A 47,527-nucleotide genomic window follows, 5' to 3' on the forward strand; every position below is an offset into this window, starting at 1 on the left:
GTCTAAAACACTCTTCTGAACTTTTTGCTTATCATCTGGATCCGTACCATAAAAATGCAGCTCAACTCTGCGGTTTTTTTCTCTGCCGCTCTCGGTTACATTTGTAGCTTTTGGAGAAAATTCTGAAAATCCTGCTGCGTTTATGCGTTTTGGATCAACTCCGTTTAAAAGCAGTTCTTGCAAAACAGATATAGCTCTAGCGGAGGAGAGCTCCCAGTTGTCTTTAAAGGGAGCTCCCGAGCCGGGTGCTTGATTGTCTGTGTGTCCTTGTACGCTTACTTTTGTCTGATTTGGAAGTTCCCCTACTATAAGTGCTATTCTTTTTAAAAAAAGCAACGCATCATCATTTTGAATAGTAGCGCTTCCTGATTTAAAAAGCAAAGCAGCAGGGAGTTCAATAACAAAGCCGTCTTGCGCTTCTTCAAGAGAGACTGCGGGACCATCCCCCTCTTTAGTCATCTCATTTATCTCTGTTAGAGCAGCCATCACTCTATTGACCTGCTCATCTGTCTCATCTGCAGACTCGATAGGAGTTGATTCTTGGATACGTCTTTTAGAAACTTCTGTTTTGATGCCGCCCTCTAAAACACTCATAGCACCAGAGAGAGAGCCGATTGCTTCAGATATTTTTTTTGCATCCATGCTCGACATGGAGAGAAGCAAAACGAAAAAACATAGAAGCAAAGACATTAAATCCCCAAAGGCTGCCAGCCACATTGGAAGACACTTCTCACACTCGGGACATTTGTTTTTCTTAGCCATTAGTTATATTGACTCACACGTTCTTTTGGAGGCAGGTAGCTTAAGAGCTTTGCTTCCAATGCTCTTGGAGCATCTCCTGATTGAATGGACATAATCCCGGTTAAAATCATCTCTTTAACGAGTGTCTCTTCATCGTTTCTTATGCCTAAAATATTTGCGATAGGAGTACCAACAACATTACCAATAATAGCACCGTACATGGTAGTTAGTAAGGCAACCGCCATAGAGGGACCAATTGCAGATGGGTCAGCCATATTTAAAAGCATGGCAACAAGACCTATGAGCGTTCCGACCATACCCATAGCCCCTGCAAGCCCAGCCCATTGACTAAAAATGGAACCGTTTACCTTATGACGCGTACTTGTTTGCTCCATCTCAATCTCTAAAAGTTCCCTGATATTATCCGGCTCATTGCCATCAATTGCCATTGAGAGACCCTTTTTTAAAAATTGATTAGACTCATCATTTACCTCGCCCTCTAGTGCCAAAATACCATCTTTTCTGGCTTTTGTAGCAAACTGTACAAGTTTTTTTATAAGCTCTGTTTTGTCTTCTTCAGGCGGTCTAACAGCTACCATAAAAATTTTGACAAAAGATTTCATCTGCGACGGCTTAAATGAAATCATCAAAGAGCCAATACTGCCGCCTACAACTATAAGAACAGAAGGGACATCCATGTAAGCGCCAACGCCTACTCCCATAGCCATAGCACCCATCAAAAGTGCAAAGACTAAAACAATACCAATGACCGTACCTAAATCCATTCAAATACCTTATGACAAAATATTGAGCTTATAATACCACAAAAAATATTAGGCTCCACAATAAAAGGGGAATTTTACTGATTTAATTTCAAACACAAGAGCCAATCGGTATAATTTTGACACCTAGAAAAAAGAGTTAAAAAATGAACAAAAACAAAATAAGCATCGTTATTTTAGCTGCCGGGAAAGGTAGTCGAATGAAGTCCGCTAAGGCGAAAGTTTTACACTCTATTTGCGGCAAAGAGATGCTATATTTTATAGTAAAAGCATCCCGTGAAATCAGTGATGACATAACCGTTGTAATAGCGCATCAAAAAGAGTCTGTTATGGCATCTATGAACTCATATTTTAATGATATAAATTTTGTTGTTCAAAATGATATAAACTTCCCGGGAACGGGTGGTGCTATGAAAAATATATCTGTAAAAAATGAAAGAGTTTTAGTTCTAAACGGAGATATGCCGCTTATAACCCCAAATGCTCTTAATGGATTTTTAAATACTAACTCTGATATCCTCATGTCTATATTTAATCTGCAAAACCCTGATGGATACGGCCGCGTAATTATTGAAGAGGAGCAAGTTAAAAAGATAGTCGAACAAAAAGATGCCTCAGGCATAGAGTTACAAATAACTACGGTAAATGCTGGTATATACCTATTTTCTAAAGATATTTTAAACAAATATATTCCACAACTCACTAACAATAACGCCCAAAAAGAGTACTACCTAACAGATGTTATCTCTATGGCAAAAGCAGATGGCTTAAGCATCTCTGCTCTTTTGGTTGAGGAAGAGCATTTTAAAGGTGTAAACTCCAAAAAAGACTTGGCAGATGCAGAGGAGATTATGCAGCAGAGAATCAATACCAAATGGATGGAAGCAGGTGTGAGCATGCAGCTTCCCTCAACCATCTATATTGAAGAGGGCGTAACTTTTGAGGGTGAGTGTATTGTTGAGAACGGCTGCCGCATAACAGGCTCATCTAAAATAATCAACTCCCACATAAAAGCGCACAGCATCGTAGAAGAGAGCATAGTTAAAAACTCTGACGTAGGTCCTTTAGCTCACCTTCGCCCTGCTTCAAGCTTAGAAGACACGCATGTCGGAAACTTTGTAGAGATAAAAAAATCCACTCTCAAAGGCGTAAAAGCCGGGCACTTAAGCTATATAGGCGATGCAACTGTTGATGAGGGAACAAATATCGGAGCTGGAGTTATCACTTGCAACTATGACGGCATAAACAAATATAAAACCACTATCGGTAAAAATGTTTTTGTAGGAAGCGACTCTCAACTTATCGCTCCTATAACACTTGAAGACAATGTGATGGTCGCTGCCGGAACAACAGTGAGAAGCGGAACTATAAAGAGCGGAGAACTAGCCGTCAGTAGCGCAAAACAAAGGATTATAAAAGATTTTTACTATAAATTTTTTAGCAAAAAGTAAAAACTTTAAACGTCTGTTGTTTAATATAATTTTGAGGAAAAGCAGTTGAAAATCATCCATTTTAGCGATACTCACTTGGGATTTAACGATTTAGACATTTTAAACGATGAAAATATCAACCAAAGAGAAGCGGATTTTTATGATGCTTTTTCTCAAGTTATAGAGCAGATTAAAGAGATAAAACCAGACTTCATCATCCACACGGGAGATCTTTTTCACCGCTCAAGTCCCTCAAACCGTGCCATAACTTTTGCGCTTGAGCAGTTTAAGAGAATAGATGAGTTAAATATCCCTTTTATACTTATAGCCGGAAATCACTCAACGCCTAAAACAAACCTCTCTTCGCCGATTTTAAAGATATTTGAGAGTTTTAAAAACATACATGTATCTTACACTCAAGAGTACAAAAAGGTGGAGTTTGAGAGTGTGATATTTCATACCCTACCCCACATGAACGATGAGACAAAAGCACTCTCTCAGATAGAACTCTGCGAAGAAAGTATCCACAAAAACAAAAAAAATATCATGATGATGCACTGCTCCGTTGGTGCAACTTATCTCATGTCGGAGTTTGGCGAGTGGGTTTACCCAGCCAACAAAGAGTATATTTTTAAGATGATGGACTATGTAGCACTCGGGCACTGGCACGGTTTTTCTCAAGTGAGCAAACATGAAAATGTCTTTTACAGTGGCTCAACAGAGAGAACAAACCTGAACGATAAAAGAAACTCAAAAGGATTTGTGCTTGTCTCACTCAACGAAGCCCTACATATAGAGTATAAAGAGATAAAAATCCGCCCTATTCTTCTTAGAGAGATTGATTGTGAAGATTATCAAAACTCCGCTTCACAACTTGACACAAACGATATAAAAGATGCTCTTATAGAGGTAAGACTTACAAATCTAACTGCTCTTCAATCCATAGATATCCAAAATGCAGAGATAAAAAAACTCTTCGCCGAAGCCCTACATGTAAGTGTAAAAAGAGAGTTTAAAAAAGGCATAAATGAAGCAAATATAGAAGGTATTGAAGCTCTCTCTTTGGAAGAGTATTTTATAGAACATATAAAAGAAGATAGCAACGAAAAAGAGTTTGAGCGCTTAAAACCAAAGATTCAAGAGCTCTTTGCACAATACGAGGAGACTCATGATGATCCTCTCTAGACTCCACTTAGAAAATTTCAAAAAATACACCTCTAAGACAATAGAGTTTGGCGAGGGGCTTATCGGCATCATCGGTAAAAACGGGAGCGGAAAATCCACCATCTTTGAAGCTATACTTTTTGCACTCTACGGAGAAGCAAAGACAAGAGGAAACAAGGAGCTTCTGCGAAATGCAAACGCAAATGAAAAAGAGACAGTTTCAGTAGAACTTGAGTTTGAGTTTGAAGCTATTTTATACAGAGTCGTTAGAGAGTTTCGCGGAAAAACCATGAGTGCTAATGCAAAGTTTTATAAAAATGGTGAGTTGACTACAAGCGGAGCAAAAGAGGTTACCGCCGCCATAGTAAAACTTACAAAGATGAGTAAAGATGCCTTTATGCACACGCTTTTTGCCTCTCAAAAAGAGCTAACAAGTCTTAGTGCGCTAAAAAATGAAGATAGAAAAAAGATGATAAGAAAGCTTTTAGGACTTGAAAAGATAGACTTTGTGGAAAAAGAGCTTATTGAGAAAAGTAGAGAGCTAAAGAGGGAGATAGAAGCCTTTAGGAAGGTGCTTTTAGGTGAAGATGAGATAAAGCTAAAACAGGAGCAGATAAAAGAGAGCGCTGCAGCAAATGAGGCTCTTTCTAAAGATGTTCTTAGTAAAAACCAAGAACTTGAACACATAAAAACTAGAGAGCAGAGCATAAAAAAAGAGCTTGAAATTTTCGCTAAAACTAAGGAGCAAAAACAGAAACTCTTCTCAGAACTCGAACTTCTCAAAAACACCAAAAGCTCAGAGATTCTAAACCAAGTAAAGCTAACAGCCGAGCTTCATCAGCTAGAGGACAAAGAGGAGAAACTTAAAAAGCTCCAACCCTTAAAAACAGAGTATACAGCGCTTCAAGAGAAGCTAAAAGAGCAAGACAGACTAAGAGAGTTGCACATAAAAAAAGAGGGGATTTTAAAAGAGCAAGCTCAGTTAAAACAGCAGTGGAAAAAGTCTAAGGCGGACATTGAGACACTTGAGAAAGCGTGTGATGGGTATGAGGAGTTTTTACTTAGTGCAAAAAACTTAGAGACAGATATCGCCCTACTTCAAGAGAGTATAAACGCCAAACAAGCCTTAGAGAGTGAACTAAAAGCCGAGATAGTGAGTGAGCAAAAGCAGATAGACCTCACAAACCAAAAGATTAACAAACTTCGTGAACTTGGAAGTGAGTCGTCATGTCCAACTTGCACAAGACCGCTGCTAGAAGAGTATGACAATGTCATCAACTCACTTGTAGATGCGGTAAATGAGACGCATCAAAAAAAGATAGCCGAGTATAAAGCGCAACTGCAAAATGTAGTGACTCAAAAAGCTGCATTTGAAGCAGAAAAAAAACCAAAAGATAAAGAGTTTTCAGAACTTACAAGCAACATAAAAATCATACAGAGCAAACTTCAAGACCTCAAAATTGTCAAAGAGCATTTTGTACAGATAGAACAAAAAGGGATAAAAAACAAAGAGGAGCTAAAGGAGCTTGAGGCGTACAGTTACGATGAAAAGGCGCATGAAAAAATTAAAGCTTCACTTAACGCAATAGAACCACATTACAAACAGGCACTTAGCCTTGAGACAGAGCTAAAGAGAGTTGTTCTTGTGAAGTCAGACTTGTTACTTGTAAATAAAAAAATAGCGGAGCTAAAAGCCCTAGTTTTAAGCAAAGAAGCAGAGTTTAAACTCGTGATTTATGACGATGTAAAGCACAAGCATCAGCTTGAAGAGCATGAGAGCATACTTAAAACAATAGAGTCAAAAACAGCATCTCTACATGAGATAAAAGTTCAAATTGCAAAGATTGAGGGCGAGATAAAAACTGTACAAAACTCCCTACAAAACAACGAAATACAGCTAAAAAAAGTACAAACCAAAAAAGATGACTTAATCGACTATGAGAAAATCAAAACAAGTCTAGCAGAGTTCAAAACCCGCCTAAACTCAAAAGTAGCCCCAAGGATATCAAGCATAGCATCAGAGATGTACGCTCAAATAACCAAAGGCAAATACCAGCACATAGAAGTAAGCAACGACTTTGACTTTTTCATCTACGACGAAGGCAAAAAGTACCCCATAGAGCGATTTTCAGGCGGAGAAATAGACCTAGCAAACCTAGTTCTACGAATAGCCATCTCAAAAACGCTCACAGAACTAAGCGGTGCAAGTAGCATAGGTTTCTTGGCATTTGATGAAGTCTTCGGAAGTCAAGACGAAAGCCGCCGCATTGAGATTCTAGAAGCCTTCCACACCATCAAAGAGCAATACCGACAAATATTTCTAATAAGCCACGAGATGGAGATAAAAGAGATGTTTGAACGGGTTGTGGAGTTGTGAAAACTGTCTCTTAACAATATTTTGATAAAATTTCATATTATTTTGCTCTGGAGAAACTAGTGACAATAAAAGCAATCGACCTATTTTGTGGTGCAGGGGGAGGTACAAGAGGACTACTTGATGCAGGAATAGACGTAATTGCCGGATTTGATATTGACAAATCCCTTAACTGAAAGTTACTAAAATCTTAATTCTATTTATTAGTATTTATATTTCAGTATTCATCGCTAAATATGTCATAATATGAAATCAAAATTCGTCTTGATTTTTAGGATATTTATGTTTAAAGCACTTCTTTTTATCTCTTTAACATTTGTCATAAGCGCAAATGCCAATTTACTACAAGAGGCTATTGACTCGGCATCAGATGCTTCGGTGCTAAAATTATCTGCGGGCATCTATAAAGGCAATATTGTCATAGACAAGCCTCTTACTATAGTGGCTAAAGAGGACGGCGTTATTATAGAGGGAGTAGGTAGGGGAAATGTTATAACCGTAAAAAGTTCACATGTAAAGCTAGTAAATTTAACCATAATTAAAAGTGGCACAAGAGTAGATTTGATGGATTCTGCTATTTTTATAAATAACGCGCAACATGTAAGCGTAGAAAACTGCACAATCGAGGATTCTCTTTTTGGAATTTTTATGGACAATGTAAGTAATTCTATGATTTTAAACAATGAAATATCTTCAAACGGTGAAAGTATAGGTCTTAGAGGCGATGGTCTTAGACTCTGGTTTAGCCATAATAACAAGATACAAAACAATAGATTTATAAAATCACGTGACATAGTTTTCATGCATTCAAACAACAATACTATTGCAAACAACTTCATACAAGAGTGCAGATATGCCATATATACGCAACATGCAAATAAGAATCTGATACAGAGCAATATAATCAAAAAAAATGCTGTAGGCGTGATGCTTGAAGGAAGCTTTGACACAAACGTAACCGACAACATAATAGCAGGACGTCACGGTGCACAGACAAGTTTGGGCATACTTTTAAAAGGCGCATCAAATATACATGTAGAACAAAACAGTATAGGAGCGTGCAATCAAGCACTCTACATAGACAACTCTCCAAAAATGCATGATACAAAAAACTGGATTTTGGATAATAAAATCGTCTACAGCACAAAAGGTTTAAATTTTAAAAACTACAGCATAAAAAATGTCATAAAAAGAAATGAACTATTTGGCAACATGGACAACATCATGACAGATAGCCGTAACGGCAGAACAAATGAAAACGAGGTAGAGGGAAACTACTGGGATGATTATGAGGGATTTGACATAAACAAAGACAATATAGGCGACAACTCTTACATAAAGTATCTCTATCTTGACCAACTTTGGATTGAGTATCCAAAATTACAATTTTTCTACGGCTCTCCCGTCTTATCTTTGTTAAATTTTTTACTAAAAGTAGCCCCTTTTATGGAGCCTATTTTTTTAATAGAAGATAAGCAACCTATATTTAAAATTTCTAAACACTCTTGCATAATGTAAATTTACACTCCTGCATAAGAGTAGAGTTGCCAAGTTTAAATAAAGTTTAGCATGGTTAATATATGTAAAACATATTGAGAGTTTTACTTTCTTATTGTTGCTAAAAATCATCTAAGGAAATCATATGAAAATCTCGAAACTTATTTTATCGTTTGTGCTCAGTGTAACTCTGTTTACTCAAGTTTTATCGGCACAGATTGTTTCTACTGGGGCTGTTCTTGGACAATCTAGCGTAATATCATCTAAAGAAAAACTCTCTCAGATTATATCTCGTGAGGATGTAGCAAAGAAATTTGAAGAGTTAGGTGTAGATTCAAAAGCTATTGAAGCGAGAATCGCTTCTATGACGGATGAAGAAGCATCAAGAGTTGCATATCAGATTGACACATTGCCAGCTGGTGCAGATGCAGGCATGTCAATAATTGGTGCTATTGTTTTTATTTTTATAGTTTTACTCATTACAGATATTCTTGGAGTAACAAAAGTTTTTAACTTTACAAAACCTATAATCAACTAGTAAATTGAAAGCGACCAAGCTTTTCTCTCTATTTTTTACAGTGGTCATTTTGATTATATCAAGTGGCTGTGTACCTAAAAATCCTCTGCCTTTAAACAATAACTACTCTTCATCTAAGATAGATGTTCCTTTTGTGGCTCCTCGTTCAAAGCTTTGCGGCTCCTCGTCGGTTGAGATGGTTTCTTCCTACTGGCAAGCAACAACATCTTATGTTCCACGTCTTACGTTAAATGAATTAGATGAAAGAACCTTAATTCCTTCAAAAGGCGGTACGTTGCAGATAGAACTTATTGCAGCAGCTAGAGCTAATGGTTTGCTTGTTTATCCGCTTGAGCCAACATTTGATGCACTATTTTCTGAACTCTCTAGTCATCATCCGGTTATTGTCTTAGTAAATAGAAGTTATTCTTGGTACCCACTTTGGCATTATGCTCCTGTTACGGGATATGATGCCAAAGCTCAAACAATTTTAATGCATTTCGGCGACACACCAAATGAAACACTTCCAATTGGAACATTTGCCTCGTTGTGGGAAAGAAGTGGCAATTGGGGAGTTGTACTTTTACCGCCTACAGAGTTACCTGCATCTGCAACTGCCCAAAAGTTTTTGCAAGCAGCATATGATCTTGAAAAAATTGGGATGACAAAGGAAGCAACTATAGCCTATAAAACTGCAATTAGGCGGTGGCCAGATTATATTCCTACACTTTTTGCATTGGCGAATGCTTATTACAACTCGCATCAAATAAATAAAGCTGAAGAGATTTATAGATATATATTATCAATTGACCCTGCGTATCCGTTTGCTATAAATAATCTTGCTAATCTTTTATGCCACACAGGCAGGTCAGATGAGGCATTAAAATTACTTAATCAAGTTATTACGAATGACGTTGAGATAAAAGCTCTAATAAACAGCACGCGCGAAGAAATAAATAGCAGTTGTACTCCTTTAATAAAAAAATAATCCCCATGTCAAAAAATAATTTAAACTTCAAAGCAGAGAAGCTTTTACTTACTTTATAATATTAAAAAACTCGATTTACCTATCTTGAAAAGAAATATTGTTGTATAATAATATTATCTGCAATGCTAAAACATTTCAGCTCTTTTGAATAAAGGAGTTTGGTATGGAAAAAGGAGTTGCAATGAAAGTTATTGGTCTTATCCTAGCGGTCGTAGGGGTTGGTTTTGCAGTATGGGGATATCAGCTATCCGGTTCTGTCGGTTCACAAATTACACAAGCCGTTACGGGTGCAGATACAAATAGAGTAATGGTTTATTATATTTTTGGTGCTGTTAGTTTTGTTGTTGGCATCTATCTTTTGCGTAAAAACTAAAAATAAAAAGTTAGTTTAAAAATATATTAAAGCTTTACAAAATTAGGTTTTGAGGGGCTATGCTCCAAGAAAAATCTAACTAACAAGAGGGAGAAAAAAATATGCTTGAAACTATTGCAATAATCCTAATTATACTTTGGCTTTTAGGATTTGTCAGCTCATATACGTTGGGAGGATTTATTCATATTCTCTTAGTTATTGCGCTTGTAGTTATTCTACTTCGTGTTATCCAAGGCAGGCGGCTATAAAGAGTCTAAACGGGTTCTTTAAAAAAGCTAAAACGATTAAACTATTAAAATAAAAGGAAAGTAATATGAGCACAAAAGATGCATACAAACAAAAAATAGAGGCTGAGTTGGAATTAGTAAAGGCTCATCTAGATGTGTTAAAAGCTAAAGCCAAAAGTGCTACTGCCGATATGCGAATCAGCTACTCTAAAGAGATCGAAACCATCGAGAACAACTACGCCATCGTGCAATTAAAACTGAGTGAACTCGGTAAGGCTGGTGAAGGTGCATGGGAGCATCTCAAAAAAGATATTGAAAATAGTTGGAATTCACTTCGCGCATATGCAAAAAAAATTCCTGATAACATCAACGAAATCAAAAAGGATCTCAAATGAAAAAAAGTTTAACACTTATAACAGTTCTGTTCGTAGTGCTTATGACTAGTGGTTGTAGTGAGACTTGGCAAGGTGCAAAAAAAGACACAAAAGACAATGCTGAGTGGAGCAAAGACAAAGTCAATGAAGGGGCTAAATATATAGAGAAAAAAACCGATTGATTTTAGGTTGTGTCGGTTTTAAACATATAGATTGAGTGTTACATGATATAAAGCATTTTATTTTAAACGCGATTAAAAAATCCAAAGACATAATAATGTTTTACTATCATAGCTCAATAGAACAGTATGAAACAGACACTTTAATAGATTTGTGACTACCTAACTTAAGTAAAGTAAAGTAGTAAAGCGCATGAAGTTCACTGAGTGCAACTATTTAGAGTGCATTTAGCAAGACAAAAGTGCAACTTTTGAAAAGAAACAGCCTCAGCTATATACTTTTACTTTTTATTCAGTTATACTTCTGTCAATAAAAGATGATTCGAGTTACATCTTTAGTCTGCTTTACATTGATGACCTAGTTAACAGTATAATCCGCCTACTAAAAGAAAAGCTTCATATTAGATTTTAGACCACCACAGCAATGCGGTGTATTCAAACACAAAGGTATTACAATGGCAGCATTAGTAAACGGAACTGTTAAATGGTTCAACGGCGAAAAAGGTTTCGGATTTATCGAACAAGAAAATGGCGGTAAAGATGTATTCGTACACTTTCGTCAAATCAACAGCACAGGCTACGGTCGTGTTTCATTAGACGAAGGTCAAAAGGTAACTTTTGAAATCGGTCAGGGCGAAAAAGGTCCTCAAGCAGAAAACGTTACAGGTCTGTAATCTTTCTATGAGCGGAATTATCCGCTCATAATTTATAATCCACTCTTACAACAACTTCATTTATCCAACTTTTATAAAATAACAAAACGGCAACATAGCTATTTAATTTTCCTGCCGCAAAATCAAAAAAAAACAATACAATTCTACATCAACATTATCACTTAAAATAAGAGGTCAACCTTGTATAAAATACTTAAAGCACACCCAACAAAAGAGCAGATATCCAGTTTCAAAATGAAAATCGCAGAGGAAGATGACTACGTCGATTATGTCGTTGATTTAAAAATTCTTGGCGAAGATGCAAAAAAAGAGTTATGCTCTTTATGCAATATAGATATTAACGAACTAAACCAAAAAGAAAAACTACAGCTTAGCGTATCCTCTTCAGTATAATTTTTTAAGTTAATACTAGATGATTTATACCAATTATGCTATATTTGCGTATATAAATTAAGGTGTTTAAAAAATGAATGGATATATTTTACTCTCACATGGGAGCAAGGTTCAAGCTTCAAATGATGCAAGTATAGATATTTTAAAAAAGTTAAGAGAAAATATTTTAAACATAGAACTAGCTTTTTTAGAACTTTGTGAACCTAATTTTGAGGAGGCTGTAAAAAAGTTAAAAGCAGCAGGTGTCAGTGCCATTACTGTTTTGCCTCTTTTTTTAGCACCGGGCAAACATGTAAGAGAAGATGTTCCCAAACTTGCATCTGCTTGTTCAAAAAAGCTTAACATAAAAATAGATGTTTTAGAGCATATAGGCGCAAATAGTGCCTATGTTAAGATGATAGAAAGTATCTTACTAAAAGATTAACTCTGCTACTTTATTATCCAAAGATGGCTATACCAGTACCATCTACCCTCTTTTGCCTGAGCGGTGCATGTATATTTTTCTCGCGGAGGCTCCAACCTCTTTTTTGCTCTTATGAGCACTTTTGTTTCAGATGCCCACTCAAGACTTAATGGTTCTCCACTTGAGAGATAACAGTTTAAATTTTTTAGTGGATATTTAAGCTCCAAAGTAAGCGTAGGCGGATTTTCAGATGAAATAAGCGGCTCTTCTTTGGGCGTAATCTCTTTTATAGGAAGCGGTAGAGCTTTAAGCTTTAAAACAAAACCATTCATATCTGCATAAGCTTCTGCCATAGGAAATCTAGGCAGAAACTTAGTATCGCCGCCAATATCAATTACCCCCGAAGTCTGGGTAACTCCTACATAACCTAAGTCTTTTATGAAACTAGCAGTCTCTTTTGTATATTCTCCAAATGGGTAGGAGAAGAGTTTTGGATTTTCATTTGTCTCCTCTCCAAGCTCCTCATGGAGTCTTTGTTGCGTACTCTCTAACTCATATTTTATCCGTTTTTTCCAACTCAACTCCCCCTCTTTTGGCAGCATATAATCATGTGTTTTTGAGTGATTTGCAAACTCTGCTCCAAAAAGCTTCATCTCCCTCATCTCATCCCAACTCATGTAGTTTTTAGAGTCATTATCTATAGGCGAGCTGTTTACAAAAACGGTAAAAGGGAAGTTATACTCCTTAAACTTCGCAAATGCGTGCGTATATATGCTTTTGTAAGCATCATCTATTGTCAACGAAACAACTTTTTTTGGAATCTCCCTGCCCTCTACAATATAGCGGACAATCTTTGAGAGAGCCCAGACGCTATAGCCGTTTTGTGAGAGATACTCTAGATGTTTTTCAAACTGCTCCATTCTTATATTTGTAGATGGATATTTTGGCTCTTCAAAACGGTGGTACATAAAGACAACCACCCCCTCACTTTGTGAATCGCCTTGATTTTGAGCGCTTAAAAAACCCGCGCAAAATAGTAAAAACAAAAAACCAGATAGCATTTTTTTCATAACAATTCACCTTTTTTCTTTACTATAGCAAAATTATTCCGTCTAAAGCGTAAAATAACTATTTTGGATACGTTATCTTCTCATTAAGCAAAACTTTTTGTCTCTCTATGATAATATCTTCATCCTGCAAAATATTTTTGAATTTCTTATAAAGCCTATATTCAACAATAATCGCCAACACCCCAAGCAGTGAGAGAAAAATTAGCATGCTACTTAACTTAACATTAAAATAGTCGAGTATCATAGCAGTAACCGCGCCGCCTACAATCGCTGATGAAACAAAAAATGACCGAAGAATAAGATAATCTTTAATCTCAATTTCATCCTTCATAAAATGGATAGTATGAATCCTTGAGATTTCAAATGTAATAGCCTGAATGGTAAATATACTCAAAATAGCATACGTAAAAAGAACGATATTTACCATAAGAAGTGCATAACTAAATATCTGTATAATATCTAAAATAATTACAAAAAAATAGATATTATAGATTTTTACTCTTTTAAAAAGCGGCTGAATCAGCCCGTCCGTAGCTCCGATGAGCATATAAAAACTAATCATATAAACAGGCAGATACATCCCCTCAAGCTTTGCAATATAAGGCATAATCGTCCAGTCTATATAAGTCGTTACAAAAAGAACAATAACTTGAAGCTTAAGTAGTTTGCTACTGCTTAAATCCTTGTAAATCTGCTTATAATATACCTTTGGCATATCTTAACTCCATCAGACAGGCATCACACCCGTCTCCATAAAAGGCTTTAAGTTTTTTAAGTTCACTAAAGCCCATTTTTTTATACAAAGCTATCGCCGCTTCATTATCCGTGCGCACTTCAAGAAGTAGGGTTTTAAAACCTAAGGAGAGTAGCTCTTTGAGTATAAACTCAAGCAGTTCTTGCGAAATTTTTCTATTACGGTAAGCTTTGGCGACTCCTATTGAGTATAGTTTGGCATTTTTACGCTTAATTAATACCAAGATATAGCCTACTATTTTTTCCTCAACCTCGGCTACATAAAGCAGATTATTGTTTACATGATAAGCAAATGAACCTCTTGAGAGAGGATAGTTCTCTTTACAAAACAGCTCCCCCTCCAGCGCATAAAGCGAAGATACGTCAGATTTTTGTGCTTTTTTTATTTTCATTTTTGATAAATTGTATACTTTGGCACAAGCTTAAATGGACGGTAAGACATCTTAACCTTGCGAAGATTCTCAAATCCCATATCATCGCCTACATTTATATACTCGATGTTATAGTGCTCTTTTAACATTTTAGAGAACTCTCTAAATATAAACTGCGCACATCCTAAAATCTCAAAATCAGTTTTTTCTATAATTACAGTTGCCGTATCTTTGTTAATTCTCTCTCCAACGGTAAAGCCTTTTAACTCCCCGTTTATATATATAACAAGACCTATTAAAGAGAGCTCTTCATAATGTTTAAGCATCTGCTTTATAGCATGTCTTTCTTGATGAATACCCTCTAAAAAAACTTCCGCTTCCTCTTTTGGCATATATTTTACTCTATCAGAAACCCACTTGTTAAAAAGGTGTATTAGTTCGTCTTTGTGGTTTATGCTGTCTAGTTTTTCAACAACAAAATCCGGATAAGATTTCATAAACTTGTTTATCTCAGTTCTTTTGGTGTGGTAGCTGTTTCCGCGTAAATCTATCAGCGCATCTACCTCATAAACGTAATCAACAAGTTTTCTCTCAACCAAATAAGACTCTAGAATCTCAAACATGCTCTGTGCCTCATCAATGTTTTGTATAAACTCTTCAAGCACAGCAGCCTGAACATAATCTATACGGGAATAAAACGGCGAAGAGTTGTTGGCATTCATGACTTCAAAACATTTTGTAATTGCAGTGTTTACATGTTTTTTCTTTCCAATCGGAGGAAGAAGCATTGTAAGCTCGCCGCCGGTCATAACAAACAGACAAAAACATTTATTTATAATTGCATAAAATCCGCTGCTGTTAGCTAACCATATAAAATTTGCGGCAAAAGTGTAATCACTTAAATCTACATCTACCTTTGCTAAATACTCTTCCATGATTGGCTTTGAAGCTATTGTGAATCTTTTTAATTTCTGCTTATTGACCGTTAAACTTCCCATATAATTCATCCTTTTAAAGTATAGTATTAATGAAATAATACATTTTTTTTACATATTTGCAACAACTATTTTATAACCTCTACAAAAGAGTATATTATAGTGTTTTTTCTATAATAATTAAGGGCATTATAAGGCGAGTATATTTATAATTCGACCCGTTTTACAAAACTACTGTTTAACTATTGGGGTATCGCCAAGCGGTAAGGCCGCGGCTTTTGGTGCCGCTATTCGGGGGTTCGAATCCCTCTACCCCATCCACGTAAAAAATTCCTACTTTTTATTTTATATACTTTGGAATTAAAAGCTTAATCTTTTTATATATTTTCTCAAAATCAGTAGAATAGACTCTATTGTGTCCAATAGAAGTTATAAAGTTTGTATCTCTATCCCATCGTGGCACTAAATGCATGTGGATATGCTCGGCTATTCCAGCTCCAGCAACCTCTCCTAGATTCATCCCGATATTTATTCCTTTAGCACCAAATCCCTCTTTTAAAAGCCTGACGCTCTTTTGCGCTAAATCGCTTATGTGCAGCCATGTTTGACTTGGAAGCTCCTCTAACTTGTCGGTATGAAGATGAGGGATTATCATAAAATGTCCGGGAGTGTACGGGTAACGATTCATCACTATAAAACAGTGCTCATCTCTATAGAGTACATGCAACTCTTCATCATCTTTCTCATGTGAGCTTATATGACAAAAAACGCAACCCTCAACCTCTTTTCCTGCCACATACTCATCCCGCCACGGTGCGTATAGAATATCTTTCATAATTAAATCCTCTGTTTAAATGTTAACTATCATCTGCTTGTGTTACAAATCTATAAAAATGCAAAAACTAAATCCGGAAATAGCATAACCAGCCCAAGCGCTAAAATTTGCAGCAGTATAAAGGGGATTATCCCTCTATAAATCTCTGCTGTTTTTATGCTATCCCCGGCAACTCCTTTTAGAAAAAAAAGCGAAAGTCCAAAAGGTGGAGTTAAAAAAGAGGCTTGCAGATTTAGAGCGATTAATATCGCGAACCAAACAGGATCTATCCCAAATGCGTGCATAACCGGAACTAAAATCGGAACAATAATAAAACTTATTTCTATAAAATCTATAAAAAAACCAAGTATAAATATACTAAGCATAGCAACTGCTATAAAAACCCAAACATCTCCAATATCGTTAGAGAAAAACTCAAGTATCAAATCGCTCCCGCCGAGTTCATTAAAAACAAGAGAAAAAGCGGTTGCCGCAATAAGAATCATAAAAATCATACCACTTAGTTTCACACTGCCTAGCGTAGCATACTTTAGCATCTCAAAATTTAAAGAGCCGTTAAAAGCTGAGAGCAAAAGGGCGCCAACCACTCCAAATGCTGCTGATTCTGTAGGAGATGCTATGCCCGCAAAGATGCTTCCCAAAATAGAGACCATCAAAAGCAAAGGAGGAACCATGGCTATGATTATCTCTTTGATACTTACCTCTTTTACATTTTTTGCAACAGGAGCCGCATCGGGCTTTAAATAGGAAAAAATCAAGATGTAAATAATGTAAAGTACCACCAAAACAAGCCCCGGCAAAACCGCTCCCATAAACAACTCGCCGACACTAACACTCATAACATCGCCTAAAATAATCAAGATAATAGAGGGCGGAATAATCTGCCCAAGTGTCCCGCTTGATGCTATTGTTGCTGAAGCCAAACCTTTGTCATACCCGGCACGCAGCATAAGTGGAAGCGCAATAACACTCATCATAACAACACTTGCGGATACGACTCCAGTTGAAGCCGCCAGCATTGCACCAACAAGCACGACACTTACCGCCAAACCACCGCGAACAGTTCGAAATGCGGAGCTCATAGCAAACAAAAGTTTCTCAGCCATAAGCGACTTTTCAAGCACTAAACCCATAGATATAAATAACGGAACTGCCATAAGTGTACTATTACTCATAATCCCATATATTCGAAAAGGTAAAACAGAAAAAACATCAAAACCCACGTGGGGAGTCAAAAATGCAAAAGCAATAGCCACGCTAGAAAAAACAAAAGCAACAGGAATGCCTACCATTAAAAGCGCTAAAACAACTACAAACATAAACATGGATATCATAATGACCTCCACATATCAAAGTTGGTTTTTGCATCTTTAATGGCTTGAAGAGATAAAAAAACAAACGAAAGAGGCATAAGAGATTTTACTAAAAATCTATACTCCAATCCTCCCGGATTTGATGATGCCTCATTTTGAAGATAGCTCATCTGCGTAAAATCTATCCCTATGTAGATAATAAGAAATGAAAACGGAAGCACAAAAAAGAGAGAGGATATTATATTGATAAACACTTTTGTTTTTTGTGAAAAGGAGGCATAAAATATATCTACCCTCACATGCGCACCTTCTCTTAATGTATAAGCTATACCAAAGAGGATAATAATATCAAAGAGATGCCACTCCAGTTCCTGAAGTGCGACAGAACCAGTTGAGAAAAGGTACCTCGCTGTTGCATCATAAACAACCAACAAAACCAGTAAAGCAACAACAAAAGCCGTAAAGTAGCCGAGATATTTTATAATTTTATCTATCATATTTTTAAATTCTCTTTATATTTTGTTGTATAAACCATGCTATAAACGGTGCACTTAAAGTAAAGGTTGAAGCTATGAAAAAGACTATTGCAAACTCGAACAAGTATTTTTCTGATGCAAAAGGCAAAGAAAAAATGATTATTAATTCTGTTTATACTTCTGCTAAAGTTGAAGGTTCTAAAACTACAAAAAAAGAGCTCAAAGAACATTATAGACTTATTCACTCTTAATCTCTTCTAATATTTTCATTTTCAACAACTCTTTCATAGGCTCATAATCACACTCATATCCATCATGAACTCTTTGTATATAGTTGTCCTCTTTTTTTAGTTTCAATCCTATCAAAAGCTCTAGTAGTTTTAAGTCTTCTTGTTTTTGTATAAAATCATTATTTGTAGATTTTAAGTAATTTATACAAACGCCGTTATCCGCAATAATTTTTTGAATATTATTTGAGTCCCACTCATTCCATGGATTTAAAATAATATCTTCATCATTCACACTACTTAATTCATTTTGATTTCTCTTTAAAATAGTTACAGGTGGCTTTTTTTGTTTAAAATATTTTTTATCGGTTTCATACCAATAACTATATTTTTGATTCTCTTTGCATTTAAAAGCATATAAGAGATATTTAGTTTTTGTCATTATTAAATTTTATCAATCTTTTTCATAATAAAATCTGTTTGAACAAGTACATATATGATTTTGTTATAGTGTTTGAAATCAATTTTAGGTTCATTTTCGTTAATAGATTCAAACAGCTCTTTTAAATGACCTCCATAGCTATGTTCATTTACAGAGCCTGTATTGTATTCATTTGTTATTTGAGCTATATATTTATTTATCATGATTTATATAAAATTCGGTGCATCGTTTGCAAAGAGTATGATGTCTCCTGCTCTTGTCTGATGCGCCAACAACTCCTCTATCTTAGACTTGTCATGTAAAATGATTTTATTTTTAACATTTAGATTTTTATCAAAAAGCTCCGCATTTAAAGAGCCTGTGACGATAGCTATCTCAAAGACAGCGTTGATTGCTTTTATTAGCTCTAGGTTTAGCTCCTCGCTACTCTCAACTAGCCCCGGTGTTACTATAACCTTTCTGCCCTCATATAGCGAGCAGAGTCTAATGGCCTCTAGCATCCCCTCTATATTTCCGTTATATCCGTCATCTAAGATAAGTTTTCCGCCAGCTTTTATCATTTGCAACCTATGCTCAACAGGAGATAAACGTTTTACTGCTTCTATAATCTCCTCATAGCTCATGTCAAATGTTTTTGCAATGTGAACCGCTGCTGCAATATTAATTGTCTGAAATGAACCCAGCACTTTTGTTTGAAAGTGGAGTGTTTCGTTATTGAAAATCATATCAAAATCTGTTCCCTCTAAGGTTGCGTTAATATTTTGAATCTCATCCCCAAAAAACACAACTTTCTCATGAGGCTCATCGGTAACAGAGTTGTGTATAAACGCACACTCCAGCCTTGGAGATTTCATTATTTCAAGCTTTGCGGCAATAATATTTTGCAAACTCTTAAAATACTCTATATGAGCCAAACCGACCTTGCCTACAACTACAACCTGAGGCTCTAAAAAGGTTGTAATATCATGTATGTCTCCACTCTCTCTCGCACCCGCTTCACAAATATAGATCTCCGCATCACTCGGCAGGGATTCGTTTATATCTTTGATGATTCCTCCGAGTGTATTAACGCTTCTTGGAGTTGCATAAACTCTGTACTTTTTGCTAAGTATTTCACGAACAAAATTTTTCGTGCTTGTTTTGCCGTAGCTTCCCGTTATGCAAACTATCTGAAGCTTTTGCATACTTTGGAGTTTTTTTTGTGCCTCTTTTTTATAAGCCTCAAAGAGAAATTTCTCTATTGCAAAACTTCCAACATAAGTAAAAAATAGCGGCATAAATACACCATAAATCTCACATGTTGATTTTATAACGCAGAGAAAATCTTGAAAAGTAACTAAAAAAACAAGAATAATCAAAAATCTCTTTACTCTCCATGTAAAGACAAGTTTCTTATCTAAGCTTTTATGCCAGATAAAGATTGCCGGTAAAACTGCAAAAAGAAAGAAAATGGTAAAAAATTTGCCTGTCGTATAGTAGGCAATAAATGGGATGATAAAGTAGATAACATGCCAGTGAGGTTTATGGTGTTTTAAAATTACACGTGATAGCTTATAGTCATACCATTGAAGATTTGTTATAAGATACCATCCTAAAACCGTTACAAAAAGAACGTTTGTTATAAAAGCTATTAATATTTCATAATCTTGCATTAATTATGCTCCAATGTTTTTAAAAAAGTTTTTTCTATATTTTGCGCTACATCTTTAGCATGGTTTAAAAAAAAGTAGTGATCACCCTCGTAGGTTACAAGCAGAGAGTCTTTTATGAGCTTCTCTATCTTTTTCGCGCTGCTAATAGGAGTTGCTGTGTCGCTTGTTCCCCAGCAAAGAAGAGCTTTTCCTTTATAAGCAGCAAACTCCTTAGAAAAATCCTCATCTACGACATTTTTAAAGGTTTGATACATCGGCTCACTCAATTTCTTAGCATCATCTGCTACAAAAAACTCTCTAAACTTACTAAATCCAAATAGTTTTAAAAGTTTAAAGAGTGCGATTTTTGTTCTAACTTTAAGAGATTTTGATCTATAGATGCCAGCGCTTGCTACAAGTACCAAAACCTGTGGCTCAAGAAGAAGCGCAACCTTGCCACCAAAAGAGTGCCCTAAAATAATATCCTTTGACGCATTTAGATGAATCATAAGAAGCTCGACTACTCTTGCATAATCTTTTGTCTCAAGAGCTATGTTGCATGTGGAGTTTCCAAATCCCGGTAAATCTATATAGATATGACGAAATGCATCCATATAGGGCGAAAATGCTTTTTTCATAAGCTCTTTGTTGCTTCCCCAGCCATGTAAGACAATCAAATCTACTTTTGCCTGCGGATTTATAATCTCATAACTAATATCCAAAGTGTGCTGCAAAAACTGTATTGACTTTATAGCCATTACTTTCCTTTGGCTCTGGTAATTGAGTGAATATACTCGTAGTTTGTTTTTGCTCTTTTTGCATGTGGGAGCGAATTTGAGAGCATCTCTAGACAATGTTCAAAATCTTCAAAAAGATAGTTTGCCATTGAGCCTGGTATTGGATTAATCTCATTTAGATAAACCTCTCCCTCAACAACAAAAAAGTCGCATCTAATAAGTGCCCCCTCAAATATATTTTTATATATTTTTTCAAAATTTGCTTTTAGTTTTGACTCTAACTCTTTTGAAATATCTGCTTTTAAAACCTGTTGGTTTCGTGAAAAATCCATATACTTTTTCTCAAAATCCAAAAAGTCATTTTTTTGAGGCTCCTCCACTATAGAGAAATGCATTTTTCCATTTACCGCAAAACCTGCAAGGTTATACTCTTTTACTCCTTGCAAAAATGGCTCTATTATGACACTGCTATCAAACTCAAAAGCGCTGTCAAGCGCATAATCTAGCTCACTCTCCTCTTTTACAATACTCACTCCGATAGAGCTTCCAAGACGTGAAGGTTTTACAATAATCGGGTATGGAATTTTTATGTTGTTATGCTCTTTTAAGCTAAGTTCTTCATGTTTTAGGCTTTTGACTCCCCTTGTACTACAGAGCCATTTCGTGTAGCGTTTATCATACGAAAAAACGCTTGCATCAATGCGAGGTCCTATATATTTTATGGAGAAAAAGTCCAAAAGTGCGGCTATACTCCCATCTTCTCCGTCTGCTCCGTGAATAAGGTTTAAAACCGTAGAGTTATGCTCTGTTGAACCAAGTAGTCCTTTTTGAACAAATACCCCACTTGCAATAGAGAGTTTAGGCATCTTTTTGTACTCGCCCCTTGAAAAGGTCGTAGCCTTCATTTTTGATGCTTCAATCATATAAAATGTGTGGTCTTGATCACAAAAAATAAACGTTAAGTTAAAACTAGAGAGTTTCTGTTTTAAAGTTATAGCACTTACTATACTAATTTCATGCTCGAAACTAGCACCTCCAAATAAAATAGTTAATTTCAATCCATATTTCCTTAATTAAAATGTTTTTAGAAGTCTCAGAGCCTCTTTTACTAATGAAGCGGTATCATCTGTAGTGCACTGGCTAAGTGCTTTTGAAATTTTATCTTTTTTAAATCCTAAAGACTCCAAAGCTTCACTAGCTTGTGTAAATGAGCTGTTTATCGCCTCATTTTGCGATAAAATAAGTTGGGCATCAAAACCGCTTAGTTCAACTAAAATCCGCCCTGCACTCTTAGGACCAATTCCCGGAACTTTCTTTACACCGCTCATATCTTTGTTGTTTATTACGACTCCAAACTGAGCAGGCGTATAAGTTGAACATATTGCCATAGCGACTTTTGGACCTACTCCATTTATCTTAAGCAGTCTCTCAAAGAGTTTCTTTTCTCCTAGCTCCAAGAAACCATAAAGCAGCTGCGCATCTTCTCTTATTACTTGTGAGGTAAAGAGTTTTACATTATCACTTCCTATGGCTGAAAAACTTTGAAGCGATATAAACACTTCATAAACTACTCCTTGAACCTCTATATGTACAAATGACGGCTCTTTATATACTATATCTCCTCTTAAGCCTACTATCACTCTCTTACCGCCTGTATCTCATATATTCCCTCATCAGTCTCCACTACCGCAAATATCTTATCAGGCGAACCCTCTTGCGGTTTGTAGCTTAGTTCAATAGGCGGTTCAACAAGTCTAAAAATTAACTCATTATGTCCCACCCATCTATCTCTGTTTATAATTCTTGCATCTGAAATATTGTCTTGAAAAGATGCTGTTTTATTAGTTAAGAGATTTAGTTTATCATTTTTGACATTGTACTCTTTTATTATTCCCTCTAGATGCTCTTGAGCTTTATGAAACTGTTTATATTTACCCAAAAAGGCAGAGGGTGCTTTTATGCCGTTTTTCTTATAGTGCATCAATCTTGTTTTAACCTCATTAAAAGAGGCTGTGTTGTCTCTGACTAGTTTTTGATACTTCTCTATCTCTTTTTTTATCTCTTGAGTGCTTGTGCGAAGCTGATTTATCTCATCTTTATTTTCACTAAATCTCTCTCTTCTATCACTTTGCATCAGAGGATCTATCGTGAAAATATTTTCACTCCCCTGAAGCTTTTTAATCTCAATAAATTTTGATGCAGTCGCCTTAACATGAGATGTACATATTCCAATATCAATAGTTTTAGCTCTTATATTGCCGCCGACTGCTTGGACTATCTCTACTTTTTTTCCCTCAACCGTTCCATGTTCAAGCCGTGTAATTTTAATAGTTTCCCCAATCGCAACGCCTCTGTGTACATTTATAGTCAAGTCATCCGCTTTTATATAGGATGATTGATGAGTTTGCCCCTCTATAGTAGCTCTTCTTGCAATTACCTTAGCATTAGGTCCGACATTGCCTTTTATATCAATCTCACTAACTTCAACCTCCATACCGCTTCCGATAGCATCTTTTTGCGAGTCATTCTCTTTTACGCTGATTGAAACATCCGAATCCAGACCTGTTGAGATAGATCCCGTTGTTTTAAAGCTAATCTCTCCTACATCCATCTCAGATTTTATCTGATAAGTGTTTGCTTCTAAGCTAATATAACCGCTAGTTTTTGCTCGGTATATAATATTTTCGTTATTGTCTATTACCTCTATGGTATCGTCAACACCAAAATCAGGTGCGTGATTTACTTCAGGTTCCGCCGGTTCTAAAAATTCGCCGCGGCAGTTTCTTCCTGCCTTACCTTTTTTTGGTTTTATATACTCCATCAAAACTTCACCGTCTAAAACACTATGTATAAATCCTCTTTTTGAGTAATCTACACGATCGTCGTTGTTACTTTCAACCTCTTTGTCATAGTGTGAAATAAGCTGATCGTTTAGAGTAGGAGTAGGCTCGTAAGCCTCCGCTATAAGTATTGTCTGATTTTTATCATATTTTATGATGCCATCAACTTTGGCAAGCGCTGAAGTACGTGCCACAAGCTCTTTTACCATCTCATCAAAAATATTTACCAAGATACCAGCTCTAATCTTGCTTTTATTTATATAGTTTAAAAACTCATCTTCAAATTTTGGACTAGTTAAGACTTCTGAACCTGCCTTGATGCTTAAGTATATTTTACATTTTGTAGCATTTGCGCCAACTGCTGTATGAAAATTTTTAAAAATATTGTTATCTTCTTTGGAGTATATTTCAACTTCATAGACCTGTTTTATCTCAAAATTGGGATTTAGTATTGCAGTTGCATCATCGAGTTTGCGTAGCTCCTCTGTGCTTGTCTCTTCCCAGTCTGTCTCACTCTTATCTTTGTTTACTCTTGTATATGTCTGTATTTCTAAAATATCAAAATCTAAACTACTTGCACTAATACCGTTTCTTTTTGCCAAATCTATCAACTCTTTAGCGACATTTTGCGTTTTTATGACGGTGGGACGAATAGTTTTTGGCAACTGTTGAGTTTTATTGCTTGAACCGAATATTGCCATACTTTTATTCTCCCAAAATTATTTTTTTAAAATTAAACTCTCAATTTTAATCAAATATTTGTTAAACTATTGTAAAAGCAATATGATATCTCCAAAAGAAGCCAATGTTTAAAGCAATATTTACCAATAGTTTTGGAATTTTATTCTCAAGAATTCTGGGATTTTTCAGAGACCTTATGACAGCTTCGGCTCTTGGCGCAAATATTTACAGCGACATTTTCTTTGTAGCTTTCAAACTCCCAAATCTTTTTCGCCGCATCTTTGCAGAGGGCGCTTTTACACAAGCGTTTATTCCTGCTTACGCTCACTCAAACAACAAATCTCTTTTTTCAGCACATATTTTTTTAATTTTTCTCTCTGTTATTCTTGTTATAACTCTGCTTGTAAATATTTTGCCCTCCCTTGCAACGCAGGCAATCGCAGTAGGTTTTGATGCAAAAACAGTTGCGATTGCTTCGCCGCTTGTTGCTATAAACTTCTGGTACTTGCCTCTTATCTTTGGAGTTACTTTCCTTAGCGCGATGCTTCAATACAAGCGCCATTTTGCTACTACGGCATTCTCAACCGCTCTACTAAATATTTCTCTTATTTTAGCACTCTACCTCTCAGCAGAAAAAAGCCATGCAGAGATAGTTTACTATTTAAGTTTCGGTGTCGTTATAGGCGGTATTTTACAGCTACTCTCACATGTTATCGCCATCCATCAGCTCGGACTTTTAAAGCCTTTGTGCAGCGGATTTAAACACCTTGGAGCAAAAGCAGCTAAAATAAAAGAGGAGAGTAAAAAGTTTAAAAAGCAGTTTTTTCCTGCTATCTGGGGAAATTCCACCCCTCAAGTCAGCGCTTTTTTAGACACATTTTTAGCATCTTTTTTAGCATCAGGCTCTATCAGCTACCTCTACTATGCAAACCGCATATTTCAGCTTCCTCTTGCACTTTTTGCCATAGCAACCTCTATCGCACTTTTTCCAAGCATAGCAAGGTATATAAAAAACCATGACGAGAGAAAAGCAAGACTCTATATGGAGAAAGCTTTTTGGTTTTTGGCATATCTTCTTACAGCTAGCACTATCGGCGGCTATATACTAGCGCATGAGATTATCTGGCTTCTTTTTGAGAGAGGCTCCTTTAATGCCGCAGATACGGCTAACAGCGCATTTGTTCTTCAGATGTACATGATAGGACTTCTTCCTCTAGGGCTTCAAAAACTCTTTTTACTCTGGCTTTATGCAAGCGAGCAGCAGATGCGCGCCGCGAAGATAGCGACATTCTCTCTTGCTTTTTATATCATCTCTGCAATCACCCTAATCTCCTATATGGGAGCTGCTGGGTTGGCACTAGCAGGTACTATCGGGGGGTTTGCAGGATTTATCCTTACCGTTAAAGCTTTTGGCGTGAAAAACTTCTTTAGCATACTTGCACCAAAAAAAGTGCTCTACTTAATAGTCGGTTCTGTTTTATTTACGATTTTTATTGTTGTTTTGAAGGGTTTTATAGATAAATAAACAGAGTAGCTTTTGGCTACTCTACTGTAAAGTGTTGTTGTTTTAAAATTGTAAACTTCTTAGCATCCTCATTTTCTTCTAAATTAAGCTTTTTAAGAGCCTTTGGATTTACGACAAAGTATCCAAGCTGAACCTCGATTTTATCTCCACTTTTAAGAGCAGTCTCATAACTTATGCTTCTTTTTTCTTTACTCTTTAGCATTGAATCAACAAGAACTCTATTTGCAAGCCATGGCATTGAAGGTCCCTCTTCATTGCCTATTACCTTAACAAAAGAGTGCCTCTTTAATTGAGTAATATTGTTATTTTGTAAAAGATTTACTCTAAGTTCTACAACTCTAAGAGGATGAAGCATAAGGTCATGCGGGGCTTTGTTATCAATGGTTATCTCGAAGCCATTTGAGCTCTTTTTAAAATCCAAACCAACATACTCTGAGAGTAATTGAGGATTTTTTCTAGCTCCTGCAAACCCATGAAAAGAGTGTTTTTGAGTCTTTTTAATAGTTGTTGTCGTTCCCTCAACCTTTGGCATGTGACACGTTATGCAGTTCTCTTCTTTGTTTTTAGCGCCCTCTTTTGATGTTTCGCAAATCATAAACTCATTTGAATTTTGTCTATGTGAGTGACAGCCTAAGCACATTTTAGCATTTTGAAACTTCTCGTTAGTGTAGTCTATGTCATGATAAGGCGAACCTACACTGCTTTTGTTCATACCAAACAAAGAACTCTCTTTTTTATAAACTACCTTCTCGCCTTCTCTGCCGGCTTCTGTTGAGTAGAATGTTTTTTTGTCTTTGGAGTAAACATTTTTATTTACGCTTGCATGCTCTTCTACGTTCTTTATCGTGTGACAACTCACACATGTAATGCCCTCTTTAGCTTCCTCCTCATTTTTAGCATTTGGAATATGGCACTGAGCACACACATAATTATCTTTTGCTTTTAAAGGATGTATATCCCAGACTGCTTTATGGATTGCATCATCATATATGGAGGAGTTTTTATGCATTGAACCCTCAAACTCTTCAACTATAATCGGATGACACTTCTTGCATATTTGCGTTGCAGATTTTGCAAAAAGCAATGATGTTAAAACCAATGCCAGTAAAACTATCTTTTCCATATAAAATTTCCTTTTAATTATTATAAGTTGCAATCTTAACACTCATTAAAATTTAATGCTTGATTTGTATCAACAACTAAAGCCGCTTAAGTCTTTTCGTGTTAAAATACATCAAAAACAAAAATAATGAGGTAAATTATGCTTGTATCGCCGGATTTGCTAAAAAATAAGAAAATTCTCTTAGGAGTCACAGGCTCAATCGCTGCTTATAAAGCACTTGAACTTGTCAGATTGCTAAGTAAAGCAGGTGCGCAAGTTAAGGTCATAATGAGCGAAGCTGCCAAAAAGTTTGTAACTCCACTCTCCTTTGAAGCCCTTACTTCAAACAGAGTGCTCGATGACATAAACGAATCATGGGTTACCTCGCATAACCACATAAAAGCGGGCGAATGGGCAGATCTTCTAGTTATTGCTCCCGCAACCGCAAACACTGTAGCAAAACTCGCAAATGCTATAGCTGACAATATGCTCCTGCAGACTGCTTTAGCCTACCCACATCTAAAGATAATCGCTCCCTCTGCAAACACAAACATGATAAACAATCCTATAACAAAGGGCAATCTCAAAATGCTCTCTATTGCAAACTATGAGATAGTTGATACGCAGACAAAAGAGCTTGCATGTAAAACAGTTGGCGATGGCGCAATGGCTGAACCGCAGGAGATTTTTTGGCACTGCGCAAAGGCTCTGCTTAAAGAGGAGTTTTGGACGGACAGAAGAGTTATTGTAACTGGCGGAGGAACTGTTGAGAAGATAGATGAGGTTCGTTATATTTCAAATTTTTCAAGCGGAAAAATGGCTTCAGCTCTGGCAACTGCACTATACTGCAAGGGTGCAGATGTCAACCTTATATCTTCAAAGTTTGATAAAGATCTCCCGCTTGAGCTTTACACCATAGATACCCAAAGCTCTGCAGAGATGCTAGAGTATCTCAAAGACTCCGTTCGCATAGCAAAAAAGGCAAAGCTCTCAAAAGCAACACTTATGAAAGAGGAGCAGATTCATCTCATTCAAAAAAAACCCTATCTCTTTATGGTAGCAGCAGTAAGTGACTATGTTGCAGCATATCCGCAGGATGCTAAACTTAAAAAAGAGCATCTAGGAGATACGTGGGATCTGAAGCTTAAGCAAAATATTGACATCTTAAGCGAAATTGATAAAACCGATATTGTGACAATTGGCTTTAAAGCTGAAATGGATGAAGAAAATGCCGCAGCAAATGCTCTGAAAATGATAGAGGACAAAGGTGTTGATGCAGTTTGTTTGAATGTTTTAAAAAATTCATCAAGCTTTGGAACTGACACCAACGAGATAGAGTTTATACTTCCAAACAAGAGAGAGTTTATCGCCAAATCTGACAAACTCAGCGTATCCTTTGAAATCCTAGAACATGCAAAAAATATATGAATAGGGCAAGACATATAGCCATTATTATGGATGGTAACGGCAGATGGGCAAAGCTAAGAGAGCAAAAAAGAGCAAAAGGGCATGAAGCTGGTGCTAAAACAGTCAGAGCCATTACTGAATTTTGCTCACGAAATGAGGACATACAGAGATTGACTCTCTATGCTTTTTCAACAGAAAACTGGAAAAGACCTACTCTTGAAGTAGAATTTTTAATGAAACTTTTGCAAAAATATTTAGAAAACGAGCTTGAGAGTTACCTTCAAAACAACATAAGATTTGAGCCTATCGGCGATTTAAGAGCATTCTCAAAATCACTTCAACATACAATTCAAAACGTAAAAGAAAAAACTGCTCACTGTGACGGTTTGGTTCAATCTTTAGCACTCAATTACGGGGCTCATGATGAGATATTAAGAGCCATAAACAAGATTAAAAATTCTCAAGAGAGCATCACTAAAGAGATGCTTACAAATGCGCTTGATTGCAAGGATGACGTTGATTTGATTATTCGAACGGGCGGAGACAAAAGGCTCTCTAATTTTTTGCTTTGGCAAGCCGCTTATGCCGAGCTTTTTTTTACAGATACGCTTTGGCCTGATTTTACAACGGATGAACTTGAGAAAATCATAAAAGATTTTACAAAAATTGAGAGAAAATTTGGAGGGCTGAAGTAGTGGAACTCTTAATCGCTTTTATCCTCGGTTTACTGCTTGGTTCCTTCTTAAATGTCGTTATCTTAAGGCTTCCGCAAGATGAGAGCATAGTACATGATTTTTCTCACTGTCCTACCTGCAAAAACACTCTTAAACCTTGGCACAACATACCTCTTTTTTCATGGATATTTTTAAGAGGCAAATGTGCATTTTGCGGCTCAAAAATATCTTTTCAATACCCGCTAATTGAGCTAATCTCAGGTCTTGTATTTTTAGCTTTGGTAATCAAGTTTGGGTTAAATATTCCAATTCTGCTCATTGGATTTAGCTTTTTAACTCTTCTTGGAATCTCCATGATAGACTTCAAATATAAGATGGTTCCAGACTCTTTAAATCTTTTAGCTTTAGTATTTGCAATTCTTGGGGCTTGGAACATAAGCGGTGTTGTAATTAACTTTCAAAATGCGCTGCTATTTGCGGGTGGCTTTACATTGCTTCGGTTTGCCCTTTCCTACATGCTTACCGCATCAGCGCATAGAGATGCTAAAAAAACCATAACATCGTGGAGTAAAAATTACCACACCTACCCTTTTATAGAAGCTATGGGCGAAGGCGATATAATGGTTGGAGCTACTATGGGTGCACTTCTTGGAGTCAAGCTTGCACTTGTTGGGATTTTTTTATCGGCACTTTTAGCACTACCTGTTATGCTATTTGTCATGAAAGGCTCAAAAGAGCAGCAAAGAGTTCCTTTTGTACCATTTTTGGCGATTGCCACATTTGCAGTCTATCTATTTGACAGCCCAATTTTAAGATACATAGAGGCAAACTACTAATGAAAATATTGCAAAACTATATAAGAGAGTCTCTTTCAATCCTATTTTTATCTATATTTTTACCTCTTTTTTCGATTGCATCTGTAGTCTTTTTAATAAAAATGGCTACCTATACGGCAGTTATCCAGCTATCTATCTTGGAGATGAGCAAACTCTTTTTATTTATGCTGCCAGAGCTTCTTTTTTATACACTGCCAATCTCATTTTTTGTAGCTGCTACGCTTGCGCTTTTTAAGCTCTCAAACGACAATGAGATAGTTGTACTTTTTGCTCTTGGAATTCGTCCAAAGTTTATTTTAAAAACATTTTTTCTGCCTGCACTCCTTTTGTCGATAATATTGCTCTTTGATTTTTTGGTTCTTTTTCCACATGCGAAGGTGCTCTCAAATAATTTTATCTCTCATAAAAAAAGCGAAGCAAAATTTAATCTCTCAGCCTCAGAGTTTGGACATAAATTTGGCGAGTGGCTTCTATATATAGGAAAAGAAGATTTAGACGCAACATACTCTGATGTAATTTTGTTTAACAAAAAGCAAGACGAAGAGGTTCTCATAGGTGCTAAAAGAGCAAAAATAATAAATGATGCAGGAATTTTGAGACTCAAGCTTAGTGATGGGGAAGGATATAGCTACTCTGCGGAAAAATTTACGCAAATTAATTTTAAAACAATGTATATAAATGATACCCTAAAGACAAATCTTGATGAGTATCAAACGCCAATGCAATACTGGTTTCCAACAGAACCATCCGCTAAAACAACAAAAAAACTTGTTACAAACACTCTCTTTTCTCTCTTTCCGATTTTAAGTCTTTTTTTAATTGCGAGCATCGGGATTGTACATGTAAGACACCAAAAGGGGAAAGTTTATCTATATCTTTTTCTCTCCGTAATAATATATGATGCGCTTGTCGTTGGACTTCAGCTGGCTATATCCACATACACCGTACCTCTTTTGATTTTTGGCTGGCTGATAGCGACCTATATTATCTACAAAAAAACGATTGTTGCCAAATTTTAAATGAGAGCTGCTTTAACCCTTGCCTATAACGGCACAAATTTTTTGGGTTCTCAAACGCAAAAAAGCTCAAAAAACACTATTCTTGGGCAACTAGAACACGTGCTGCATCAACTCAATATAGATGCAAAAGTCATAGCAAGCGGAAGAACAGACAGGGGTGTTCATGCAAACGGACAAATTTGCCATGTTGATTTACCTGAGTTTTGGAGCGACCTAAAGAGACTAAAATCAGCTCTAAATGATATGCTTCCTTCCTCTATCCTTGTTAAAAAGATAGAGTCTGTAGATACTTCTTTTCATGCAAGATACAGCGCAAAAAAAAGAGTCTATAGATACATCATAAAAGAGTCTCAGAGCAATCCATTTGAAGAGAGTTTTGTGACTTTTTTAGAAGATGCGCATTTTTCAAAAATAGAGAAAAACATAAAGCTCTTCCTCGGCGAACATGATTTTGAGTTTTTTATGAAAAGCGGCAGTGATGTTAAAAATACAACCAGAGTAATCTACAGAGCCTTTGCATACAAACACAAGGGATATATAATCCTAAACTTTGAGGCTAACGGTTTCTTAAGAAGCCAGATTAGATTGATGGTAGGGGCACTTTTACAACTCGACTTCAAAGAGATAACAGAGCAACTCCAATGCAAAAAAAAGTACAAAATCAAGCCTGCTAAAAGCAACGGTCTGTTTTTAGCCAAAATTAAGTATTAACTCTATTTTACTGCCTCATCAATAGTGCAGAATTAGAGTATAATTCGAATAAATATTAGAGGATTTAATTTGCAGACATTTGGAATATTTTCAACAAGTTTTGATGTAGAATATTTAACTCAACACTACATCTATATACCTGAGGGCAACGAAATTATAGATGTGCCTCAGCTAGAAGAGCTTTTGGGTAAAAAACGCAAAACTGTAGCGGGCACCATCTTTTTATATAACCCTACTCTCTCTCCGGTTGGTTACAACACAAACTCTAAACTTGCTTCTCAAGGTTACGAGTTTGATGGCAAGTTTTGCGAACTAAATTTTGACAACAACTGTAACCTCTTTGCTTCTGCTATAAAAGATGGATACAGAGGCAAACTCATAGAGATAAAATATCTTTTCAATATAAACAGACCAAACATAGAGCCAACACCTATCCTAGAGGAGTTTGATGCAGACTTGGACAAATATACAAGTAATCAGCTCACAAGATATGACAAAGAACTCAACTATCACGACTATCTAAATATCCGCCTAAATGGTAAATTTGTCTTTTTTGGCTCAGGTAATAAGTTTGATAGACATCATAAAAACATTATCGCTTATGCCAGAAATTTATCAGCTCAGGCAAAAAAGCTCGATAAAGAGATAGCATTTATGTACGATAGTAATTATGACGTTATGGAGAGCCAAGAGGGAGCATATTTTCTACCTCCCGTGGCGACTGGCAAATTTAAAGATGTAAGAGCCAATGCCTTTAAAAAAGCATTCTCTAAATATCCTCCGCAAATCATAAAAACGTCATAAAATTTTAAAAAAAACTTAAAAAAGATATTTTTTAGCTTATTTTGCTATCATTACACTTCATTATATATAAAGCCAAACTTATTGTGAAATAGGGACGGAAAGTCACGAATCTTGTGTAATGCAAGATAGTCGGATTGCAACTTATTTATCATAAAACAACATATGTTTTTGATTCTTGCATCCGAAATTTATCAATAAGCTATTTGTCTATTTTTTTTAAGGAAATCATGTCTTATCTACTAAAAAGTTTAATTATAATATTTACGAAATTGGTTTTATAAAATGTCGCTGCAAAGACTAAAAACTCACGTAAAAACTATTATAGATACTCCTAGGGTTGACTTTAAATGGAGCAGTGAACATAACGAGGACTTACTCTGCTATTTAAGCGAAAATTTTGAATCTTCATCTTTGCTAAACAAAGAGGTTCAACAAGAGATAAAAAAGTCTATAAGAGAGCATTTTGAATCTATTGGATATACCATGTTCAAAATCACTGAAGATAAACTTTTTGTTAAACTCATTCCCTATAAAACAGAACCAAAAGATAGCGTAAACCTTGATGCAATCATAGATATAATAGATAAGAATGAAGAGTACATACAGTATAACTACAACGATAAAGATGATTTGATATGTCTTCAAAAAGAGTTAACACTTCAACTTACACATTTTGTAAACAAAATTAACAATGAAGAGATAAACAAAAAAGAGCTTTTAAAATATGCAGTTAAAGAAGCATTTGAGCTTCAAAAAAGCGATATTGTTATCATTAAAAACAATCAAACATTTATAAAATTATTTAGTGACTGCAATATCAGAAAAATTTCAGAAAAAGAAAAAAATACAATCGCAAACAGATACAACGGTATTGCAGAAAAGGAACTAAAATCATTTTATAACGATTTCTTTATAAAAGATGAAAATAAAAATTTCTTCTACTCTGTAGCAGAGCAGTTTGTAGATTTGTATATGCTTGAGAAAAAAATCGATAATTTTACCTATGAGAAATATGCATTTTCACTTATACAGTCGATTGTAACCGAAAATTTAACAAATACTTTTGGTCAAAACGATGATTTTTTCAAAGGATTTTCAGGATATATTTTTAGAATACACTTCAAAGAGGTGTTTATTCATATAACAAACCTAATACTATCAGAACTTAGCATTTCAAATAAATACATAATAGAATTTTTAAAATACTACTCATTAAATATAGTTGTTTTAGATGGACAAAAATACAAAGTTCCAGAGATTGAAGCTTCAAACAAAATGAAATGGAATGTTGCATCAATGATGTCAATTGTAAAAATATATGTAAAAACAGAGATATCACTTGATGCAACAATAGAGCAGAGACTAGAGCTTGAAGAGAAGATTTCAGAGCTTCTTGTAGGCTCTTTTTCACCTGTTGAATACAATGCCAAAATAGCAAAAGAGGTAGAAAAGATAGAACAAACTCTTATTTATGCTACAAAAAGATTAAATATATATGTTGATTCCCTTGATTCATCTAAAAATAGCGAAGAAGCCGGTAGTTTAAAAAATGACATAAGAGAAATTCAGCAAGAGATACAGATAAAAAAAGATGAAAAAGTCAAGCTGCTCTCAAAAATGGCAACCAAAGCTCAGTTACTTAAATATAACAATAAAAAAAGAGAGATAGACGCACTAAAGAGACAAGAGAGGAGAGATGAAAAGATTTTAGCACAAAACAAAACCGCTTATCTCTCTATTAGAAACTCTCTCTTAAAAGCGCTAACCTCAAAAAAAATACTCCTTGAAGATGCTTAAACGCTTACCTCTTTAATGTCTGCTATATTTAAAATACTTTTGTATATAGAAGCAACAAGAGATTTTCTGTTGTTACGTACAGACTCATCTTCGGCATTTACCATAACATCGTCAAAAAATTTGTCAAGTTCTGGTTTAAGTCCTAAAAGAGCATCAAGCTCCTCTTCGTATGAAGCATATTTAGCTCCACTAACTTCACTGTATCTTGCAAAAAGAAGCTCTTCTGCACTCTCTTGAAAAAGTTTTGCATCAACGCTAAATTTGCTAGACATATCAATATCTTTAGTGATATTTGCAACTCTTTTAAATGTTGAAAATGATTCGCCGAAGCCTTCACTACTAACCATATTCTCTAGTGCTTCTATTTTTTTACCTATTTTAAGAAGCTCTCTTTCGCCGCTTGAGAGTACGGCTTCTATGATAGAAGGATTTACTTTAAAGTATTGTCTTACTCTCTCTAAGAAAAACTGCTCAAGTTTTGAGATGTCAAATTTTACATACTCTTTACTCAAATACTTTAGAGTTTCGACAATATCAAACTCTAAGTTGTGCTCTTTTGTAATTCTTATAAGCCCATTTACCGCGCGGCGCAAAGCAAAAGGGTCACGCGAGCCTGTTGGAATTTGATTTACGCTAAAGAGACCCAAAAGAGTATCAAGCTTTAAACTCATAGCAACAATAGCGCTCATAGTCGTTGAAGGAAGTTTGCTATCTTCACCCTCGGGCAGATATTGCTCTTTTATGGCAATTGCCACTTCATCGCTCTCCCCTGCCACTTTAGCATAATAGTAACCCATAAGACCTTGAAGCTCCGTAAACTCATAAACCATCTCGCTCATTAAATCAGCTTTTGCAAGAGATATCGCACGAGTGAGCATCTCCTTGCTTGAATCTTTTGGCTTATACATGTCAAAAAGAGCATTAGCTATTTTTCTCTCTCGCTCTATCTTGTCAGCAACAGTTCCAAGTCCCTTCATAAACACAACTTTTTCAAGTCCCTCAGTGCTGAGTCCTTTTTTTAGGTCATTGTTATAAAAGAAAAGTGCATCTGCCAAGCGAGGACGCAAAACTTTCTCGTTGCCCTGTATAACTTTAGAAAAATCCTCTGTTAAAGCGTTTGAGACTACAACAAACTTGTTTATGAGTTTAGCATCTTTAAAAACGGGAAAATATCTTTGATGCTCTTTCATAGACGTGATGATAACTTCAGGTGGAAGCTCTAAAAAAGTTTCATCAAAGGTACCTAAAATCGCTCTAGGATGCTCAGCGATTGCCACGACTTCATCAAGTAAATCATTATCTATCTCTATGTTGACACTGTTTTGTTTTTCTAATCTCTTAAAATCATTTAATATATCCTCGCGCCTAACCTCTGGAAAAAGAGTTACTCCGCCCTCCTTAAGAGTCTCAAAATACTCCTTTGCGCTGTCAATTGCGACTGCACCAAAATTACTTGTACGGTGCACAAAAGTCTCTTTTTTTGATTTAACTCCAAAAAGTTCTATCTCTACAAGTTCGTCGCCAAAGAGTACATTTACCCAGCGAATCGGGCGAATAAAGCTCTCCTCTAGACTACCCCATCTCATGGATTTACCAAAGTCCAAAGATCTAATCCACTCGTTGATTATCTCATTCAAAAGCAAAACAGAAGACTTTCCTTTTAACTCTTTCTTATAGTAAAGAACCTCTTTTGCACCTTTTTGAGCAGAGCCTATCTCTTTAATATCTACGCCACATTTCTTTGCAAAACCAAGTGCTGCAGGAGTTGGCATCCCATCTTTGTACGCGACATCTATTGGCGCTCCAAAAAACTCCTCGCTACTGTCATCTTGCTCGGTCTTAAACTCCCTATGCCACAAAACCAAACGACGAGGAGTATAGTAAAATTCAAACTCGCATAGAAGTGAGTTTTTCTCTAAAATATCAGCATATTTTTTTTCAATGTTGCTTAACTCTTTTAAAAGTGGAATTGCAGGAAGCTCTTCAACCCCAATCTCAATTAGTAATGGTTTAATCATAAATAGACTCTTTATTTCAATATTATTGACGCGATTTTATCTATATTTTTGTTAAATACTTATAAAGTAGAGCCCTAAATTAAAGAAGTCTTAATCAAAACAGATAAACAATTAGTTATCTTTTTTGTAAATGACATTGTAGTTACAATACCGCTCAAACTTAAAATAAAAGGATCAAAAAATGCCAAAAATAAATCGTTACGTTGATATAGATACTGTTGAGAGAGAAAGTAAAAAAGATTATATAGACCGTCATTCACCATTTATCCACTGTGCGGATAGTGCTAAAGAGGGTGAGCTGTTTAGTATTACTGTAAAAATGGGAAATGAATACTCTCACCCTGATGATTTTGACCACTACATAGCTAATATGTCACTCTTTAATGGGGATGTACTTTTAGCTCGTGCTGATTTTACTCCTGGGACACTTGGAAATATAAAAGCTCATGCAACAGTAACATTTAACATCATTCCAACTGGGAGCAAACTAAAACTTACCGCTCAAGCATACTGCACAAAACACGGTGTTTGGGAATCAACTGAAAAAGTCGTAGAAGTAACTAAGTAGTTATAAACAGAGTGACCGCCGCTATAATAAGCGGCACAACTCGCAAGACTCTATTTTATCTCCTCAGCCATTGTATCTAGAGTAATAAAGAGTTCCTTTGAAGCTCTTTCTGCATCACCAAATGCCGCAATAATTTTATCTGCATTTTTAACAGAACCGTCTTTAATATAATCAGGGATAGTTCTAACTTTATCATGTACCGTTTTATGGATAGGGTCAATTTTGCCGTATGAAGCAGTTAAAGAAAATGACGCTTTTGCATCTCCCATATACCATTTACCAAATCTACAGCTTGTATGATCTGAGAATTTAAAGTTATGGTCATCCTTAAATACAGCACTGTATCCACTAAGTTTAAACGCAATATGGTCTAGTTTTGCAAGAGTAATAAAGAGCTCATTTGAGATTTTTTTATTTGCAAGCTGGATATCTTTTGCTCCATCTACTAATCCATGAAGACTTACGTTAAAAACATCAAGTTTTTCTAAAGATGTTGAAATTTCTTGATTCATATGCTCAGAAAACTCTTGCATATATGAGCTGTTTTGTTTTAAAAGATTTATATTTACCTCTACTTCATTCGTTGCTTTTTGCGTTCTCTCTGCAAGTTTGCGCACTTCATCTGCAACCACGGCAAAGCCTCTTCCATGTTCGCCTGCACGAGCTGCTTCTATAGCAGCATTAAGTGCGAGAAGATTTGTTTGATCGCTTATATCTTTAATGAGCGATATAACATTTGTTATCTCATTCACACTGCTGTTTAACTGCTCAGAATTTTCTCTACTACCTTGCATTTTTTCAGAAATACTATTTAAAGACATGACCATCTCGTCTGTAGATTTTTTCACATCTTCAACAACTATTTCAGTCTGCACATTTTTATCATTGATATCTTTTAAGGACGCCATGTTTGTTGACAAACCCACTTGAACACTTCCCACACCGGATGTTGCGCCATCGTTTAGAAGCTCAGTCAAGGAGAGGGTAAGTTTATTTGCTTCAAGACGTTCTTGATTCTCTTTTGACTCTTCTTGCGCTCTTTGCAAGTTCTCTCTGGAATCCTTGATGGCGTTATTAGCAACACAAGAGAGATGATTTGCAGATTGTTGAATAAAACCTATCTCATCCATTGCAGAGCCGGTAATTTTTTTTGAAAAATCTTTTGAGGAGACGATGTCATCTATCTCATCTTTAAAACGATTTATTCGTTTTGCCAAAGTGTTTGAAATATAGAAGCTGAAAAAAAGAACAAAACCTACGATAATCACACCTAACATAAGTCCAAAAAGCATACTATTAGATGCGCTATCTTCAAGCTCTATAATCTTTTCTCTTAGGCTTAAAGAGACTTTGTCTTCTACTTTTTTAAGCAAATCTATCTTTGAAGTAATAGTAGCGAACCAGTAAGTAGCATCAACGCCAAACCCTCCGTTTGGATTTTCAAGAGCAGTTTTTCTCATCTCTTGGACTTTACTTACCACCTCCGCACTCATTACTTGTGTATAAAATGCCGCAAGATCCTCAGGTGCTAAAAAGAGGAATTTATCCATAAATATCTCTTGTGCATTTAAAAGACCTATAAATCTTTCATAAAATCCTGGAGCAAATTTATCTCCTGAAAATGTCGAAGATAAAACCGCTCTCTCTAGCCCTGCTCTCTCTTTAGAAGCTAAAAGGTTCACAAAGGCGTTGATAAGATTGTTCATTTGAGCATTAGAGCTCATTTTTGCTATCTCTTCTATAGATGCTATAAAATCATTATTTGTTTTTGTATAGTAAACAACGGGGATGCTTACTGCAACACTTAGTGAATCCACCTGCTCTCTAATGCCTTTGAGCTTTTTAAGATTTTGGAGTGCATTTGCCATTTTAGATTTAAGCTCTTGGGAATATGCATCTAGAGCCATAGAGGAGTAGTAACTTTGAAGGTCGGCTAAAGTCTGATCCGTATCTTTGCGGATAGAACTCAGTTCTGAAGAAAATTTAGCTCCCTTAGAGCTGATAACTCCCGCTGATGCGCCTCTCTCTTTTTGAAGATTGTGTACAAGCGAGCTGCTCTTTTGAGCAAAGCCAACCATCTCTTGTATATGGTTTAAAGTTTTTACCTCTTTATAGCTTTTATAACTACCCATACCAAATAAAATTAATAAAACGGTAATAGGTACAGTAACTATGAGCGCCATCTTAAGTTTTATAGACATATTATGAATCATATCACACTCCCTCTTTTTTTTAAGTGTTAATTTTATCACATAAATGTTTTTTTTACTATGATACTTAAGTGTTTTTTTAATAAAATTTTAATTATTAGAAAAAATTATTTAGCCTTGCAAGGGGAGATAGACGGTTCATCAATGTAGAAGCCTTGAGAATAGTCAACTCCTAGTTTTTCTATAATGTCCCTTATGGTGCTTGTGTGAACATACTCTGCTATGGTTTTGATATTTAATTTTTTGGCAAATTCGACAATAGTTTGCACTACTAAAAGCGCATTTTTATCTATATCTATGTCTTTTACTAAAGAGCCGTCTATTTTTATAAAATCAACGTTCATCCTTGTCAAATATCCAAAGTTAGAATAACCGCTCCCAAAATCATCAATAGCTATTTGGGCTCCATATCTTTTGACCTCACTTATAAAGCGCTCAACTTTTTTAAAGTCCTCAACAGCATCTGATTCTAGCAGTTCAAAGATTACTCTGTTAGATGCTCTTGAATTTTTTAACTTTTTGACGATAAAATTGAAAATTTCACTGCTCATAATATCTTCGATAGAGAGATTTATGCTAAATTCAAATTCACTGTTTTCAAATGTTTCAAATGACTTGTCTATTATGGCTTTTGTTACGGTATTGTAAACTTTTATCCTCTTTGCAATAGGAATAAAAAGAGTCGGGGAGAGTATTTTTTCATTTTTATCTATAAGTCTAGCTAAACACTCATATTTTTTTATTTGCAGTGTTTTACTATCGACTATAGCTTGATAGTAGGGTACTATTCTTTGGTTTTCAACCGCTTCTCTTACGATTGCAGAGAGCTTTAAATTTCTCTCATACTCATTTTCAAAATTCATTCTATCTTCATATATCCAATATTTCACACCTATCTCTTTTGCATACCTTAATGCCATTGAAACTTTTGAAAATATATTTGCACTATCTCTATTTGTCGAAGATGCAAGCGTAAAATCAACATATATATTAATATCTTGATACTCCACTATAATATGCTGAAGCCTTGCATAAAGATCTTCAAGATACTCTTTTAGTTCATAAAAGCCCACTCCTTTGTCTATAATAAAGGCAAATTCATCTCCTGAGAGCTTATAGATATGATATTGGGGAATATTTTCTTGAAGAAATTTTGCCACTTTTTCAATAACGTAATCACCAACTATGTATCCGTAATAATTGTTGATTGTTTGAAAATTATCTATATTAAATACCACAAGAGCAAACTCTTTAAATTCATCTAAATCATTTCTTAGCTTATAAGTATTTGGCAAGTTAGTGAGATGGTCGGTAAAGTATCTACTGAAAAGTTTATTCCTGTACTCTTTTATACTACGCTCACTTTGCCCTGCTTGCATATAAAGTTCTTTAGCTATTTCATCGCTGATATCTTGTTGATTTATATCTTTTTTTAAGGAGTAGAGTGTCAATTGCGTATTTTTTTTATCATGATGCTTGAGCAGAACTATCTTGGCGTTTGGAAATAACCCATTTAACTCATTTTTCAAATTTTGCACCAAAACAGTGTTATGAATAAAAGAGACTATATGTATAAGAACATTTTCTCTCTTTGAATTTTCAATATTTTTAATGATTTTTTGAATTTCACTAGAAGACTTTAACTTAAAACTATCTACATCTAATATATTATTTTCAATACTCAATATTACTCTTTTAAAATATTTTTATCATTCTACCCCAAAGTTCATAAAGTAGATTTTAACCACTATTTTTATATACTCTCATCTCTTAAAATATCAAAAAAAGGTCACGGTTGAACTCTTTTCAGAATCTACTTCTTCTTCAGAATTTATATCGCCTCAAAGCCCTTGGATTTGAATACAGTGACTCATTTTCTATAAACAAGATAAGTTCAAATGAAAAATCTTATGATCTTAATACATTGAGTAAAAATATATCCACATGCCATCTGTGCGACTTAAACAAATCAAGGTCACAAAGTATGAGCGGTTATGGAAACCCAAATGCTACTCTTATGATTATAGACTATACGGTCTCTTATAGTGAAGATACTGCAAACTCCTACTTTTGCGGAAGAAGTGGCGAGATGCTAAAAGATATGATAGAAAATGTTTTAGAGTTACGTCTGCAAGATGTCTACTTTACGCATGCTATAAAATGCAAACCTTTACACTCAAATACTCCATCAAGTTCAGAGTGGGATTCATGCAAAGATTACCTCTTTTCACAGATAGAATTTGTAAAACCAAAAGTTGTTGTTACTTTAGGAAAGGATGCTTATGCTAAAGTTACATCCGAAGATGAAAATTTTCAACGAGTAAGAGGTCATGTTATAAACTTTAAGGATTACATGTTGATTCCTATTTATCATCCAAATCATCTTCTTAGAAATCCAGATGATAAAAAGGTAACATTCAATGATCTCAAAACCATAAAGAGTTGTCTATGAAAAAATTATATTTATTTGCGATGCTGTTGCCTGCACTACTTTGTGCAAAGAGTTTTCTCATATCAGACATCCCTCTTCCAAAAACAGATGTACAAAATCTAGACCCCTACCCATGTAATAAAGAGTGCTTGCAAGAACATCTTGAAAATGGGCATATCTTCTCCTTTTTAGCCCACGCAAATCAGAGGCTTGAAGATGATGTTTTAGAAGCAAGAAGAGAAGAGTATTTGGCAATATTCAATATTAAGAAAATTCTTACCGGAAGTAAACTTCGTATTGCCCTACTTCTGCCATATAAAAAAATAGGAAGATATGCAGCTTCAACAACAAACGCTTCGTTTGCCTACATGATGTCAAAAAACCGTCCTTTTGAACTAAAGAGTTATACAATAGAGGACGAAAGCCATGAGGAGATTTTAAAAGTGCTAAAGCAGATAAAAAAAGATGGCTTTTCCTATGTTATTGCGCCGCTAACTCAAGATGGTGAAGCGGTTGTCTCAAACATAAATCCAGATATCAATATATTTTTTCCAACCATAAACAAAAAAGACACAAAAACTACTTCAAGCTACCTTAACTATGGAGGGATAGATTACAAAGCCCAAACCGATCTGCTTTTAAATGAGTCAGTATCACCGCTAATTATATTTTATGACGAATCAACAATCGGAGTACAGTTGTCAAAATATCAGGAGTATGCTTTTGTACACAAAGGCTCTCAAGATAAAAGCATAAGCTTAAGCTCCCCTACTCCCAAGAAGAAGCCTGTAGTTATAAAATTCTCCATTCCGCAGGAAACGACAAATCTCCAAAAGCAGCTAAAAGAGAACAAGGAGATAAACGAAGGCTCTTTTTTCATAAACACTCCCATCGTAAAAAGCGGTATGATAATATCTCAACTTACTCTTTATGACACAAATGCCACAAGCATACTCTCTACGCAGACAAATTATAACCCGCTGCTCTTCTCTCTAACGCAGTATCATGACAGAAAGAACATGATAATTGCAAACTCAATTACACAAAATAAGGATGTTTTGATTGAGACAAATTCCCTCTTAGGAAATGATATAGTTTATGATTGGATAAACTACACGACAACTGTAGGAATTGACTACTTTTCTCATCTCATAAGTGGAGAAAATCGAGAGTACGATATACAAAACATTAACAATCAAATGATATATCCCATAAACCTGCTTAAGCCATCAGTATCAAGATTTATACCTTTTTGACTAGCTTGTAAAGAGTGAAGCAATTAGCTCCTCGACATTTTTTGTAATCTTTTGAGGGTTTCCCTCGAAGTTTATATATGCCAAAGTTATATGTAGCTCAAATATCTTTTTTTCATCCCTATAGATGCTCTGCGACAACTTAAATGAAGCCGCTCTCATCTCTAGAAATTTCGTCTTTACCTGTAGCATATCACCGAGCTTTGCACTAGAGATATAATCTGCCTCCACCCTTCTAGCCACAAAGTGACCGTTTTGTAAAACCGGAGTTAACCCAACTCTAAAAAAAGCTTCACTCCTTGCACGCTCACAAAAATTGAGGTAGTTGGAGTGATAAACCACTCCCCCAGTATCCGTATCTTCGTAATAAACTCGTATTTGCACCTTGAAACCCTTATATTATTGAACTTTTGCATTTTTTATATAAATATAATTTCATTTATAAATTGCCTTTCATTTTATCTAAAAGCTAGTAAGAAAGTATAAGTAATAATCATTAAAACAATCTTTTTTACCAATCACAATAAGCTCTGCATCAATATGATATAACACTGCCTTGAGAGACTTTGATTAAGGCTTGAATGTTTACAAAAGTAAATTTTGATACTATAATGAAATCGCTTTTTTTAAGCACCTATACTATTTTTTATATAAGGTATTTTACATGAAGATAGACGGTCGTTTTTGGTTAACAAAAGATAATGAGAGCTTTTTAGGTTCAGGAAGAATTGAGCTTTTAAAAAAGATACAAAACAGCGGTTCTATAAATGCAGCGGCTAAAGAGATGAAGATGAGCTATAAAGCGGCTTGGGAACGTATAAACTCTATGAACAAGCTTGCAGATGAACCGCTTATCACAAGAACGACTGGAGGAAAAGGCGGAGGCGGGACGACTCTTACTCCTTATGCGTATAAACTTATAAAGACTTACGACCGCCTAAACGAGGTACATCGCCAATTCATAGATCGTTTTACAGAAGCAGGCGATGATGCGGAGCATTTGGCGAGAATATTAAACAGAACCTTTTTGACCACAAGTGCTAGAAACCAACTTCCCTCTACTATACAGAGTATAAAATTCAATGGTTTAAACGCAGATATAGAGCTCTCTCTTTTTAGAGGTTGCTCTTTAACTTCGACTATAACGGCAAAATCAACAAAAAATATGGGACTACATACAGAGAGTAAGGTATATGCTATCATAAAGTCAAGCGATATTCTCATCCTAAACGAAGCCCCTATTTCAAGTAAAAATATAAATATCCTCGATGGAAATATCGAGTTTATAGAGATATCTCAAGAGTCGATAGAACTCTCTTTTAGGATAAATGAAAATATAGTGCTTATTGCTCTTTTAGCTAAAGAGAGTGCCACTTCTTTAAAAATAGGCTCTAAAGCTTACGCTCTAATCAACACCAATGATATTATAATAGGCTTATAATCTTCGATTAAATAAAACTTTAAGAATTATTAGATTAACATTCGTTATGCTTTATGAGATATAACGAATGTTTCATAAAAATATTTAAAGGAGTGAATGGCTATGCTTTTTATATATATCGTTATATCACAAAAGATACAAAACCTCTCTTTCTTTAAATTAAAGACATTATCAAACTATAAAAAAACTCTTCAGAAGATAGTGCAGAAAATTAGCGCACTATTTTCTGAGGCGTTTACGCCTCAAAAACCTAGCGAACACTTTTTTTATGTGCCCTACAGAATTAAGCTACCCTCTTTTTTCTCTCTAACTTCTCTTGTTAAATGTCCAAAACAAGCTACATATACAAAGCTAAAAGTTGTTTCGCTAGATTTATATATATTTTTAAAATATATAAAAATCATAATCAGGAAATTAATATGTTAAAAAAACTTACCTACTTTTTTTGCCTACTTAGGTTTTAGATGAATTATACAAAAGAGATAAAATATCTATCTGTTGCAATGCTATTTTTGGTGCTTTTAGCGCTGTTTTCTCTCTTTTGGGGGCAGTATGATATTGAGATATCTACGTTTATGAACTATTTGGATTATAAACTTTTTTTAAATGAGCAAAGCGATACTCAATCTTTTGCATTAATAGAAAATATTATCTTCAATATCAGGCTCCCACGCATACTCCTAGCCATCCTTATCGGCGCAGCACTTGCTACTAGCGGAGCAGTTTTTCAAGCTATGTTTGTAAATCCTCTTGTCTCTCCGGGTATCTTAGGCGTACTCGCTGGGGCATCTTTTGGCGCAGCTTTAGGGATGCTTATCTCTGAGCATTGGTATATTGTGCAGATAGTAGCATTTGGATTTGGGTTTATATCTGTAGGTTTTGCCGTGCTTATCGGCTCCATGGTAACAAACTCCCGCTCTACCGTGATGCTTGTTCTTGGCGGCGTTATAAGCGGCTCTTTATTTACCTCTCTTTTATCCGTTATCAAATATGTTGCAGACCCTTACAGCACCCTGCCTGCCATAGTTTACTGGCTTATGGGCTCGCTTGCTATGGCGCAGTTAAATGAGGTTTTTCTTGTAGCAATTCCTATTTTGATAAGTATCACTGGGATGATATTTATGAGCAAATATTTCGACCTTATGAGCTTAGGAGATGAAGAGGCAAAAGCACTTGGCGTAAATGTAAAACTTATACGCATCATAGCTATCATACTTGCGACATTGGCTAGTTCTTTGTCAGTTGTTATGGCTGGGATTATCGGTTGGGTTGGGTTAATCATACCGCACATTATCCGCATGGCAGTTGGTCCTTCTCATCGTCTGCTCATTCCTCTCTCAGCGATTGTTGGAGGCGCTTTTTTGCTTCTTGCTGATGCTATTTCACGGCTTGCTCTTAGCGTTGAGATACCTATTGGGATTTTAACTTCACTCATTGGGATACCTATTTTTATCATAGTTCTCAAAAATGCGAGGGCAGCATGGAACTAAAGCCTCTTATCGATGTAAAAAATTTGCATTTTTCATACAAAACACACAAAATCTTATCAGGCGTAGATTTAAAACTCTACAAAGGTGAAGTCGTCTCCTTGCTTGGACCAAACGGATGCGGAAAAAGTACGCTCATAAAGCTTATCTTAAAACTCCTATATGGAAGTGGCGATATTTTGATAAACGACAAAACTATAACAAACCATTCGCATAGAGATATAGCCTCTTATATTGCCTATATTCCGCAGTATAACAACACTCCTTTTAACTACTCCGTCATGGAGATGGTACTTATGGGGAGAATCTCAAAACTTGGCTTTTTTGCCCTTGCTAGTGCGAATGATTACGAAGTAGCAAACAAAGCACTCCAAAAAATAGGTATTTGGCATCTTAAGGATAAAGCTTTTGGGCAGCTAAGCGGCGGACAAAAACAGATGGTTCTGCTTGCTCGCTCTATTGCTCAAGAGGTCAATATTTTTATCATGGATGAGCCTGTTGCAGGGCTTGATTATGGCAATCAGATAAGACTTTTAGAGCTTATAAATGAGTTGAGTGCGCAGGGATATACATTTTTAAAAACAACTCACTACCCTGACCATGCACTTTTAATATCAAGCCGAGTAGTGGTTATAAACGGCGGTAAAATCATAGCAGACGGTGCGCCACATAAGGTAATTACAAAAGAGATGATTCAAGATGTTTACTCAATCAATGCAGACATTATCACACACGATTCACACAAAAGATGTGTTCCGATTTTTCAAAAAACTATATAAAAACAGAGGATTTTAAAATGGATTTACTATTTGAGGATGCAGGTTATTTTGACTTAACTACCTATGGGCTAGGCATTGGCGAGAAAAAGGGTGTTATGAGCTTTGCATCAAAAGCAGAGATTGTGCTTTGTGGAGTTGATGAAGTTAGAGGTATTTTAAATAAACTTGAAATTAAACACACCTTTTTCAAGAAAAACGGCGATAAAGTTATGGCTCAAGAGGCAATCTTAGAGTGCAAAGCAGAGGCTTCAAAACTTCATAAAGCGTGGAAAATCTCCCAAAATATTTTTGAGTACATGAGCGGTATCGCAACCTATACTCACAAAATGGTTACTCTAGCTAAAGAGGTAAACCCAAATATAAGCGTCTCAACTACTAGAAAAAACTTCCCCGGAGTCAAAGAGCTTATGCTAAAAGCTATCATGTGCGGTGGCGGAGCGCCCCATAGAATTGGGCTTTTTGACTCTATTTTGATATTTGAACAGCATCTAAACTTTTTTAGTGATAAAGCGGAGTTGGAAAAAAGCTTCAAAAAATTAAAGTATGCCTTTATAGAGAAAAAAGTCGCTGTTGAAGTTGAGAGTCCCCAGCAAGCCCGCTACTTTGCATCTATTGGTGCTGACATACTTCAATGTGAAAAGATGAATTTTACTCTATTAAAAGAGTGTGTGGCACTAAAAAAAGAGTTTCCTTATCTTTTGCTCTCTGCAACTGGCGGAATTCATGAGAAAAATATCGCTGAGTTTGCAAGGTGCGGAGTTGATTTTATAGTCACTTCTTCGCCCTACCATGCAAAACCTCTTGATATTAAAGTCACTATAAAAGAGGTATTATGAAGAGAAGATTTATAAAACTCAAAAGCTTTTTTGGCTCTAGCATCATTGGAACACTTGGCGGACTTATAGGACTTGGTGGAGCAGAATTTAGATTACCGTTTTTAGTAGGTATCCTTAAAATTGATACGCTCCATGCCATCATACTAAATCTCTCTATCTCTCTTGTAACAGTTTTCTTTGCGCTTATTTTTAGAGGAGTTGA

At 35.7% G+C, this 47,527-nt stretch carries 50 protein-coding genes, 1 tRNA gene, 1 pseudogene and 1 riboswitch; of the genes and pseudogenes, 32 read left to right on the forward strand and 20 right to left on the reverse strand.

The window, feature by feature from the left end; genetic code table 11:
- The coding region (locus M0Q17_RS01265; RefSeq protein WP_295082498.1) for a flagellar motor protein MotB at nt 1-762 on the reverse strand (762 nt) is incomplete at its 3' end.
- Nucleotides 762-1,526: a motility protein A gene (locus tag M0Q17_RS01270; RefSeq protein WP_295082500.1), complete on the reverse strand. Its 765-nt coding sequence runs from the start codon at nt 1,524-1,526 to the stop codon at nt 762-764. The genes M0Q17_RS01270 and M0Q17_RS01265, both read right to left, overlap by 1 nt.
- Before the next feature lie 143 nt (nt 1,527-1,669).
- Between M0Q17_RS01270 and glmU the strand changes: the two genes are divergently transcribed.
- The 14 genes from glmU (at nt 1,670) to M0Q17_RS01340 (ending at nt 12,137) form a co-directional block, all read left to right on the forward strand.
- Nucleotides 1,670-2,974, forward strand: coding sequence for a bifunctional UDP-N-acetylglucosamine diphosphorylase/glucosamine-1-phosphate N-acetyltransferase GlmU (gene glmU / locus M0Q17_RS01275; protein WP_295082502.1), 1,305 nt, complete (start codon nt 1,670-1,672; stop codon nt 2,972-2,974).
- A 45-nt stretch (nt 2,975-3,019) separates the two neighbouring features.
- Nucleotides 3,020-4,138, forward strand: coding sequence for an exonuclease SbcCD subunit D (locus M0Q17_RS01280; RefSeq protein WP_295082503.1), 1,119 nt, complete (start codon nt 3,020-3,022; stop codon nt 4,136-4,138).
- Complete coding sequence (locus tag M0Q17_RS01285; RefSeq protein ID WP_295082504.1) at nt 4,122-6,494, forward strand: SMC family ATPase; 2,373 nt, start codon at nt 4,122-4,124, stop codon at nt 6,492-6,494. Before M0Q17_RS01280 ends, M0Q17_RS01285 begins: the two co-directional genes overlap by 17 nt.
- A gap of 59 nt (nt 6,495-6,553) precedes the next feature.
- The gene (locus M0Q17_RS01290) at nt 6,554-6,667 is read left to right on the forward strand and encodes a DNA cytosine methyltransferase (protein WP_295082505.1); all 114 of its coding nucleotides are present in this window, start codon (nt 6,554-6,556) and stop codon (nt 6,665-6,667) included.
- Between the two features lie 106 nt (nt 6,668-6,773).
- A complete protein-coding gene (gene nosD, locus M0Q17_RS01295; protein ID WP_295082506.1) occupies nt 6,774-8,009 on the forward strand; it encodes a nitrous oxide reductase family maturation protein NosD in 1,236 nt (411 codons plus the stop codon).
- 124 nt (nt 8,010-8,133) lie between these two features.
- Nucleotides 8,134-8,526, forward strand: a complete 393-nt coding sequence (locus tag M0Q17_RS01300) for a PA2779 family protein (protein WP_295082507.1) — start codon at nt 8,134-8,136, stop codon at nt 8,524-8,526.
- 49 nt (nt 8,527-8,575) lie between these two features.
- Nucleotides 8,576-9,493 (forward strand): PA2778 family cysteine peptidase, encoded by a 918-nt coding sequence (locus M0Q17_RS01305; RefSeq protein ID WP_295082508.1) that lies wholly within the window; start codon nt 8,576-8,578, stop codon nt 9,491-9,493.
- A gap of 163 nt (nt 9,494-9,656) precedes the next feature.
- Entirely contained in the window at nt 9,657-9,866 is a 210-nt protein-coding gene (locus M0Q17_RS01310) for a DUF3185 family protein (protein WP_295082509.1), read from the forward strand.
- 101 nt (nt 9,867-9,967) lie between these two features.
- Nucleotides 9,968-10,114, forward strand: a complete 147-nt coding sequence (locus M0Q17_RS01315; RefSeq protein ID WP_295082510.1) for a lmo0937 family membrane protein — start codon at nt 9,968-9,970, stop codon at nt 10,112-10,114.
- A 65-nt stretch (nt 10,115-10,179) separates the two neighbouring features.
- Nucleotides 10,180-10,488, forward strand: a complete 309-nt coding sequence (locus tag M0Q17_RS01320) for a hypothetical protein (protein ID WP_295082511.1) — start codon at nt 10,180-10,182, stop codon at nt 10,486-10,488.
- Nucleotides 10,485-10,649 carry a hypothetical protein gene (locus tag M0Q17_RS01325; RefSeq protein WP_295082512.1) on the forward strand — a complete coding sequence of 55 codons (165 nt, stop codon included), beginning with the start codon at nt 10,485-10,487 and terminating at the stop codon, nt 10,647-10,649. The genes M0Q17_RS01320 and M0Q17_RS01325 overlap by 4 nt, the downstream gene beginning before the upstream one ends.
- Nucleotides 10,650-11,101: 452 nt before the next feature.
- Nucleotides 11,102-11,320: a cold-shock protein gene (locus M0Q17_RS01330; RefSeq protein WP_137012459.1), complete on the forward strand. Its 219-nt coding sequence runs from the start codon at nt 11,102-11,104 to the stop codon at nt 11,318-11,320.
- Nucleotides 11,321-11,500: 180 nt separating this feature from the next.
- On the forward strand, nt 11,501-11,713 hold the full coding sequence (locus M0Q17_RS01335; protein WP_295082513.1) for a hypothetical protein: 213 nt from the start codon (nt 11,501-11,503) through the stop codon (nt 11,711-11,713).
- 73 nt (nt 11,714-11,786) lie between these two features.
- The gene (locus M0Q17_RS01340) at nt 11,787-12,137 is read left to right on the forward strand and encodes a CbiX/SirB N-terminal domain-containing protein (RefSeq protein WP_295082514.1); all 351 of its coding nucleotides are present in this window, start codon (nt 11,787-11,789) and stop codon (nt 12,135-12,137) included.
- 5 nt (nt 12,138-12,142) lie between these two features.
- On the opposite strand, the gene M0Q17_RS01345 is transcribed toward M0Q17_RS01340, so the two are convergent.
- The 4 genes from M0Q17_RS01345 to M0Q17_RS01360 are packed head-to-tail and all read right to left on the reverse strand — an operon-like array spanning nt 12,143 to nt 15,308.
- Nucleotides 12,143-13,186 carry a polysaccharide deacetylase family protein gene (locus tag M0Q17_RS01345; RefSeq protein WP_295082515.1) on the reverse strand — a complete coding sequence of 348 codons (1,044 nt, stop codon included), beginning with the start codon at nt 13,184-13,186 and terminating at the stop codon, nt 12,143-12,145.
- 58 nt (nt 13,187-13,244) lie between these two features.
- Nucleotides 13,245-13,901 carry a hypothetical protein gene (locus M0Q17_RS01350; RefSeq protein ID WP_295082516.1) on the reverse strand — a complete coding sequence of 219 codons (657 nt, stop codon included), beginning with the start codon at nt 13,899-13,901 and terminating at the stop codon, nt 13,245-13,247.
- Nucleotides 13,882-14,331 carry a ribosomal protein S18-alanine N-acetyltransferase gene (rimI, locus tag M0Q17_RS01355; RefSeq protein ID WP_295082518.1) on the reverse strand — a complete coding sequence of 150 codons (450 nt, stop codon included), beginning with the start codon at nt 14,329-14,331 and terminating at the stop codon, nt 13,882-13,884. Before rimI ends, M0Q17_RS01350 begins: the two co-directional genes overlap by 20 nt.
- Complete coding sequence (locus tag M0Q17_RS01360) at nt 14,328-15,308, reverse strand: phosphatidylglycerol lysyltransferase domain-containing protein (protein WP_295082520.1); 981 nt, start codon at nt 15,306-15,308, stop codon at nt 14,328-14,330. Before M0Q17_RS01360 ends, rimI begins: the two co-directional genes overlap by 4 nt.
- Before the next feature lie 183 nt (nt 15,309-15,491).
- Between M0Q17_RS01360 and M0Q17_RS01365 the strand changes: the two genes are divergently transcribed.
- A tRNA-Gln gene (locus M0Q17_RS01365) sits at nt 15,492-15,566 on the forward strand.
- 19 nt (nt 15,567-15,585) lie between these two features.
- Here M0Q17_RS01365 and M0Q17_RS01370 read toward each other — a convergent pair.
- The 3 genes from M0Q17_RS01370 to M0Q17_RS01380 are packed head-to-tail and all read right to left on the reverse strand — an operon-like array spanning nt 15,586 to nt 17,890.
- Nucleotides 15,586-16,080, reverse strand: coding sequence for an HIT domain-containing protein (locus M0Q17_RS01370; RefSeq protein WP_295082522.1), 495 nt, complete (start codon nt 16,078-16,080; stop codon nt 15,586-15,588).
- Nucleotides 16,081-16,130: 50 nt separating this feature from the next.
- Nucleotides 16,131-17,414, reverse strand: coding sequence for a TRAP transporter large permease subunit (locus M0Q17_RS01375; protein WP_295082524.1), 1,284 nt, complete (start codon nt 17,412-17,414; stop codon nt 16,131-16,133).
- Nucleotides 17,411-17,890, reverse strand: coding sequence for a TRAP transporter small permease subunit (locus M0Q17_RS01380; protein WP_295082526.1), 480 nt, complete (start codon nt 17,888-17,890; stop codon nt 17,411-17,413). Before M0Q17_RS01380 ends, M0Q17_RS01375 begins: the two co-directional genes overlap by 4 nt.
- Nucleotides 17,891-17,964: 74 nt before the next feature.
- Between M0Q17_RS01380 and M0Q17_RS01385 the strand changes: the two genes are divergently transcribed.
- On the forward strand, nt 17,965-18,120 hold the full coding sequence (locus M0Q17_RS01385) for a hypothetical protein (RefSeq protein ID WP_295082527.1): 156 nt from the start codon (nt 17,965-17,967) through the stop codon (nt 18,118-18,120).
- On the opposite strand, the gene M0Q17_RS01390 is transcribed toward M0Q17_RS01385, so the two are convergent.
- The 6 genes from M0Q17_RS01390 to M0Q17_RS01415 all read right to left on the reverse strand — a co-directional run bounded on the left by M0Q17_RS01390 (nt 18,107) and on the right by M0Q17_RS01415 (nt 24,447).
- Nucleotides 18,107-18,538, reverse strand: coding sequence for a hypothetical protein (locus M0Q17_RS01390; protein WP_295082528.1), 432 nt, complete (start codon nt 18,536-18,538; stop codon nt 18,107-18,109). The two genes, M0Q17_RS01385 and M0Q17_RS01390, sit on opposite strands and share 14 nt — an antisense overlap.
- A gap of 206 nt (nt 18,539-18,744) precedes the next feature.
- Complete coding sequence (murF, locus tag M0Q17_RS01395) at nt 18,745-20,190, reverse strand: UDP-N-acetylmuramoyl-tripeptide--D-alanyl-D-alanine ligase (RefSeq protein ID WP_295082529.1); 1,446 nt, start codon at nt 20,188-20,190, stop codon at nt 18,745-18,747.
- Nucleotides 20,190-20,927: an alpha/beta hydrolase gene (locus tag M0Q17_RS01400; protein ID WP_295082531.1), complete on the reverse strand. Its 738-nt coding sequence runs from the start codon at nt 20,925-20,927 to the stop codon at nt 20,190-20,192. Before M0Q17_RS01400 ends, murF begins: the two co-directional genes overlap by 1 nt.
- Entirely contained in the window at nt 20,927-21,964 is a 1,038-nt protein-coding gene (locus M0Q17_RS01405; protein WP_295082534.1) for a D-alanine--D-alanine ligase, read from the reverse strand. Before M0Q17_RS01405 ends, M0Q17_RS01400 begins: the two co-directional genes overlap by 1 nt.
- A 15-nt stretch (nt 21,965-21,979) precedes the next feature.
- Nucleotides 21,980-22,546: a Holliday junction branch migration protein RuvA gene (gene ruvA / locus M0Q17_RS01410; RefSeq protein WP_295082536.1), complete on the reverse strand. Its 567-nt coding sequence runs from the start codon at nt 22,544-22,546 to the stop codon at nt 21,980-21,982.
- Complete coding sequence (locus M0Q17_RS01415; RefSeq protein ID WP_295082538.1) at nt 22,543-24,447, reverse strand: flagellar assembly protein A; 1,905 nt, start codon at nt 24,445-24,447, stop codon at nt 22,543-22,545. Before M0Q17_RS01415 ends, ruvA begins: the two co-directional genes overlap by 4 nt.
- Nucleotides 24,448-24,551: 104 nt before the next feature.
- Here M0Q17_RS01415 and murJ point away from each other — a divergent pair, with 104 nt between their 5' ends.
- Nucleotides 24,552-25,952, forward strand: a complete 1,401-nt coding sequence (gene murJ, locus M0Q17_RS01420) for a murein biosynthesis integral membrane protein MurJ (RefSeq protein WP_295082540.1) — start codon at nt 24,552-24,554, stop codon at nt 25,950-25,952.
- A gap of 16 nt (nt 25,953-25,968) precedes the next feature.
- Here the strand turns inward: murJ and M0Q17_RS01425 are convergent, their stop codons facing one another.
- Nucleotides 25,969-27,075: a multiheme c-type cytochrome gene (locus M0Q17_RS01425; protein WP_295082542.1), complete on the reverse strand. Its 1,107-nt coding sequence runs from the start codon at nt 27,073-27,075 to the stop codon at nt 25,969-25,971.
- 138 nt (nt 27,076-27,213) lie between these two features.
- On the opposite strand from M0Q17_RS01425, the gene coaBC reads away from it, so the two are divergent.
- The 7 genes from coaBC to M0Q17_RS01460 all read left to right on the forward strand — a co-directional run bounded on the left by coaBC (nt 27,214) and on the right by M0Q17_RS01460 (nt 34,302).
- A complete protein-coding gene (gene coaBC, locus M0Q17_RS01430) occupies nt 27,214-28,482 on the forward strand; it encodes a bifunctional phosphopantothenoylcysteine decarboxylase/phosphopantothenate--cysteine ligase CoaBC (protein ID WP_295082544.1) in 1,269 nt (422 codons plus the stop codon).
- The gene (locus M0Q17_RS01435) at nt 28,479-29,156 is read left to right on the forward strand and encodes a di-trans,poly-cis-decaprenylcistransferase (RefSeq protein ID WP_295082546.1); all 678 of its coding nucleotides are present in this window, start codon (nt 28,479-28,481) and stop codon (nt 29,154-29,156) included. Before coaBC ends, M0Q17_RS01435 begins: the two co-directional genes overlap by 4 nt.
- Complete coding sequence (locus tag M0Q17_RS01440) at nt 29,156-29,971, forward strand: A24 family peptidase (RefSeq protein ID WP_295082548.1); 816 nt, start codon at nt 29,156-29,158, stop codon at nt 29,969-29,971. The genes M0Q17_RS01435 and M0Q17_RS01440 overlap by 1 nt, the downstream gene beginning before the upstream one ends.
- Nucleotides 29,971-30,990, forward strand: coding sequence for an LptF/LptG family permease (locus M0Q17_RS01445; protein WP_295082550.1), 1,020 nt, complete (start codon nt 29,971-29,973; stop codon nt 30,988-30,990). The genes M0Q17_RS01440 and M0Q17_RS01445 overlap by 1 nt, the downstream gene beginning before the upstream one ends.
- Nucleotides 30,991-31,701: a tRNA pseudouridine(38-40) synthase TruA gene (gene truA / locus M0Q17_RS01450; protein WP_295082552.1), complete on the forward strand. Its 711-nt coding sequence runs from the start codon at nt 30,991-30,993 to the stop codon at nt 31,699-31,701. It abuts the gene before it with no gap.
- 69 nt (nt 31,702-31,770) lie between these two features.
- Nucleotides 31,771-32,505, forward strand: a complete 735-nt coding sequence (locus tag M0Q17_RS01455; RefSeq protein ID WP_295082554.1) for a hypothetical protein — start codon at nt 31,771-31,773, stop codon at nt 32,503-32,505.
- A gap of 61 nt (nt 32,506-32,566) precedes the next feature.
- Nucleotides 32,567-32,647, forward strand: a riboswitch (cyclic di-GMP riboswitch).
- 140 nt (nt 32,648-32,787) lie between these two features.
- The gene (locus tag M0Q17_RS01460; RefSeq protein WP_295082556.1) at nt 32,788-34,302 is read left to right on the forward strand and encodes a hypothetical protein; all 1,515 of its coding nucleotides are present in this window, start codon (nt 32,788-32,790) and stop codon (nt 34,300-34,302) included.
- Here M0Q17_RS01460 and glyS read toward each other — a convergent pair.
- Complete coding sequence (gene glyS / locus M0Q17_RS01465; protein WP_295082558.1) at nt 34,299-36,320, reverse strand: glycine--tRNA ligase subunit beta; 2,022 nt, start codon at nt 36,318-36,320, stop codon at nt 34,299-34,301. The two genes, M0Q17_RS01460 and glyS, sit on opposite strands and share 4 nt — an antisense overlap.
- 181 nt (nt 36,321-36,501) lie before the next feature.
- On the opposite strand from glyS, the gene M0Q17_RS01470 reads away from it, so the two are divergent.
- The gene (locus M0Q17_RS01470) at nt 36,502-36,888 is read left to right on the forward strand and encodes a class II SORL domain-containing protein (protein ID WP_295082560.1); all 387 of its coding nucleotides are present in this window, start codon (nt 36,502-36,504) and stop codon (nt 36,886-36,888) included.
- A gap of 50 nt (nt 36,889-36,938) precedes the next feature.
- On the opposite strand, the gene M0Q17_RS01475 is transcribed toward M0Q17_RS01470, so the two are convergent.
- Together M0Q17_RS01475 and M0Q17_RS01480 are read right to left on the reverse strand one after the other, a co-directional pair.
- Complete coding sequence (locus tag M0Q17_RS01475; protein WP_295082562.1) at nt 36,939-39,101, reverse strand: nitrate- and nitrite sensing domain-containing protein; 2,163 nt, start codon at nt 39,099-39,101, stop codon at nt 36,939-36,941.
- A 104-nt stretch (nt 39,102-39,205) separates the two neighbouring features.
- Entirely contained in the window at nt 39,206-40,783 is a 1,578-nt protein-coding gene (locus M0Q17_RS01480) for a bifunctional diguanylate cyclase/phosphodiesterase (RefSeq protein WP_295082564.1), read from the reverse strand.
- 110 nt (nt 40,784-40,893) lie between these two features.
- Here M0Q17_RS01480 and M0Q17_RS01485 point away from each other — a divergent pair, with 110 nt between their 5' ends.
- Together M0Q17_RS01485 and M0Q17_RS01490 are read left to right on the forward strand one after the other, a co-directional pair.
- Entirely contained in the window at nt 40,894-41,550 is a 657-nt protein-coding gene (locus M0Q17_RS01485; RefSeq protein WP_295082565.1) for a uracil-DNA glycosylase, read from the forward strand.
- A complete protein-coding gene (locus M0Q17_RS01490; RefSeq protein ID WP_295082567.1) occupies nt 41,547-42,785 on the forward strand; it encodes a hypothetical protein in 1,239 nt (412 codons plus the stop codon). Before M0Q17_RS01485 ends, M0Q17_RS01490 begins: the two co-directional genes overlap by 4 nt.
- Here the strand turns inward: M0Q17_RS01490 and M0Q17_RS01495 are convergent, their stop codons facing one another.
- Nucleotides 42,786-43,166, reverse strand: a complete 381-nt coding sequence (locus M0Q17_RS01495; protein ID WP_295082569.1) for a YbgC/FadM family acyl-CoA thioesterase — start codon at nt 43,164-43,166, stop codon at nt 42,786-42,788. It lies immediately after the preceding gene.
- 280 nt (nt 43,167-43,446) lie between these two features.
- On the opposite strand from M0Q17_RS01495, the gene M0Q17_RS01500 reads away from it, so the two are divergent.
- The 5 genes and pseudogenes from M0Q17_RS01500 to M0Q17_RS01520 all read left to right on the forward strand — a co-directional run.
- Entirely contained in the window at nt 43,447-44,223 is a 777-nt protein-coding gene (locus M0Q17_RS01500; protein ID WP_295082571.1) for a TOBE domain-containing protein, read from the forward strand.
- Between the two features lie 464 nt (nt 44,224-44,687).
- Complete coding sequence (locus M0Q17_RS01505; RefSeq protein ID WP_295082573.1) at nt 44,688-45,713, forward strand: iron ABC transporter permease; 1,026 nt, start codon at nt 44,688-44,690, stop codon at nt 45,711-45,713.
- On the forward strand, nt 45,704-46,489 hold the full coding sequence (locus M0Q17_RS01510; RefSeq protein ID WP_295082574.1) for an ABC transporter ATP-binding protein: 786 nt from the start codon (nt 45,704-45,706) through the stop codon (nt 46,487-46,489). Before M0Q17_RS01505 ends, M0Q17_RS01510 begins: the two co-directional genes overlap by 10 nt.
- A 17-nt stretch (nt 46,490-46,506) precedes the next feature.
- Complete coding sequence (gene modD / locus M0Q17_RS01515) at nt 46,507-47,325, forward strand: ModD protein (RefSeq protein ID WP_295082576.1); 819 nt, start codon at nt 46,507-46,509, stop codon at nt 47,323-47,325.
- Nucleotides 47,322-47,527, forward strand: a pseudogene (locus M0Q17_RS01520) (hypothetical protein); the annotation flags it as partial. The gene modD and the pseudogene M0Q17_RS01520, both read left to right, overlap by 4 nt.

This window comes from Sulfurimonas sp. (assembly GCF_023229105.1).
Classification (GTDB): Bacteria; Campylobacterota; Campylobacteria; order Campylobacterales; family Sulfurimonadaceae; genus Sulfurimonas.

What these genes read in the sequence shown, in the direction of transcription:
- M0Q17_RS01270 (WP_295082500.1), bottom strand. Translation starts at nt 1,526, where the DNA reads ATGGATTTAGGTACGGTCATTGGTATTGTTTTAGTCTTTGCACTTTTG.
- glmU (WP_295082502.1), top strand. Translation starts at nt 1,670, where the DNA reads ATGAACAAAAACAAAATAAGCATCGTTATTTTAGCTGCCGGGAAAGGT.
- M0Q17_RS01285 (WP_295082504.1), top strand. Translation starts at nt 4,122, where the DNA reads ATGATGATCCTCTCTAGACTCCACTTAGAAAATTTCAAAAAATACACC.
- nosD (WP_295082506.1), top strand. Translation starts at nt 6,774, where the DNA reads ATGTTTAAAGCACTTCTTTTTATCTCTTTAACATTTGTCATAAGCGCA.
- M0Q17_RS01300 (WP_295082507.1), top strand. Translation starts at nt 8,134, where the DNA reads ATGAAAATCTCGAAACTTATTTTATCGTTTGTGCTCAGTGTAACTCTG.
- M0Q17_RS01310 (WP_295082509.1), top strand. Translation starts at nt 9,657, where the DNA reads ATGGAAAAAGGAGTTGCAATGAAAGTTATTGGTCTTATCCTAGCGGTC.
- M0Q17_RS01315 (WP_295082510.1), top strand. Translation starts at nt 9,968, where the DNA reads ATGCTTGAAACTATTGCAATAATCCTAATTATACTTTGGCTTTTAGGA.
- M0Q17_RS01320 (WP_295082511.1), top strand. Translation starts at nt 10,180, where the DNA reads ATGAGCACAAAAGATGCATACAAACAAAAAATAGAGGCTGAGTTGGAA.
- M0Q17_RS01325 (WP_295082512.1), top strand. Translation starts at nt 10,485, where the DNA reads ATGAAAAAAAGTTTAACACTTATAACAGTTCTGTTCGTAGTGCTTATG.
- M0Q17_RS01330 (WP_137012459.1), top strand. Translation starts at nt 11,102, where the DNA reads ATGGCAGCATTAGTAAACGGAACTGTTAAATGGTTCAACGGCGAAAAA.
- M0Q17_RS01340 (WP_295082514.1), top strand. Translation starts at nt 11,787, where the DNA reads ATGAATGGATATATTTTACTCTCACATGGGAGCAAGGTTCAAGCTTCA.
- M0Q17_RS01345 (WP_295082515.1), bottom strand. Translation starts at nt 13,186, where the DNA reads ATGAAAAAAATGCTATCTGGTTTTTTGTTTTTACTATTTTGCGCGGGT.
- M0Q17_RS01350 (WP_295082516.1), bottom strand. Translation starts at nt 13,901, where the DNA reads ATGCCAAAGGTATATTATAAGCAGATTTACAAGGATTTAAGCAGTAGC.
- rimI (WP_295082518.1), bottom strand. Translation starts at nt 14,331, where the DNA reads ATGAAAATAAAAAAAGCACAAAAATCTGACGTATCTTCGCTTTATGCG.
- M0Q17_RS01360 (WP_295082520.1), bottom strand. Translation starts at nt 15,308, where the DNA reads ATGGGAAGTTTAACGGTCAATAAGCAGAAATTAAAAAGATTCACAATA.
- M0Q17_RS01370 (WP_295082522.1), bottom strand. Translation starts at nt 16,080, where the DNA reads ATGAAAGATATTCTATACGCACCGTGGCGGGATGAGTATGTGGCAGGA.
- M0Q17_RS01375 (WP_295082524.1), bottom strand. Translation starts at nt 17,414, where the DNA reads ATGATATCCATGTTTATGTTTGTAGTTGTTTTAGCGCTTTTAATGGTA.
- M0Q17_RS01380 (WP_295082526.1), bottom strand. Translation starts at nt 17,890, where the DNA reads ATGATAGATAAAATTATAAAATATCTCGGCTACTTTACGGCTTTTGTT.
- M0Q17_RS01385 (WP_295082527.1), top strand. Translation starts at nt 17,965, where the DNA reads ATGAAAAAGACTATTGCAAACTCGAACAAGTATTTTTCTGATGCAAAA.
- M0Q17_RS01390 (WP_295082528.1), bottom strand. Translation starts at nt 18,538, where the DNA reads ATGACAAAAACTAAATATCTCTTATATGCTTTTAAATGCAAAGAGAAT.
- murF (WP_295082529.1), bottom strand. Translation starts at nt 20,190, where the DNA reads ATGCAAGATTATGAAATATTAATAGCTTTTATAACAAACGTTCTTTTT.
- M0Q17_RS01400 (WP_295082531.1), bottom strand. Translation starts at nt 20,927, where the DNA reads ATGGCTATAAAGTCAATACAGTTTTTGCAGCACACTTTGGATATTAGT.
- M0Q17_RS01415 (WP_295082538.1), bottom strand. Translation starts at nt 24,447, where the DNA reads ATGGCAATATTCGGTTCAAGCAATAAAACTCAACAGTTGCCAAAAACT.
- murJ (WP_295082540.1), top strand. Translation starts at nt 24,552, where the DNA reads ATGTTTAAAGCAATATTTACCAATAGTTTTGGAATTTTATTCTCAAGA.
- M0Q17_RS01425 (WP_295082542.1), bottom strand. Translation starts at nt 27,075, where the DNA reads ATGGAAAAGATAGTTTTACTGGCATTGGTTTTAACATCATTGCTTTTT.
- coaBC (WP_295082544.1), top strand. Translation starts at nt 27,214, where the DNA reads ATGCTTGTATCGCCGGATTTGCTAAAAAATAAGAAAATTCTCTTAGGA.
- M0Q17_RS01435 (WP_295082546.1), top strand. Translation starts at nt 28,479, where the DNA reads ATGAATAGGGCAAGACATATAGCCATTATTATGGATGGTAACGGCAGA.
- M0Q17_RS01445 (WP_295082550.1), top strand. Translation starts at nt 29,971, where the DNA reads ATGAAAATATTGCAAAACTATATAAGAGAGTCTCTTTCAATCCTATTT.
- truA (WP_295082552.1), top strand. Translation starts at nt 30,991, where the DNA reads ATGAGAGCTGCTTTAACCCTTGCCTATAACGGCACAAATTTTTTGGGT.
- M0Q17_RS01460 (WP_295082556.1), top strand. Translation starts at nt 32,788, where the DNA reads ATGTCGCTGCAAAGACTAAAAACTCACGTAAAAACTATTATAGATACT.
- glyS (WP_295082558.1), bottom strand. Translation starts at nt 36,320, where the DNA reads ATGATTAAACCATTACTAATTGAGATTGGGGTTGAAGAGCTTCCTGCA.
- M0Q17_RS01470 (WP_295082560.1), top strand. Translation starts at nt 36,502, where the DNA reads ATGCCAAAAATAAATCGTTACGTTGATATAGATACTGTTGAGAGAGAA.
- M0Q17_RS01475 (WP_295082562.1), bottom strand. Translation starts at nt 39,101, where the DNA reads ATGATTCATAATATGTCTATAAAACTTAAGATGGCGCTCATAGTTACT.
- M0Q17_RS01490 (WP_295082567.1), top strand. Translation starts at nt 41,547, where the DNA reads ATGAAAAAATTATATTTATTTGCGATGCTGTTGCCTGCACTACTTTGT.
- M0Q17_RS01500 (WP_295082571.1), top strand. Translation starts at nt 43,447, where the DNA reads ATGAAGATAGACGGTCGTTTTTGGTTAACAAAAGATAATGAGAGCTTT.
- M0Q17_RS01505 (WP_295082573.1), top strand. Translation starts at nt 44,688, where the DNA reads ATGAATTATACAAAAGAGATAAAATATCTATCTGTTGCAATGCTATTT.
- M0Q17_RS01510 (WP_295082574.1), top strand. Translation starts at nt 45,704, where the DNA reads ATGGAACTAAAGCCTCTTATCGATGTAAAAAATTTGCATTTTTCATAC.
- modD (WP_295082576.1), top strand. Translation starts at nt 46,507, where the DNA reads ATGGATTTACTATTTGAGGATGCAGGTTATTTTGACTTAACTACCTAT.